General features: G+C 53.5%; 29 protein-coding genes, 1 tRNA gene and 2 pseudogenes. 13 read left to right on the plus strand and 19 right to left on the minus strand.

The features are described from left to right. Window positions 1-132: 132 nt before the first annotated feature. Both H7848_RS14975 and H7848_RS19915 read right to left on the minus strand, forming a co-directional pair. The gene (locus H7848_RS14975; protein WP_208353023.1) at window positions 133-753 is read right to left on the minus strand and encodes a Fic family protein; all 621 of its coding nucleotides are present in this window, start codon (window positions 751-753) and stop codon (window positions 133-135) included. A 1,000-nt stretch (window positions 754-1,753) separates the two neighbouring features. Continuing rightward, a pseudogene (locus H7848_RS19915) lies at window positions 1,754-1,853 on the minus strand (M24 family metallopeptidase); the annotation flags it as partial. Window positions 1,854-2,065: 212 nt separating this feature from the next. Here H7848_RS19915 and H7848_RS14980 point away from each other — a divergent pair. Beyond that, on the plus strand, window positions 2,066-2,803 hold the full coding sequence (locus tag H7848_RS14980) for a heme-dependent oxidative N-demethylase family protein (protein WP_208353025.1): 738 nt from the start codon (window positions 2,066-2,068) through the stop codon (window positions 2,801-2,803). A 3-nt stretch (window positions 2,804-2,806) separates the two neighbouring features. Here the strand turns inward: H7848_RS14980 and H7848_RS14985 are convergent, their stop codons facing one another. The 3 genes from H7848_RS14985 to H7848_RS14995 all read right to left on the minus strand — a co-directional run bounded on the left by H7848_RS14985 (window position 2,807) and on the right by H7848_RS14995 (window position 5,054). Further along, a complete protein-coding gene (locus H7848_RS14985; protein WP_208353027.1) occupies window positions 2,807-3,112 on the minus strand; it encodes a hypothetical protein in 306 nt (101 codons plus the stop codon). Window positions 3,113-3,251: 139 nt separating this feature from the next. Beyond that, on the minus strand, window positions 3,252-4,658 hold the full coding sequence (glnA, locus tag H7848_RS14990; RefSeq protein WP_208353029.1) for a type I glutamate--ammonia ligase: 1,407 nt from the start codon (window positions 4,656-4,658) through the stop codon (window positions 3,252-3,254). Window positions 4,659-4,715: 57 nt separating this feature from the next. Next, window positions 4,716-5,054 (minus strand): P-II family nitrogen regulator, encoded by a 339-nt coding sequence (locus H7848_RS14995; protein ID WP_208353031.1) that lies wholly within the window; start codon window positions 5,052-5,054, stop codon window positions 4,716-4,718. Window positions 5,055-5,232: 178 nt separating this feature from the next. On the opposite strand from H7848_RS14995, the gene H7848_RS15000 reads away from it, so the two are divergent. Further along, on the plus strand, window positions 5,233-6,864 hold the full coding sequence (locus tag H7848_RS15000) for an NAD(P)H-hydrate dehydratase (protein WP_208353034.1): 1,632 nt from the start codon (window positions 5,233-5,235) through the stop codon (window positions 6,862-6,864). A gap of 117 nt (window positions 6,865-6,981) precedes the next feature. Then, window positions 6,982-7,066: transfer RNA gene (locus H7848_RS15005), tRNA-Leu, on the plus strand. 84 nt (window positions 7,067-7,150) lie between these two features. Here the strand turns inward: H7848_RS15005 and H7848_RS15010 are convergent. The 3 genes from H7848_RS15010 to H7848_RS15020 form a co-directional block, all read right to left on the minus strand. Further along, the gene (locus H7848_RS15010) at window positions 7,151-8,182 is read right to left on the minus strand and encodes a tyrosine-type recombinase/integrase (RefSeq protein WP_208353037.1); all 1,032 of its coding nucleotides are present in this window, start codon (window positions 8,180-8,182) and stop codon (window positions 7,151-7,153) included. Between the two features lie 196 nt (window positions 8,183-8,378). Next, entirely contained in the window at window positions 8,379-8,999 is a 621-nt protein-coding gene (locus tag H7848_RS15015; RefSeq protein WP_208353040.1) for a hypothetical protein, read from the minus strand. A 150-nt stretch (window positions 9,000-9,149) separates the two neighbouring features. Further along, window positions 9,150-10,166, minus strand: a complete 1,017-nt coding sequence (locus tag H7848_RS15020) for a nucleotidyltransferase family protein (RefSeq protein WP_208353043.1) — start codon at window positions 10,164-10,166, stop codon at window positions 9,150-9,152. A 376-nt stretch (window positions 10,167-10,542) separates the two neighbouring features. Between H7848_RS15020 and H7848_RS15025 the strand changes: the two genes are divergently transcribed. Continuing rightward, window positions 10,543-19,893: a PKD domain-containing protein gene (locus H7848_RS15025; RefSeq protein WP_208353046.1), complete on the plus strand. Its 9,351-nt coding sequence runs from the start codon at window positions 10,543-10,545 to the stop codon at window positions 19,891-19,893. A gap of 15 nt (window positions 19,894-19,908) precedes the next feature. Continuing rightward, complete coding sequence (locus H7848_RS15030; protein WP_208353048.1) at window positions 19,909-20,799, plus strand: hypothetical protein; 891 nt, start codon at window positions 19,909-19,911, stop codon at window positions 20,797-20,799. 86 nt (window positions 20,800-20,885) lie between these two features. Here H7848_RS15030 and H7848_RS15035 read toward each other — a convergent pair whose 3' ends face one another. The 11 genes and pseudogenes from H7848_RS15035 to H7848_RS15085 all read right to left on the minus strand — a co-directional run bounded on the left by H7848_RS15035 (window position 20,886) and on the right by H7848_RS15085 (window position 38,467). After that, on the minus strand, window positions 20,886-21,188 hold the full coding sequence (locus tag H7848_RS15035) for a hypothetical protein (protein ID WP_208353051.1): 303 nt from the start codon (window positions 21,186-21,188) through the stop codon (window positions 20,886-20,888). 426 nt (window positions 21,189-21,614) lie between these two features. After that, entirely contained in the window at window positions 21,615-25,976 is a 4,362-nt protein-coding gene (locus H7848_RS15040) for an RHS repeat domain-containing protein (RefSeq protein ID WP_208353054.1), read from the minus strand. Window positions 25,977-26,360: 384 nt separating this feature from the next. After that, window positions 26,361-26,726, minus strand: coding sequence for a hypothetical protein (locus H7848_RS15045; RefSeq protein ID WP_208353057.1), 366 nt, complete (start codon window positions 26,724-26,726; stop codon window positions 26,361-26,363). 75 nt (window positions 26,727-26,801) lie between these two features. Continuing rightward, window positions 26,802-27,245, minus strand: a complete 444-nt coding sequence (locus tag H7848_RS15050) for a hypothetical protein (RefSeq protein WP_208353060.1) — start codon at window positions 27,243-27,245, stop codon at window positions 26,802-26,804. 2 nt (window positions 27,246-27,247) lie between these two features. Next, the gene (locus H7848_RS15055) at window positions 27,248-28,285 is read right to left on the minus strand and encodes an RHS repeat-associated core domain-containing protein (protein WP_208353061.1); all 1,038 of its coding nucleotides are present in this window, start codon (window positions 28,283-28,285) and stop codon (window positions 27,248-27,250) included. Between the two features lie 403 nt (window positions 28,286-28,688). Then, complete coding sequence (locus H7848_RS15060; RefSeq protein WP_208353064.1) at window positions 28,689-29,621, minus strand: RHS repeat-associated core domain-containing protein; 933 nt, start codon at window positions 29,619-29,621, stop codon at window positions 28,689-28,691. A 34-nt stretch (window positions 29,622-29,655) separates the two neighbouring features. After that, window positions 29,656-30,216, minus strand: coding sequence for a hypothetical protein (locus tag H7848_RS15065; RefSeq protein ID WP_208353067.1), 561 nt, complete (start codon window positions 30,214-30,216; stop codon window positions 29,656-29,658). Beyond that, window positions 30,200-31,306: pseudogene (locus H7848_RS15070) on the minus strand (RHS repeat domain-containing protein); the annotation flags it as partial. The pseudogene H7848_RS15070 and the gene H7848_RS15065, both read right to left, overlap by 17 nt. A gap of 27 nt (window positions 31,307-31,333) precedes the next feature. Continuing rightward, window positions 31,334-31,837 (minus strand): hypothetical protein, encoded by a 504-nt coding sequence (locus H7848_RS15075; protein WP_208353072.1) that lies wholly within the window; start codon window positions 31,835-31,837, stop codon window positions 31,334-31,336. An 88-nt stretch (window positions 31,838-31,925) separates the two neighbouring features. After that, complete coding sequence (locus H7848_RS15080) at window positions 31,926-36,179, minus strand: RHS repeat domain-containing protein (RefSeq protein ID WP_208353075.1); 4,254 nt, start codon at window positions 36,177-36,179, stop codon at window positions 31,926-31,928. Between the two features lie 704 nt (window positions 36,180-36,883). Continuing rightward, on the minus strand, window positions 36,884-38,467 hold the full coding sequence (locus H7848_RS15085) for a GspE/PulE family protein (protein ID WP_208353078.1): 1,584 nt from the start codon (window positions 38,465-38,467) through the stop codon (window positions 36,884-36,886). Window positions 38,468-38,569: 102 nt separating this feature from the next. On the opposite strand from H7848_RS15085, the gene H7848_RS15090 reads away from it, so the two are divergent. From H7848_RS15090 to H7848_RS15125, 8 genes are read left to right on the plus strand one after another with little or no spacing between them, the layout of a single operon-like run. Continuing rightward, entirely contained in the window at window positions 38,570-39,580 is a 1,011-nt protein-coding gene (locus tag H7848_RS15090; protein ID WP_208353079.1) for a PilN domain-containing protein, read from the plus strand. Continuing rightward, the gene (gene gspM, locus H7848_RS15095) at window positions 39,577-40,140 is read left to right on the plus strand and encodes a type II secretion system protein GspM (RefSeq protein WP_208353081.1); all 564 of its coding nucleotides are present in this window, start codon (window positions 39,577-39,579) and stop codon (window positions 40,138-40,140) included. Before H7848_RS15090 ends, gspM begins: the two co-directional genes overlap by 4 nt. After that, a complete protein-coding gene (locus H7848_RS15100) occupies window positions 40,140-40,643 on the plus strand; it encodes a hypothetical protein (protein WP_208353083.1) in 504 nt (167 codons plus the stop codon). The genes gspM and H7848_RS15100 overlap by 1 nt, the downstream gene beginning before the upstream one ends. After that, window positions 40,640-42,640, plus strand: coding sequence for a type II secretion system secretin GspD (gene gspD / locus H7848_RS15105; protein ID WP_208353085.1), 2,001 nt, complete (start codon window positions 40,640-40,642; stop codon window positions 42,638-42,640). Before H7848_RS15100 ends, gspD begins: the two co-directional genes overlap by 4 nt. A gap of 41 nt (window positions 42,641-42,681) precedes the next feature. Beyond that, the gene (locus H7848_RS15110) at window positions 42,682-43,899 is read left to right on the plus strand and encodes a type II secretion system F family protein (protein ID WP_208353087.1); all 1,218 of its coding nucleotides are present in this window, start codon (window positions 42,682-42,684) and stop codon (window positions 43,897-43,899) included. Then, on the plus strand, window positions 43,883-44,254 hold the full coding sequence (locus tag H7848_RS15115) for a pilus assembly FimT family protein (protein ID WP_208353090.1): 372 nt from the start codon (window positions 43,883-43,885) through the stop codon (window positions 44,252-44,254). The genes H7848_RS15110 and H7848_RS15115 overlap by 17 nt, the downstream gene beginning before the upstream one ends. After that, window positions 44,251-44,607, plus strand: coding sequence for a type IV pilus modification PilV family protein (locus tag H7848_RS15120; protein WP_208353092.1), 357 nt, complete (start codon window positions 44,251-44,253; stop codon window positions 44,605-44,607). Before H7848_RS15115 ends, H7848_RS15120 begins: the two co-directional genes overlap by 4 nt. Then, a complete protein-coding gene (locus H7848_RS15125) occupies window positions 44,604-45,179 on the plus strand; it encodes a hypothetical protein (protein WP_208353094.1) in 576 nt (191 codons plus the stop codon). The genes H7848_RS15120 and H7848_RS15125 overlap by 4 nt, the downstream gene beginning before the upstream one ends. The last annotated feature ends 404 nt before the right edge of the window (window positions 45,180-45,583 follow it).

Consider the following 45,583-nt stretch of genomic DNA (forward strand, 5'->3'; position numbering starts at 1 on the left):
CGAGACGCCGCCGAACGCACGATAGAGGCAACATGGCGCAGGATCGGTAAGCTGCTCGACCGCTTCACCCCGCAGGAATGTGCGAATTACCTTGTCAACTCAGGATACGCTTCAACCTGATCTCATCTTGCTCTAGCTATCAGGAAGATCTTCTGCCGAAGATAACTGTTGTAAAATCAACCTTTCAAGAAATGCATGTAACTTCGATAGATCAAGCTCGCCGGTTTTAACCGAGTTATCAGTTTCTCTCATTATATTTACATATTCATCCCTGTTTTCTCGTATTAATTCGGGAAGAATAGGAGCACCTGGCAACCAACCACCTAGCCTTACACATAAAACAAATAAACATGCAGCTCGTGCTGTGCGCCCGTTACCGTTTATGAAGGGATGAATGTAATTTAGCCGCCATAATACATATGCCGCTAAAACTATTGGATCATGATCCATCCAATGGCGATTTACCTGATTTACAAAGTCATCCATTAATCCTGGGACTTGAAATTCAGGTGGTGGTTCGTAATCGCCAACATAAACCTTACATGGGCGATATTCACCTGCGCTCGTGTGCAAACAGGCAATTGCGTGGAAATTTAAAGCCTTCAATATAGTTTGAGATAAAAATGGTCTTTTCACCTCTAAAGCAGCTTCAACAGCAGACCGTAAAAAATCATATTGGCGAGAACCATTTTCAATTTCAAATTTTTGATAAGCTTTATGGTTCTCACCACCTGTAAGATCAATCAGTATCAAATTTTAGTGGCCCTCAAAATGCTGCAGGACTTTCTCAACTTGATCTTTTGTTATTGAACTTTCATCGTCTACAGAGCTTAGAACAAAAGATATTCGTTGTTCACGTATTTCTTGCTCCGTGAGACTCTTTTTTGCAGCTGCTGAAATCTTTTTCAGCACCTCATCAGAAGTTGTAAGCGATGTCATGTTGCCTCACATTCAGTGCAACTTTTCCAAAGTCACACATTCCAGAACTTCGAGTTCATATTACAGATACTAGTTAAACAAGCGTTTAAAGCAACTATCAATGTACAAATGTTACTTTGGGTTATCCTGAATCTATTATGTGACATTACGAATTACAAAAAAAATTTCACCGTTGTAATGAATAACCGGCCAATAATCATACTTTAGCATTTACGTAAAATAAGTGACACGAAACATGTAAAATACCCCTTGTAAAATAGTGCCTTTTGAGTGGAGGCAATAGCAGGTTCCGCCACTTCTAGCGCCTAGAACGTTCGTAGCTGTAACATTAGTCAAACATATATATGCCAGTGCTCAGACATATTACGCATCAAGGTAATCACAGAGAGTGTGTTCTTCTTTGATGCATGCCGAAAACCTATCCTAATGTGCCTGCCAGGCACGATATCAGGATATTCTACATGAAAGAAAATGGTGCCGCAGGGGAGGATTGAACTCCCGACCTCACCCTTCTCCCGCCGTGGGCTTTCGCCCTGATTGGCAGGCCGGACTATCCCTTGACCGTGGCGCGATGCGCTTTAGGTCCCGCCCGTCTAGTCTCTACACCTTCCCGGAAAACCGGGCTTGGCTCGGGATTGGCATGGGTTCGAAAACCGTTAGCTTTCCCCGAATTTGAGCGGTGATCACCCCAAAATTTCTGATGGGGGAGGCAAATTTCACCAAGGGTGCGCTCTACCACTGAGCTACTGCGGCTACGCCCGACCGCCTTTACAAGCCCCGATGACCTGCTGCAAGCAAAAACAGCATGGCGCGCCTATCCAGCGCCCATCGACGCCGGGTCAAACGTATTGCGTCAGGTTTTCATAGCCATCTTCGGTAATCAGCACCTGATCTTCCAGGGTATTGGAAAAATCGTTGATCATCTTTTCTGACTGATATCTTTCATGACGTCTTCTTGTGATTTCAGATCACCATATACCGTACCGCATCAAGCAGAACGGTGATGGGTCATGGCACCTTGTCTTTCACTTCTGGTATCGGCATGTTGCCTGAAGGAAAGCGTGTTTCCACTTGGAAAACGCCCTGATTGAATATCGGTTTCAAGGACCTCAGGATTCGACAAGATATGTCGCAGAGTGATGTTTCCCACTCAATTCCATGGTTTCAGGCCAGCCAACGCCCATTGCCGGGCGTGCAGCCGCTGGACCTGTCAGATTGGATTGTCGTTGGGGATGATTTTCACGATCAGATGCAGCTAAGGGATAGGCTGCTGACAAAGCGGCCCGGTGACGTTCACGCGCTGGACAAGACGGGCTTGCTGCCCGCCCAGGAATTGCTGGACACGGTTTTAGGGCATCTCTGGGCTTTTGATACATACACTATTTCAGCCAAATCGGTAACCCGCCCTGATGGCGTGCTGGTTGGCATAGATCATAGGCAGCCGCTGGTCACACTGGGCCGTCTGTGTCAGGAAGATTTCTGTATTCTGACCAAATCCGGGCCGCAGCATGTTCTGGTCGGGGCTGTCTTATGCTTTCCGGCCAGTTGGCAGTTGCGTGAAAAGATCATGCGGCCATTGACCGATATTCATCGACCGGTGCCCAGTTATACAGCCGATATTGCGAAACGGGTGCAGCGGTTGTTCGACGGTGTGCAACCCGACCGCCCCCTTTGGCGGGCGAATGCGCTTTGGTATGACGACCCGTCATTATTTCAACCACGCAGCGAAACAGCCCCCCGTCATAGGCCCGGGTCGGCACCGTATTTAAGAAGTGAGCGTCAGTGCATCCTTCGATTGCCCGAAACGCGTGCAGTCGTCTTTTCGATCCGCACAGCCGTCGTTCATATGGGCGCGCAGGGCTAGCTGTCAAAGCTGACTTGTTTCTATCGTGGCAGGTGCTGAGAATGTCGTCATCAGATCACTGTTTGCCGACGATTGCTGAACGACATAGATCGATATTGCGAAAATCGTCACACATGCCGCAGCCAGAAAAAGCTTTCTGCGAATAGGCTGTGCAGGTTTGTGATTTTCTTCTGCTTTCGGTTTGGCAGAGCCATCAGGCTTTGCAACCTCAGATGTTAGAACTTCTTGCCGCTTGGTGCACTCCGACAGAAACTCTGATACACGAACGGACTTGTCATTGGGCATGGCCCCGGACTCATTAACCAACATACTATTTCCCCGAATCTAGCAGACACCACACTTATAACACGAATTTAGGCAAAATCTGGGCTGCCCAAACGTAAAGGGCGCCCTTGGCGCCCTTTCGCTTTGCAGTGGGGGAAATCCACCGACGATGTTTCAAACCGCCTTAGCAGCTGTAATATAGTTTGAACTCCATGGGGTGGGGCGTGTGCTCATAGGCGTAAACCTCTTCCCACTTCAGCTCCATATAACCTTCCAGTTGATCCTTGGTGAACACGTCACCGGCCAGCAGGAAGTCGTGGTCCGCCTCAAGCGCTTCCAGGGCTTCGCGCAGCGATGCGCAAACCGTTGGAATACCGGCCAGTTCTTCCGGTGGCAGATCATACAGGTCTTTGTCTGACGATGGGCCTGGGTCGATCTTGTTCTTGATCCCGTCCAGACCCGCCATCAGAAGTGCGGCAAAGCACAGATAGGGGTTTGCTGATGGGTCGGGGAAGCGGGCCTCGACACGTTTCGCTTTGGGCGATTCAGCCCACGGAATACGCACACACCCCGACCGGTTCCGGGCTGAATAGGCGCGCAGAACAGGGGCTTCAAACCCTGGGATCAGACGCTTGTAGCTGTTGGTCGACGGGTTGGTAAAGGCATTCAGCGTTTTCGCGTGCTTCAGAATGCCGCCGATGAAATACAGAGCCTCTTGGCTGAGATCGGCGTATTTGTCGCCCGCGAACAAAGGCTTTCCGTCTTTCCAGATCGACATGTTCACGTGCATGCCGGTGCCGTTGTCGCCCGCGATCGGCTTCGGCATGAAGGTCGCCGACTTGCCATAGGCCTGCGCCACATTGTGGATCACGTATTTGTATTTCTGCAGCTCATCGGCCTGAGTGGTCAGGCTGTCGAAGATCAGACCCAGTTCGTGCTGACAACTGGCAACCTCGTGGTGGTGTTTGTCGACCTTCATGCCCATGCGCTTCATCGTCGACAGCATTTCAGACCGGATGTCCTGACCGTCATCGATCGGGTTCACGGGGAAATACCCGCCCTTGACGCCGGGGCGATGACCCATGTTGCCCATTTCATATTCGGTGTCGCTGTTCCAGGCCGCGTCCAGCGCATCAACCTCGTATGACACTTTGTTCATCTCAACCGAAAAACGCACGTCGTCAAACAGGAAGAATTCAGCCTCGGGCCCGAAATAGGCCGTGTCACCGATGCCGGACGACTTTAGATAAGCCTCGGCCTTTTCAGCGGTGCTGCGCGGGTCACGTTCGTAGGCTTCGCCCGTGTCGGGTTCCAGAACCGAACAGTGAATACAAACCGTCTTTTCCGCATAAAACGGATCAAGATAGGCGCTGTCGGTATCGGGCATCAGTTTCATGTCGGACTGGTCAATCGACTTCCAGCCGGCGATGGACGATCCATCAAACATAAAGCCGCTGTCCAGAAAATCTTCATCGACCTGATCGGCCATGACCGTCACGTGCTGCAGCTTGCCGCGTGGGTCTGTGAACCGGATATCGACATATTCGACATCCTCGTCTTTTAGCATCTTAAGAACGTCAGCTTTGCTCATTGTGACAGTCTTCCCTCTTGTTGGATATTGCAGAGTGTTGGTTCTATTCGGAATAAATTAAAGCGCGTCGTCGCCAGTTTCGCCAGTCCGAATGCGGATCGCCTGTTCGATTGTGGATACGAAAATTTTGCCATCCCCGATTTTATCTGTCTTGGCGGCATCCACGATCGCGTCAATCGCACCATCCAGCTGGTCTTCCGCCAGAACGACTTCGATCTTAACTTTGGGCAGGAAATCAACAACATATTCGGCGCCGCGATACAGTTCCGTGTGCCCTTTTTGGCGTCCAAACCCCTTGACCTCAACCACCGATAGGCCCTGTACGCCGATCTCTTGCAGCGCTTCCTTGACCTCGTCGAGTTTGAAGGGTTTTATGATCGCCTCGATTTTTTTCATGATTGCGACTCCTATGCCCTTTTTCCGTTGTGCCAGAGGTGAGACCACTTTCCCCATCCGGCGACAATTGGCTAGGGTGCGTCAATCGGTCTGGCAATGGGGAAAGAGTATCGGTCGCCTAATAAATATGCAATGTGCTGATGATTTGCGCTGAAATGAATCAAGGATACGTCAAAAAATGACTGAATTGCTGACATCTGCCCAAATGCGCGCCATTGAGCAGGCCGCGATCGACAGTGGTCAGGTCACCGGCCTTGAACTGATGGAGCGCGCAGGCCGCGGTGTTTTCGACGCCATTTTCGAAGAATGGCCCCAACTGGCCAAGACATCCCACCGCGCCGTTGTTCTGTGCGGCCCGGGCAACAACGGCGGCGACGGATTTGTCGTGGCGCGATTGTTGAAGGAATGGGGGTGGGAGGTTGAGGTTTTCCTCTACGGCGACCCCGAAAAACTGCCGCCCGATGCGAAGGTGAATTATGACCGGTGGCGCGAGTTGGGTCAGGTCGCGGCGCTGACGAAAGACGCGTTTGCAGCGGCTGTTGAACGTGCTTTGGACAAGACAGACTATCAGCGGGACTCTATGGATGATAACCGTGGGCCAACGACCGTTTATATAGACGCGATCTTGGGAACGGGGCTGACACGCGGTTTTGATGACGAACTTCTGGCCATCCGAAGTGTTTGGGATAGTGATTGCTACGAATTTGGCGTTGCGATTGATATGCCGTCCGGGCTTAGCGCAGATACTGGTGCAGTCGTCGGTCTTGACTGGTTTTTCAGCAAGCTTGTTGTGACATTCCATCGCGCAAAAGTTGGCCATTATCTGGATTCATTCAACTACGACATAAAAACTCTGAAAGTTGTTGATCTGGAATTTTGGAATATCGATTTTGATGAACCTACCTCTGACACTCATGAAAAAGTTAACTTATTCGACGAATGGGATTTAGAGTTCGATGTACGTGGTTTCTTTGAAGACGGCCTTCAGAAATCTCAGCGTACTCACAAATACGGCCACGGGCACGCCCTGGTCCTGTCGGGCCCATCCGGCCAAACCGGCGCGGCGCGGTTGGCGGCGCGGGGGGCGCTGCGGATCGGTGCTGGGTTGGTGACTGTTGGTTGTCCACCAGATGCTTTGGTCGAAAACGCCGCACACCTGACGGCCATCATGCTGAAGCCCGTGGCCGACGACATGGCGCTGACCAAAATCCTGAAAGACGACCGCCTGAACGCCCTTTGCATCGGTCCGGGTCTTGGGATCATTGACAAAACCCGGCAGCTTGTTGCGACAGTTTTGAAAAGCGGTCGCGCAACCGTGCTGGACGCCGATGCCCTGACCATCCTGTCGCAAAACCCTGACCTTTTCGACCAGCTTCATAAAAACTGCGTTCTGACACCCCACGCCGGTGAATTCGCCCGCCTTTTCCCCGACATCGCCGAAAAGCTCAACACGCCCGCAACCACCGGCCCCGCCTATTCCAAGGTAGACGCCACCCGCGACGCGGCCAAACGCGCGGGCTGCACGGTTTTGTTCAAAGGCCCCGACACCGTGATCGCTGACCGCGATAGCTACGCCTCGATCAATTCGGCCCAATATGATCGTGCCGCCCCATGGCTGGCCACAGCCGGGTCGGGCGATGTGCTGGCGGGCTTTATCACCGGCCTGATCGCGCGGGGATTTCAGCCAAGGCTGGCCGCTGAAACCGCCGCCTGGCTGCACGTCGAATGCGCCCTCCACTTCGGTCCCGGCCTGATCGCCGAAGACATCCCCGAACAGTTACCCGGCGTTTTTCGCAAGTTAGGACTGTAAATCGCGCAAATTTACGCGATTTTCCTCTCGCATCCGGCAAAAACCTTTGCTAGAGAACGCCGGAAATCGGGGCGGCCCTGCGCTTCGCGCTAGAATCGGGGCCGCTTTGTTGGTTTTGCGGGTGTGGCGAAATTGGTAGACGCACCAGATTTAGGTTCTGGCGCCGCAAGGCGTGGGGGTTCAAGTCCCTCCACCCGCACCAAATTGATTTTATTGTGTTTTCTTCCATTTCTATCAACTCGCTGACATGGCTGGTCTAAAAGGTTTCGCACTTAGTTTCGCACTTTCACGTTCTGGTCTTGTTCTGTTCCTCTTCATCGCGCCGCTGTTGCGCCCGCTTTGATGCTGCTTTTTGATCGCGTTTGGCGCGGTACTTGCGCACCATTTCCATCGTCTTGTGACCTGTTACAGCTTGGATTTCTGCATCACTGCACCCGGCGTCAGCCAACTGCACCGCTGCTGTGTAGCGCCATCCGTGGGTTACAAGTCGGTTTTCACCGTGCATAATGCCCAGGGCTTTGCGGACGGATTCCACAGCCTTTTGAGCCGCCCTTTTACCAATGGGCTGGGTCAGGTTCTTCGCCATAATATGGCGACCTTGGCGGGGCAGCTTGGCAAGATAGGCCTTCAGACGACCAGGGCAGTACACTGCTACCTTTGTGCCGGTCTTGTCCTGTACAACGTTTATGTATTCGCCATCGAAGTCGGCCCATTCCATTTTGACGCAATCACCAATGCGTTGGCCGGTGCCGATGGCAAGCTCATAGATTGTCCGAGCGTCAGTCTGTTCGTACTGGTCACAGTACCGCTCATAGGCGATTAGCTTGATTTCCGGCCATGGCTCGTACTCGCCGCCTTCCAGCTTATCAATATCAACAACTGGATTGCGCTCAATCCACTCAAGATCGACAGCCAGTTTACAAAGGATCGACAAAACTGCGATGCGCTCGTTCGCCTTAGACCAGTTATCTTGCAAGGCGGTTTGAACGTTCAATGCATCCTTACGCCGAAAGCGGGTTACATCTTTGTGGCCGTTCTTTTCGCGGATAGCCTCGCAATGCCGTCGATAGTTTGCGCGAGTACCGGCCGCTTTTTTAGTAAAGCGTGGCGACTTATAAAACTCGATAATCAAATCGCCCCAAGTAGTTTTACATTTTTTTACGCGCTTACCTGACCGAATTGCCCAATACGCTGTCATGAAATCCTCAGAGTCTGGATTATCAGGCAAACGAACACGGGTTTTGCCCTTGCGAAAATAAATATATTCGTAACTCTTGACCGTTTTGTATTCGAGATATGGTAGATCAGGTTTTTTCATGTTTCGAATTCCTCATCCAAAACTTGTCCAGACGCGATTGCTTCTAGGTCTGAAACACGCCAGCGCTTATGTCCCGCAAGATCGATTGGAGGTGGAAGTATTCCCATATCTACTAGCGCGCGGTACTCAGCAAGCTTCATGTCCAAAAGCTTTGCTGCGCGCCGCTCGTTGGCAAATATGAGACTATGGTTAGCCATCAATCCACTTCCCAACCGATGATCTCAAACCCGATCTGGTGCAATTCTGCCAGCGGAATTTCAGCGGACCGATTCACTTTCGTGTTCGAGATGCGGCGCATGGATTCCCACGCTTCGAGAACGTCCTTGTTCCTAGGCCTGTCGTTTGAGGCAGCGTATTCATCCATGACAGCCTGCCACTGTTCCCGCTGATGGTAGTCCTGGCTTCCGGTATCGGTAGCGATATACGCTTTGCCTTGTTCAGACAGATGCAACATTCCAAAAGAAATTTCATGGTAAGGCACTTGATTTGAAAGACAGTCCAGTAGGGTATCTTCCAGCGTCTTGTTTTCATCGACCCAAGGCAGCCCCCATGCGGAAGTCGCTTCTTCATCGCGTCGGTCAGGCTTGAGTGCACCGAAATACTTGACATCCCGCACCGCCCTGCTCGGCGACGGGGACGCGACAACTGCAATGATCACCCGAACGGCATCAAGTGGCGTGATGTCCGGGGCGTTCACGCCTCGGGCACCTGTCGTGAATAGTCCGGCTTCGCGCAAGATGCGGACAATCATCCTGATCGTTTTTTCCTCGACGCCAAGGCTTTCGGACATAAGGGTGATGAATTGAGCCTGTTTCATGCTTATGGACTACAACTCTCTTAGGCGAGGCGTCAAGCCTAAATGTTGATAGGTCTTTTAGGTTGAGGCGCAAAACCGGAGCGGAAGTATAACTTTTCCCGAACCACGGTTTTGTGAAGGTAATTATAGCTAAGCTATTGCTTACCAATGCTAAAGCGCTGATAGAAGCGCCAGCGTTTCAGGCATTCGTTTCAGGGTGTTATCCAGCCGCTTGGCCCATTTCGGGCCGGTGTTGCGGGCTGTGATGTAGGCCTCGTTCAGCTCATCCGGGCGGTCTTCGGCCAGGGCACGGATCAGGAAGGCGGCCTGGGCCCGGTCTTTGACGGCCTTGATCCGGTCGGGTCCATCCCGGCGCCGATCTGCGACGATCAGCTTGTGGATGGCAAAGCGTTCGGGCTGCGGCACCTGGACAAGCACGCCGCTGCGATACAACACGGCGGCCTGAATGGGATCCTGGATCAGATAGTTCAGATGGTGCAGTGATTGGGCATCGACACCCAGGGCGGCAAGGGGGCGCAGGCCTTCGTCTTCGTCGAAAGACGGGGTCAGGAATTCGACCATCAGATCATTGCGCGTCTGTTTCCAGCGCCAGACGTGATCGCGTTTCAGACTGGGCACAGGGTCGAAGGCGAAGTGCTTGAAAACGTCCTGAAGGGGAGGGGAGACAGTGTCTTCCAACGCCAGGGACAGACGTTCAAAACTGGCGATGTCGACGTCGCCGGTCTGGGCGGTGTCGTCGAAACTGTAGCGCAGCCCAAGGTCGCCTTCGTACAGGCGAAAGGCATGGGTGCCGACGATGGTGCCGCCCAAGCGAAAGACCCCGGATTTGGCCATCGCGGACAACAGGCTGCCGGTGGTGGCATCGGTGCTGAGGAAGCCCTCGGCGCGCAGAATGCGGATCAGGCGTGTGCGGTGGGCCTGACGGTCTGCGGTCTGGTCGCGCAGTTTGGTCAAGTCAGAGAGGCGCTGCGCCAGCTCTGGGGTATCTTCACCAATGTAGGATTTGCGGACGTCATTGCCGACGCGAAAGGTGTCGTACCAATAGGTCTTGTCGCCGCGTTTCACTTTGGTGGGCGTGCCCCGGATCTGCGCGGCCGCTTCGTCTTTCAGCGACCGCAACAAGTCGTGATAGGCCGCGTGGGCGACGGTGGAATGGCGTTGGATCATGTGTGTTCAACAGTGATTATTTTTGTTGAACATAAGGTAATGTTCTACAAAAAGCAAATGTGTTGAACATAAATTGGTATGATCGCAGCCTGTTGCTTGATGGACACTGGCTGATCGGCAAATAATCGGATGTTAATGTTTGAATTTATCACAAGGAACTTGACTGTTTCTCAGCGTCGTTTCCAAATTAGCAACAATCATAAGAATTGTTTCCACCAAATTTCGATCACGAAGAGTTGACGGATTTCTGACCTTACGGCAACAATAGGTTGAGCTACCATACCTGTCACTTTTGTCGAAGTTGATATCTAAGGCACTGTTTTGGAAGTATATTTTGGGCTGAAGTGACTAGAATTTGAGCGTAAGGATTACCTGAATGCGTTTTCTGAAATTCCTTCTTATTTCTTTCGTGATCTCTATCTCATCCGCGTCCGCTGATAATCTGACGAGTTTGGGTGTTGATGGTGATGGTGTCACGATGTGGCGATTGCAGAATGATGGGGGTGGTGTTCAGGATGTGACGCTTCGTCGGTATGGTGGCGGGTTTGAGGCGGTTTTTACGGTTGCGCCGGGGCGTTTGGTTGTGGCGGGGGCTGGGGCTGGCACGTATATTGCGGAGTTCGGTGTCAGTGGAGAGAGCCGGACGAAGGCGTCGGGGTCTCAGGCGTTTGATGCGTGTTATCATCTGGGTCAGTGCGGGCCTGTTGTGTCGTGCTCGGTACAGACAGTTGTTGTGCCTGTGTCGGTGGGGCAGGGGGCTTTGCTGGATGCGACGTCCGAGGTTGTGACGGATCAGACGGGTTTGCGGCCGCAGTGGCGGTGGGAGAGCCGTCCGGACACCAGTGTTGCGGATCTGAGTGCGACCGATGTGCTGCGGCCCGGGTTCACGCCGGATGTGGCCGGAACTTATGTGGCGGCTCTCGACCTGCTGGCGGATGGGGCCAGTGCGCCTGCGCTGAGCGTGACGGTTGAGGCGGGCACGGGGAATCTGCGGCCTGTGGCGCGCCTGCAGGGGCGGGGTCTGCCGGGCACGGGCGATCTGACGCTGGACGGGTCGGACAGTTTTGACGCCAATGGCGATCAGATCAGCTATGTCTGGTCTGTTGAGGCGGCACCTGATGGCAGTGCGCTGTCGCTGGCGGGGGCTGCGGGCCCGCTGGTGGATGTGGCGCTGGATGTCGAGGGGGATTATACCTTTGGCCTGGCGGTGCAGGACGGCGATGGTCTGACCTCGGGTGTGGCGTGCTATGAGGTGACGTTCACGCCGGGCGGCAACACGGATATCTGGCTGCCGGCCTATGATCTGACGCTGCCCAATGACGGGTCGGACCGGGTGACTTTTACGCTTGGGGATGTGTCGAACGGGCCTGCGCTGGATATTCTGATCCCAAGCTTTGATGTCAATGGCGGGCATGAGACCACGTTTGACACGCTGACCTTCACGTTCCGGGGCAAGGATTACAGCCTGTCGTCGACGCGTGAGTTTCTGGATTTTGTCAGCTTCATCGAGTTTGACACCGATGGGACGACGGATGCGCTGATCTCGCCCAATCCGGATGTGACGGATTTTACGCTTGATTTCGGGACAGATCGCGGGTCGGTGACGCTGCAGAACATCGTGGGCAGCAATCTGGGCCGCCGCCAGTTAGAGCAGCGCAGCGTGGATTACTACGAAGGGGCGTTCACGCGGCAGGCGGAACCGCGGGCCGATGCGCGGTTTGATCAGCTGATCGTGCCGGTGGGGACGGTGGGTGCGCTGGATCCGCACCGCAGCACGGATATCGATGGCGATGTGATGACGTCCGAGGCGGGTCTGGTTGTGGCCCCTGCGGGCAGTGCCGCGGCGCTGGCGCCTGCGGGCGAAGGGATTGCGACGCTGGCCCCGGATGTGGCGGGCGACTATCTGGCGCGGATTGCGGTCAGCGATGGTCTGCGGACGCGGTTTGACACGGTGCTGGTGACGACGGAAGCCGGGGCGCCGGTGCGCCCTGTGGCGCGGATTGCGGCGGGCGCTGCGAACGCTGCAGCCCTGGGGACCCCAGTGGCGCTGGATGGCAGCCAGAGTTATGACTTCAACGGCGATCTTCTGAGCTATGAGTGGACGCTGATCCATGCGCCCCAGGCCAGCCTGGCGGCGATCACCGACCCCGGTTTGCCCTTTGCCGGTCTGACGCCGGATGTGGCGGGCGATTATGTGGTGCAGCTGGTGGTGCGCGATGGGGCAGGGGCCTCCACCCCCGCCACGGCGCTGATCCGGGTGCCCGAGGTCCTGCCGGTGGCGGTGGCCGGGCCTGATCTGGCCGCACCCGCGTTTGGCTTTGTGACGCTGGATGGCGGTTTGTCGTCTGTGGGGGCCGATGCACGCTATGACTGGGCGCTGACCGGTCTGGTGGGCGATGTCGACCGGGCGGTGACGCTGACGGGCGATGCGACATCCGCGATCTGGACGCTTGAGGTTCTGCAACCGGGCGATCCGCAGACGGCTGCCCCCTATGCCGGTGTGGCGCAGCTGATTGCGGCAGATGGCAATGGGGTGGCGCGGCCGGAGGCTGTCTTTATCGGATCGGGCAATCTGCGCCCCGTGGTGCAGGGGGCCGGCCGGATTGAGGCCGAGGCCGGTGTGCCCGTTGACCTGAGGGCTGCGGATTATGCCAGTGATATCAATGGTGATGCGCTAAGCCACAGCTGGTCGCTGCTCTATCGGCCCCAGGGCAGTGCGGCGCAGGTTGATCCTGCCAATGGCGCGCCGATTGTGACCGGTGACAGCCTGTCCTTTACGGCGGACCGGGCGGGGATTTATCTGATCCAGCTGACGGCCGAGGATGGCAACCTGCGCGCGACCCCGGCGGTGATCCTGCTTGAGGTGACAAACAGCGCCCCGGTGGCGGTGGCCACGGGTCCGGATCAGGTCTTTGTGGGCCAGGTGGCCACGCTGGATGGCACCGGATCCTTTGACCCTGACGGCAATGCGCTGAGCTACAGCTGGACGATTGTCAGTGCGCCTGCGGGCAGCACAGCCACGATCCCCGATCCCTTTGGCCCCACGGCCAGCTTCACGCCCGATCTGCGCGGGGCCTATAGCTTTGGCCTGGTGGTGTCGGATTTTGAGCTGAGCTCGGATCAGGCCGTTGTCAGCCTGAGCGTGCCGAACCGGGCCCCAGTGGTGTTGATCAGCGGCCCCGATACGCTGGAGGCTGGCGTTGAGACGCTGATCGATGCGACCGGGTCGACGGACCCCGATGGGGATGTCCTGAGTTTTGTCTTTGAGGTTACCTCTGCCCCCACAGGCGCTGATTTTACCTTTGCCGAGGTGGCCGCGGGCCAGTACGGCTTTGTCAGCCAGGATGCGGGCGATTACACGATCGAGGTCACGGTCAGCGATGGCATCGACACGGTGACCGAGGTGCTGGCGCTGAGCGTGGTGCCGGGCAACACGGCGCCGGTTCTGGGCCCTGTGCGGGATCTTTACACGGTGGAACTGGGGCTGGAGTTCGTGCTGGACCTGACGGCCAGCGATGCCGATGGCGATGTGCTGACGTTCTATGCCACGCCGCTGCCGCTGCCCACGGGTGTCAGCTTTGACGCCAATACCGGCGCGATCCGCTTCCGCCCCGAGACGGGGCAGGAGGGGCAGTATCAGTTCACGGTGGGTGTGTCGGACGGGGTTCTGACCGATGAGGCGGTGCTGACCATCGATGTGGTGCCCGGCACGGCCAGCGACACGGCGGTCTTTGGCCGCGTGCTGGATGCGGTGGATTTTGCCAATGGGGTGGAAACGCCGCTGGCGGGGATGCCGGTGCGTCTGGCCGACAGCGCGCTGATGGATATGACCGATGCCGAGGGCCGGTTCCGTTTTGGCAGCCTGGCCGAGGGGCGCGACCGCGTCTTTATCGAACCGAGTGCCGATGGCGGCCCCGGTGGCTATATCGGGGTGAACCGGGCCATCCGGATCACCGCCAATCAGGAACGGGACCTGGCGCCTGACTTCCTGCTGACGCCGCTGAATGATGGCTGTGCGACCGTGGTCGCGGGGCAGGATACGGTGCTGAACGGGGTGCAGTCCGGTGTGACGGTGACCATCGCCGCGGATACCGTGCAGGACAGCGCCGGGGCGGCCTATACAGGCGAAGTCTGTCTGGGGTCCCTGCCAGAGTTGTTCCAGCCCGCCAGCATGCCCGATACGGTACAGGCCTGCCGCATCTATGCGCTGGACGCGCCCGGGGCGGTCTTTACCCAAGGCCTTCAGATCACAGCACCCAATGTCGATGCGCTGCCCGAAGGCGCACGGCTGTCGCTGTGGCAGGTGGGCACGAACACCGGGCGGTTCCGTCCGTCAGCACGCGGGTCTGTCGATGCGGGCGCCGCGACGGTCAGTGCGACGCTGACCGGGGCAGGGGGCCTGTTTACCTTCCTGCCGCAGGCGCCTGTCAGCCGTCCCTCGGATGATCAGCCCACGGGCAACCGCAGCCTGACGGTTTTTGAGGGCGACATGTCGCAGACCTATGCGCTGCCCGGCTACCGGTCGTTCAACCGCGACCAGCAGGTGGCGCTGAGCTATCATTCCACCGCCGCCGATCCCACGGTGATCGTGGCCGGTGACGTGACGATTGCGGCCGATGCGTCGCTGCCTGTGACCCTGGATACAAATCTGGACATCGGCGGTCTGGCGATCAGTGATCTGGTGCAATGGACCCCGCGCGAAGGCGCCGATGGCAGCACGCCCGCGCTGGTGGGCGAAGAGCTGACCCTGCGCCAGTCAACACCTGTGGACGCCACAGGCCTGCCCTCGGGCCGCTACCCCTATACCTTCACCACACGGGCGAACTACGCCTGCTCGACCGTCGGCGCCAGCCACCAGGGCGAGCTTTACGTGCAAAACCAGACCGACAGCCCCTACGGCAAAGGCTGGTCCATCGACGGGCTGCAAAAACTGACCCAAACCCCCGACGGCGCCGTCGCCATCATCGACAACGACACAATCGCAACATTCAACCCAAAACCAACACTCACCGAATTCGAAGACGAACCCCTAACATTCCCAAGCGTCGGGACGCAGAATGTTGGTTCTACTGACTATAATGGTGATGGCCTGTTGGATGTCTTTTACGGCAGTAGCGGCACGGGCGAGATCCGGTTTGTCACCAACTTCGGCGATGGCGACCTTAGGCAGGACACGCCGATCAAAGTTGCCGATCCAAACGATGTGCCGGAAACCGGAGTTTATCCACCGAACCTGCTGACAGTGGATTCTGGAGAATTGAACGGGGATGGTAGTCCGGACATTGCCTATGCGTTGCAGGTTCAGGATGGCTACGGATTTATAGAAAACGACGGGTTTGGTGGATTTGACATCGGCTTCAACACACTTGGCTTGTCGTCAAGTCCCCGAGATCTGGAAATCGCTGACATCGATGGCGATGGGTTCGACGATATTGTCTATGTTGCACTTGGTACGCCGCTTATCGGATTTGGGCGAAACGAGGTCTGGATCGATTTTGGAGGCGATGGCTCCAACGTACCTGTTCGTGTTTCAAGAGCTGGATTAGAAAGAAATACTGTCCTTCAAGTTTTGATAGACGATATCGATGCAGACGGTGACTTGGATATCGCTTATCGCGCCTTGGGCGGATTGGATTTTGTTTATAATAACGGAAACCGATCCTTCACCTTGAGAACGCTTAGCGTTGGTGATGCAAGTCCCAGACTGCTTGGAGAATATGCAAAAACCGTTGATACGAATGGCGATGGTTTGCCTGAAGTCATTTGGAACAACGAAACCGAGCTGCAGGTTTATCCCAACATTGATGGTGCATCATTTGGCGCACCAATATCCCTTGCCCGGCCACCCGCTGTTACATCGGTCACTGCAGTCAACATAGCTGACGCGAATGGTGATGATCTTGACGATCTGATCCTGTCGGGTCCAGGTCAGGTGTATGTTTATAGTAACAACGGTGACGGTACCTTCGCACCTTTTGAAACAGGTTTTGTTAACTATTCCTTCGGTGAAATCGACATTGCCGATATCAACGGTGATGGCAGCCTTGATCTGATCTCATCGCAAAGGTTCACGGCAACCGTCCACTTCTCCAAACCCTCAGCCACGGGTGAATTCCGGTCCGGTCGGGGTGAATTCTCGACCCTGACAAAACTCCCCGACGGCACATGGCAGCGGGTTTATCCGGATGGGAATACTGTGGAGTTCGATGCCAATGGTCTGCAAACCGCTATTGTCGATACGAATGGAAACCGGATCAGCTATGTTTATGATGATCAGGGGCGGTTGATACAGATTACGGATATGGCGGGTCTGGTCACAACAATGACGTATGGCGCAGCTGGCTTTCTTGAGGCTGTGACGGACCCTGATGGGCGCGTAACCTTGTTCGGTATCGATGAGAACGGATTGGTCAGCGAAATCACCGAGCCTGATAATGAAAGGGTCGGCTTCGGCTATGACGACGATGGTCGGATGACCAGTTCGACTGATCAGCGCGGCAATACTTATGAGTTCAATTATGGTGAAGCTGGCGATCTGACGGGAGTGCGCACACCTGATGGTGCCTCTGTTTCAATGTCCGTAGGCCGAACGCTTGGTCTTGAGGACTTTAACACTGTTGACACATCAAAATATGTTGAACCAGAGGACAGGATTACAACGGTTACAGACAAGCGCGGTGGTGTGACGGAAACCACTTTGAACCAGTTCGGGGCTGCTGTCAGAATAGTCGACCCATTGGGACGCGTGACAACGATGGACCGAAACGATGATAGCCTTGTTACCCGGATCGAGCGGCCTTTTGGCTCGGGTCAACGGCGTGTTGATACGATTGCGTACGATGCCGATGCCAATATCACTGAAATGACCGAAGCCGTCGGTACATCTGTAGAACGGACCAGTAGTTATGTCTATGGCGATCTAAGTCGTTTGATCGAACAGACCGATCCTGATGGTTTTGTCACCCGTAACGAATTCGACGCCAATGGAAATATGATCAGGACGATCATGCCTGAAGGCGACGAAATGCTGATGTCCTACAATGCACGGGGCTTGATGACATCTACGACCGACCCGAATGGTAATGTAACGCTTTATGATTATGACATTAACAGCAATGTGTCATTCATTCGTTCCGCCAATAATATTGTAACGACGATGGATTACAACGATGCAGGCCAACCCGTTCAGGTGACTGAGGCAGCGGGTGATCTGTTAGAGCGTGTTCGTGTTACGGCCTATGATGTAAAGAACCGTCCTGTCCAAGAGATCGACGCATTGGGCAATATGACGTCATTTGGATACGATGCTTATGGCAATCAGGTTCGGTTCGAAGATCAGGCCGGTCGTGTATCAAACTCATTTTTTGACAGCATGAACCGGCCTGCGGGTGGCGAAGACCCCATGACAGGCACCTCGAATGTTACATACAATCCGTCGGAAACCGAGACCACAACAACCGATGCTGAAGGCCGTGTTGATATCATGGAAATGGATATCCTGGGCCGTTTGTCGCGGATGATTGAACCCAATGGAACTGTGCGTCGGGACACCTATGACGACGCTGATTTGTTGGCGACGATGATAGATGCGAAGGGTGGGGTTACATCTTTTGAATACGATGCCCTGGGCCGCGCTGTGCGGCAGGAGAATCCGGAAGGTGAAGTTGTTACGACCGAGTACGACAACCGCGATAACGTCACACGTATTGTACCAGCAGATGGGTCAGAAGTAACCTTCAGCTACGACGGCAATAATCGTCTGACAGAGATGGTGACTGCCGATAATCGCTACGCATATACATATGATGATGCGAGCAATTTGCTGAGTATCTCTGACAACGATTCAACCATTACAATGACCTATGATGAATTGAATCGTGTTGTGACCGAAACTGTTGATTATACCAATCTGTTGAAACCCGTAACGCTGACGTATGAATACGATGCGCTAGGTCGTCGTGTGAAGACAACAGACAGCTATGGTGGTGAAATCAGTATCACTTATGATGCCGAAAACCGTCAAACTCAGGTTACGCAGCCTTGGGGTGGGGTTATTGATTTCACATTCGATCCTGACGGTCGCGTTCGGTCGAAACAATATGAAAATGGAACGCTGACCGAGGTCGACTATGACGCAGGCGGTCGCCTAGCCTCACTAACGCATGAATTTGGTGGTGCAACCTTCCACGGCGAGAGTTTCGACTATGATCTGTCAGGGCGTATGGTTTTGCTGCGGGATCTGGTTGATCTGAGCGACTCACGTACTTTGATCCACGATGTGGCGCGGCGGCTGATCGGCGTGAATGTCGGCGTTCCCGCGGCAGATGGTGGTGTTCCTATTCCGGCCGAAGATTATGCCTATGATCTGGAAGATAATCGTACGGCGTCCCATTTGACGACAGGCTATATCTATGATGACAGCCACCGTCTGCTTGAGAATGCTGACTTCATGTATGCCTATGATCTTAATGGCAACCGCACATCGCGTACCGATAAGGCATCTGGCGAAATCGTCACTTACAGTTGGGATGCTCAGGATCAGTTGATTGGTATGACGGCCAGCACGGGGTGGTCCATCAGCTATGCCTATGACGCCAATCAGCGTCGGATTGGAAAATCCTATACAGATACTGCTGGTGTCGTCACGGATCAGGCCTTTGTTTATGATGGCCCGAATGTCCTGTTTGTCTTCACAACCCGTGACGGCGTTACGACCGCCCGGCGCTGGATGAACGCCTATGGTTTGGATAAACGATACGGGTTTGAGGATTACACTGGCGCTGTACCAACGCCTGGAACAGGAACGGTTTATGAGGTGCATCAGGATTATCTGGGATCGATTGTAGCCGTCGTTGATGCCACGAGCGGGTCACTGGTGTCGGAATACAGCTACGACAGCTTTGGGCAGAGAACCGTTGTAAACGAGGCTGTTGCGACAGGGTCCGGTTTTACCGGTCATCAGTATGACAGTGAAACCGGACTGGGTTACTTCCGTGCCCGCTACTACGATCCGGTCGAAGGGCGGTTCCTGTCAGAAGATCCAATGGGGTTCCCGGATGGGATCATGAACAGCTATGCATATGTCGCGAATGCGCCGTATCAGTTTAGAGACCCATTTGGACTAACATCCACTCCGGCGTTTTTGAGGCTTACTGATGATGCAACAACAAACGATATATACAGCTCTGTTATTGCTGGTGCCGCGATAGCTTATTTGATGCGGAGCCTTGATCATGCTTTTGATCAACTTGACATGCTTGGCGTTGGTGGCGGTAGCAACAATGGTGGAACCACAAGCGGGGGTAGAGGTCCCAGTTATGGTGACTACATTCAAGAATACATTGCAAAGTGTCGTCCAATCTATGATCCAGATTCAAGAAGGTTGGCTCCACCTCGGCTAGATCCTCAGCGCGACAACCATGGCGGTGATGATCACCGTGGCCTAATATTGAAGCGTGTTAGACATCTTCTTTATAAAAAAGCTATCCGAATGAGGAAGATCGGGGCTAATCCAGGATCGCTGCGAATGAATCAAGCTCAGGTTGATGCAGGTGGTAGAAAGGTCAGCACGTGTCGCCCCGACATTCAGTACAGTTGGGCAGGTAATACACGTCATCAATTGGAAGAAGTTGTGGTCAGTGCCAGTGTTTCTAGAACTTGGGCAAAACTTCTTGTGATGGCTGATGCGGACAAGAATGCGGGCATATATCTGTTTGGGCGTCGATAAGATAGGGGTATGGGCTTGAGCGGTGTTGAAGAATGGCGCTCAAGTCAGCCGCTACCAGGCTTGAATTCATTCGGCTTTGCGATTGTCGAAGCCCCTTTGAACGACGTCTTATCATTTCTGATCGGCTCATTCCTGTCCGCTGAACAGCCCTTTGACAGCGCTGATTATGTTCCACGTAAGTTTGGCATGCTTTATGGGGACGATGCACGAATAAATGAGCCATTCGGCTGGACGCGGTTTCCAGATGAAACGTTCGATCAACTAAACGCAGAACTCCCATTTCTAAGTATCGCGCCGCAAAAGCCATGGCAGGTTTTTTCACACTATGGCGAATTGCGCGTCGCAAAAATCAGAAGTGCACCGCATCTCACATTTATAGAAGGTCCAGAAGGTAATGCTGGTTTACTTGAGGCCGAGGCGCTGGCCTGCCATACAAATCAACCAGTTATTCAGTTTGAAAGCACTATTGCGTCGCCAAGCCTAAAAACGATCGATGGGCAACAGTTTTTTGAACGATGGGTTACGGAGTTTTCTCAATCGATATTCGTCTATCGACCGGATGGGACCAAACGTTACCTTTCTATTTCGAGAGAAGATGCGAATTGGCCGCCAAAAGATAAGCCGAAGTGGAGATACTCAGTCGAAGAGTACGGCGAACTGGCGCCTTTTGAGGATCCCGAAGACTACATGGCCAGATTAAAGAAAGATCGACTTTCACGTGAAGTGATTTGCAGGCAACTTGAGCGCCTTGGCATTGATCCAGAAGCGACTCTCGTTCGCCGGGAATTGGATGAACCGATATTGTTTGTTGGAGGTGAACAAACAGCCGATCCAGTTTCGAATTATTCCGAGTACGTTGATGTATTTTATGAAGCGGAGTTGAAAGCTGAGAGTATCTTTGGGTAATCGCCCATTCAGTTCTAATTGAGGCCGCGTTCGGATTGGTGCTATTGGACTAAGAAGGGTTGCGTGAAGTGGTGCTGATGGCGACGTCAGCGCCGACAAAAGGGGGCGCCCCCCAGACCGTCGCTCCGCTCGTGTCTGTCGCAAAGTCCTGCCAGCCGATGTGGTCCGTTCGAACAAAAGTACACGGCTCCGCCCTCGGCGACGACCATGCCGTTCATCCAGATGTATTCGCGGAGCAGCGTTGAGGTCTGCGCGACGGCATCCCACTCGTACTCTGCAATCCGGTTGCCGTCGACGTAGTGGGCTGCATAGATCACCCGGTTCTCTTGCGTCAAGTGCCGCACAACCTTCTGACCAAGCGCGTTGTGGGTGTACTCGGCCTGCGCCACGCCATTGATGCAAAGGCTGCCGTGCGACGGGCCTCGTTATAGCTGTAGGAACAGCCCCCACCCGAGCGATTATCATAGGTAACAGTGTCAACCTTGTCATAGATGAAGCTGCGGCTGGCAGCATCTGAGATCGAGGTCAGGCGATTGTCGGTGAGTGGGTAGCTATAGGTTTCCGTCTTGGTCACGCCGCCCACGCTTGATGCGAAGCCAGTTTCCACTGGAAATAAAATAAGGCCATTATCACCAGACGGTTTGGGAAACTCTTGTTATCGCAATCGCCTATTCTCGATAGATCTTAGTCCATAAAATGAATCCAAGAAGAATAAAAACAAAGGTTAGAAGTATACTAAACCCTCCTAACCACTACTCAACGAAAATTCCTAGAAGAGCGCCAGGAATAGTCATCCCCAAAAGATAGCGCCGCATCTAATACAACCCACACTGTTTCGCACATTTACGAGTGCAAATTGCATCAATGCACGTACTCTCTATAGGATAGCCGAGTATAGACCCAACCCAACCAGCCGCTCCTAGAGCAGAACCCACTGCAATACAAGCAGAGCGCAGCCTGTTTTCCGGGTCAGATTGCGCTTCGCATTCCCGCTTACAAACCGCGAATTCGGAATTGGGGTGGACATTTTGCGCTGGATCCAAAAATCCGGTTTTTCCTGAGGGGTTGTAAGTTTGTGGGCCGATACATTCGATATAAACGTTTCCATCCCGACCACGTCTCTCAAAACAACGTTCCCCCCTTGGATCCACGTACCTCCCCGGGTTCTGCAGCGCATATCCATACACGCTCGCCCCATCCACAAGTCCTAGCGGGTCGGCCTGGATGTATCGTCCTGTGGTTGGGTCGTAGTCTCGCATCCAGTTTTGGTGGAGGCCGGATTCTGATTGATACCATTGGCCGGGGAAGCGGAGGTTTATGGGTGTGCCGGTGGTGACCTCGATGCCGCCGAAGGGGAGGTAGGAGGCCTCCCAGACTTTCGTTCCGCTCGTGTCCGTTGCAAACACGGGGCGCCCGATGTGGTCTGTGCGCACAAAATAGACCTGACCGCCCTCGACCACGGCGACGGCCATGCCGTCCATCCAGATGTATTCGCGCAGGAGCGTCGAGGTCTGCGTGACAGAGTCCCACTCGTACTCAGCAATCCGATTGCCGTCGACGTCATGCACGGCATGGATCACCCGGTTCTCCTGCGTCAGGTGCCGGATCACCTGCTGGCCAAGGGCGTTGTAGGTATACTCCGCCTGCACCACGCCGTCGATGGCAAAGGCGGCCAGGCGGCCGGCCTCGTTATAGCCGTAGGAATAGCCCCCGCCCGTGCGGTTGTCATAGGTCACATTGCCCGCCGCATCGTAAGTGAACGTGCGGCTGGTCGCGCCCGAGATCGCGGCCAGGCGGTTGTCGGTGGCGGGGTATCTGTAGGTGTCGGTCTCGGTCACGCCGCCGACGGTCGCGGCAAAGCTGACGCGGTTGCCGACGCCGTCATAGGTATAATCCTGCTCGCCCCAAGGCCCATCGGCCGAGCTCAGCATCTCGCGTGGGGTATAGCCGTAGCTCTCTGTCCCCGCCGGATCGAGCGCATCGGTGACCGAGATCACGTTGTCGCGCGTGCTCCAGCTGTAGGAGACGTCGCGGAGCACATCCGGCAGCTTCTGGTCCCGCAGCCGGGTCAGGCGGTAGCTTTGATCGTGCGTCCAGACCCGAATGTAATGGTCGCCGTAGCGCATGGATTTGCGTGGGCCGTAGGGATTGTAAATGACATTGTATGTGACGACTTGATTGAGAGTGTTGTCGGGCGAGCGGACCCTCATCGAGAGAATCCGATTGATGCCGTCGCGTTGCTCGATGATCACCCGGTTGCCCGAGGGGTATGTCAGCGCGGTCAGGTTGCCCTCGACATCGGTGTCGTAGCCGATCGTGTAGGTCGCCCCGCCGATCACCCGCTCTTCGGAGGCCAGGTTGCCGGTTTCGGGGTCATAGCTGCGCCGGGTCGTGCCGCTTTCGTCCGCCGTCTCCCAAAGCTTGCCCACACCCTGCGGTGTGGTACCGCCCGAGGTGTAATCATAGGCGAAGGTTTGGTCCTCGCCCGGATCGCTGGCGAAGCGGCGGGCCAGCAGGCGGCCGCCATTGTCGTATTCATAGGTCGAGACAATGCCGCGCGCATCGGTCATCGAGGTGGTAAGCCCGCGGGAATTGTAGGTGTAGGTGATCGTGCCGCGATCGGCGCTGACCTCCTGCAGGACCTCGCCGAAGCCGTTATAGACGAAGTCGGTCTCGATCCCGCGGGGGTCGGTATAGTCGGTCATCAGGTCGCTATCATTGTGGTCCAGCGTGGTGGTGTAATTCTCACGATCGACCACCTGGGACACCCGGTTCAGCGCATCGTAGCTGTTGGTTGAGGCGTAGCTGAGCGGGTCGGTGATGCTGGCCAGATTGTCCTCGCGGTCATGCGAGAATTGCCAGATCTGCCCCTCGGCCCCGATGCTGCGCAGAAGGCGGCCCAGCTCGTCGAACTCGGTTTCCTCCCAGAAGCTGGCCGCGACCGCGCCATTGGCATATTCGGTGCGCGTGATGTTGTCCATCGCGTCATATTGAAAGCGGGCTTCCTCGCCTGCGGCATTAGTTACCTTGATCAAGCGTCGCGCGTCATCGTACTCAAAGCTCCAACTCTGGCCCAAGAGGGTGGTCATGCCGGTGAGCAAGCCGACAGGATCATACGTATAGGTCGCTGTGGCGGCAGTGGCGGTTCCGGGATTGAGCGTGGCTGAGATGACCTGGCCATCAACATCATACTCCAGTGCCCATTCTACGCCATCAGGCTGACGCACCAGCGTAGGCTGGCCTTGTGCGTTCAGCGACAGGATTTGCGTGGTCAGCCCGTTGGGGTCGGTGAAACCGGTCAGCGCGCCGTTGGCATCATAGGTGTAGATGGTGACATCATTCACGCCATCGGCGGTCAGGCCCGGCCCGTCGGTGGAGGTCAGAACCTTCAGACCCGAGGCGAGCGTCGTGTAGGTATAATCCCAAGTCCGGGTTTGCCCATTGGTCGGGCTGCCAACAAGCACATCGGTCTGGCTATATTGCGTCAGCAAACCCTCGGCCGTGTAGCTGAAGCTCTCAGTCATCTGTGAGGTCGTGCGCGTAGCCGGGAGGTGATAATCACCGAACCAGGTATAGGTCGTGATTCGCGGCGAGACACCGTCTGCATCTTCCGTTTTGGTCAGAACCCGTCCTAAAGCATCGCGCTCAAACGTCGTGCGCGAGCCGTTACGCTCAACCCGCTCATAGACAAACCCAAGCGGTGCGCCAGCATTTGGAGTGTAGCCAAACGATTTGGCTGTGCCGAGACAATTGGCCGTTGCAACACCTTCCACCTCGGATACTCGAAGCATGCCTTGAACATGTGTGTAGCGATAGATTGTCTGATGCCCCAGTGCGTTCTCGACGTAGATGTCCTCATTGTATTCTTGTGGACCGGTCAGATCGGGATTGCGCCCAACACTAGTGCTTCCAACACCGCCCGCACGGCTGGTGCTCAGCGCGTCACCTGTTCCTGCGCCGTAGGTGAACTCAGCATAGGGTGTCAGAGTGCCGCCCGACGCAGCTTGGCGACCGTCGCTGATGCTAGATAACGCCGGTGGATAATAGAGATCATCTTCCAGATATGAATACTGCGCTTGGACTTCCGAAACTGAGGTATTCAGGTCAATGATAGAGACTTCTGAAAGCTTGGGAGCTTCAGGGAAACTCGTACTTTCTTCATAAATATAGTCAATTGCCGTCACTGGCGAAAACGTCACGCCATCATAATCTGAGTCAATTTCGATGCGCGTCACAAGTGGGGCTGTCGCATTCGGAACAGCGGTCGCCGACCAAGTGTATTCAGCGCGTTGCCCCTTGTTGTCAGAGACAGTCAAAATTCGGCTATCTGCCGCGTCCCTGTCTATGACGATCTGGTAGCCGTCCGGCCAGGTAATTTCGCGCAAAGTTCTATTGCCCGCGCCAGCAAAATACATAAGTTTTCCGCTTCCATCTGCGACACGCAAGCGGTAACCAGAAGAATGATAGACGTTTCGAATAGTGTGTTTATGCCCACCCAGCGCTGGGGTTGTTGAATTTATGCCACCAAACTCAATAACCTGACCGTCGTAGGTGCGATATTGATAGGGTCCTGACTGCACGATCTCATCAAAGTTTCCACGCCAAGTCGCACCATGACTTAAAAATGCATCCATCTTGGTGCCGCGGATTACATCCCTAGATGTATCTTTCGAACTATAAGATCTTGCAACGGAGAAACGACTATCTCTGCTTGAGAGCCAATCAATCGCATCTTCAGTTTTTCGACCACTCGGAAATGATATGGAGTCTTCAATTTCTATTTCACAGACACCGGTTGGCTTAATACAAGGAACCTCATCCCAACCCCAAATGCCCGACCAGTTAGATTTTGTAATTTCACATACGTGAGAAACGACAATCGTGACGCCTTTTTCATCAGTGCATGTGATCGTATCCTTATCACCATTGTACGTGCCAACGGTGACATTGCCGGTGCCGTCAAACCCACCAAGATCTACACTGATCTTCTTGCAAATATTATTTACGGGATCGCTATATGCTCTGCTTGGTGAAAGCGGCGCTTGGAGAATCCAGACCTCTTTATAAGTATAGAATACTTCTTGTTCAGATGTTTGTGCTACGACATGAACAGGCAACGTAAGCAATGAAAAAACTAATGCTGAAAGAAGCAGAGATTTACTAAGGAGAAGTTTCATGATGGACCTACTTCAAGATATCTGATGTTGAAATTACTCCTCAAAGTCTTGGAAATACTCTTCCAAGCCTCAAGACATCGGGTGAGTTAAAGGTCATTGATAGCGAGAGGGCATCAAATACTCTAACTTCTTAGAGTTAAGGCTGATCGCCTACATTGAATTGGCCTAAACCATTGGCTTAGAAAACTCGTAAGATACGCTTTGCATTTGCTCACGGAAATGTGATCAGAGAAACTTCACACGGTCAAGTCCTTTCTGGACGACCCACCGCGCCCGACGGTCAGGAACAAGGCGATGGTTGTTGCAGTTATAATCCTATCTAGCTCGATCGCAAAAAATCGACTAGCCTTGCTAGAACTCGATAACAGCAGAACACCCCCATTCTCAGACTTTTATGCCGTTGGTATCGGTCGCGAAGATGGGGCGGCCGATGTGGTCGGTGCGGATGAAGTAGACCTGGCCGTTTTCGATGACGGCGACGGGGGTCATGTCCATCCAGACGTATTCGCGCAGCAGGGTTGAGGTGCCGGCCAACGGGTCAACCTCATATTCCGCGATGCGCTGGCCGTTCAGGTCGTGGACGGCGTGGATCGTGCGGGCCTCTTGTGTCAGTCGGCGGATGACCTGTTGACCGGCGGCATTGTAAAAATACTCAGCCTGCACCACGCCGTTGATGGACATCGAGGCCATGCGGTTGGCGGCATCATAGGTGAAGCCATAGCCCCCGCCCGAGCGGTTGTCGTAGGTCACGTTACCGGTCGCATCATAGGAGCTACTAGCGCTGATCAGCTATTATGTTGATGAATTCTAAAACTGTTGAGGTTTCTAATCTAATTCAAAAATGGCTATGCAGGTAAGTTTTTCGAAACTTTCACCGATTTTATCTGAGACCTGATGAAAACTAATTTCGAGAATCTTGATGTTATCACGATCTAGTATCTCAAGATGTGTTTCTGCTGAGAATTCTGAAGCTTGTCGGGTACACACCATCTGATTTTTCGCAAGAGCGGAGCGCCTTGCTTTCCGAAGAGTATTTATCTCTGTAAAAAACTCGGCGCTTTGACTCAAAACTAAATATTCAGCAGACAAGCCATCGCTATCTGGCACAACAACTAAATAATATGAGCCTTGAGGTATTGAGACTTCACCGACCTTGACAGGCTTTTCTAACAATAAACTATATTGCGGATAACCTAATCCTGCTCCGATTATCCTCCCAGGAAAAATCAAACAGATGAATAGCATGATGGCCAAATGGAAATGTCTCATATCTAGTCCGCAAGATCGTTGTCAGGGTAGTCTACTGTCATGGGCACGGGACCGCTCTGTTGTCGCAACCATTTATGAAATGCATCATTATGTTTTGTTAGATCTACACATCCAATGCTACCGGGAAATTTTCCTCCGTGCATATACATCCCAGTCCTTCCCAAAGCGTTATGACCATTCGGTTTAATTATCGTTCTTTGACGGCCCCATGCAGACGTTGGGCCCCATCCACGGAGCGCTTTGATAAAGTTTCTCCGATTTGTATCTGCCGGATCAACTGTGTAAGCTCCTTCCGGGATTGGTCCAAAGCTACCACGCCCCATATCTTGTGAACATTGGCAGCTTTCTGCGGTACCAGATACAGCAGGGTAAGAACCTTGTAGCTGACGATTGCTATCGTACACTTTGACTGTACTTCCATCAAACTGGATTGATTGTTCGCCTCTTGGATCGCTATACCGCCCCGGATTCTGCAGCGCATACCCGTAAACACTCGCCCCATCGACGAGTCCTAGCGGGTCGGCTTGGATGTATCGTCCTGTGGTTGGATCGTAGTCTCTCATCCAGTTTTGGTGGAGGCCGGATTCGGATTGGAACCATTGGCCGGGGAAGCGGAGGCCTATGACATCACCCGAAGTGGTGTGGATGCCGCCAAATGGCAAATAAGTTGCCTCCCAGACTTTTGTACCATTCGCATCGGTTGCGAAGATGGGGCGGCCGATGTGGTCGGTGCGGATGAAGTAGACCTGGTCGTTTTCGATGACGGCGACTGGGGTCATGTCCATCCAGACGTATTCGCGCAGCAGGGTGCTTGTCCCCACCACCGGGTCATATTCGTATTCAGCGATGCGCTGGCCGTTCAGGTCGTGAACGGAGTGGATGGTGCGACCCTCTTGCGTCAGCCGTCGCACCACCTGCTGCCCGGCGGCGTTATAGAGGTATTCGGCCTGCACCACGCCGTTGAGGGACATCGAGGCCATGCGGTCGGCGGCATCGTAGATGAAGCCATAGCCCCCGCCCGAGCGGTTGTCGTAGGTCACATCTTATTTTTTTGGTGAAAAGCAATAATATGAAATACTACAGCCAAAATCGAAGAATAAAACACATAAACAAATACGTAATACCAAAACGAGCTATAAATTAAAGTATTGGGATTATTTGATAACAAGATAAAAATACTAGATACAATTACCAAGAATATAGCCGAAAACGGCCCTAACATTAAAGTATGATGTAGCTTTATTACATCCAGCTTCCTTAGTATGAGAAAATAATAAGGTAAGCCAAAAATAACCATCATCCCATAACCATAAAATAGGATAACAAATAATGTATAATTTGCTTCGTACACATCAAAAAGTATTAACATCGTGACGTATAACATAAGTCCCACCAACAACGGTGAAAACAGGAAAGCAAAGACTACACGCACGCCTGCATTACTCACTGATTTTTGCATTCGCATTGTTCCATTATTCTACTATTTGCTGGTCCCCAGACAGCATTTATAGGAATTTGAGCTGGATTATATGGTGCTTGTAAAAATCCATTACCTTCACCGAAGGTAAGTATTCCATGTTGTGTCGGAAAGCGTACAACATAGCCGTCTTCTAACCTATGTCCTTCGTTTGTCACGTTTACGGTTCCAATTGCACCACTTATTCTATCGCGTATTATGAAGCTTGTTACAGGGTTATAGCCTCTAGAGTCCGCAAAACTACCGCCAGCATATCCAGGATTCGCATAGTTTCGAGTGCCATCCCAAGATGCACCGTTTGATGGATATGGCTCTGGCAAATTTATAAGCCCGTTGAGCAAACACTCAACATCATAAAGTTTGTCGGGATTATACCTGCTTTTATCATAAAAATGATAGTTACTAGAGCCAGGCCAGAAGTTATTACCATCAGACCAGCCGGACTGTTTTGGCCAACTAATGTCATAGCCTGATGTGCGACACCTGGTTGTTCCATTAGAGGTAACACAATATAGTCCCATTGGATCAGTATATCGTCCCGGATTCTGCAACGCATAAGAATATACTGACGCTCCATCGACCAAACCAAGTGGGTCGCCTTGGATGTATCGGCCCGTCGTTGGGTCGTAGTCTCTCATCCAGTTCTGATGCAGACCTGACTCTGATTGGAACCATTGGCCGGGGAAGCGCAGGGCGATGGTGTCTCCGGATGAGGTGTGGACGCCGCCGAAGGGGAGGTAGGTGGCTTGCCAGACTTTGGTGCCGTTGCTGTCTGTCGCAAACACCGGTCTTCCGATGTGGTCGGTGCGGATGAAGTAGACCTGGTCGTTTTCGATGACGGCGACGGGGGTCATGTCCATCCAGACGTATTCGCGCAGCAGGGTTGAGGTGCCGGCCACAGGGTCGACCTCATATTCCGCGATGCGCTATTTTTTAAGCATAACTCACAAACGCACCTTTTCGGTCAATGACAACAGCATCGGTGTCTACATCAATAATTTCAATATCGGTACGATCAGAATAGTTACGAATATTCTTATTAAAAAGAAAGAAGGCGAGCACACCATCCATATTTATCAGATCACATAATATAGTCTTTTGATCGACTTTGAATTTGACCGTAGTGAAGATAATGCAATGGCCTTCGACATGCTTAAATGGTCGCTTGGAAGATTGTGAAAGATATAGTAAGCGCCAGCGAAACATAGTACTTTCGCTGTACCTTTTGGTATCTTGACGTTGTATGATGCTTACTTCTTTAAGTTGTATCTTTAGTTTTTCTGCATCCTCTTCAGATAACTCCATAAGAACGCTATTAATGATGGCTTGTTCCAAAGGAACAAGTTTCGGCAAAAACAATATTCGGATCAGTACATATGGAGTGAATAGAAGGGAAAGAAAAGCAGTGCCCATTTTGCTGAGTTTGACATTTTCAGCCCAATAATCCGATTTCACTGCCGCATTTCTTTTAGGCATTTTAGATATCGCATCCACATTTTGATTGCTGGCCCCACAGTCCAGCACCAATACCACCCCATAGCCACGGTGGGGTTCTAAGAGGTATGCCAAAATCAAGAGGTTTACCGTTGCGGTACATATTGAATGGATTGCCGAAATTCGGAGTAAACCGTTTTAGGTTTCGTGGAAGGAACTGGCGCGCGAACGGATCAGTCGCGGCATGAAATCGCCAAGGTACATACGTCGAATTCAGTCCACTCTGATTAAACCATTTTCCCAATCCTGATGAACCTTTGAAAGCACGGTTTCCAATAAAATGGGAATTCTCAAAAAATGCAGATTTACCTCTCCACGTAGGTTTGCCAAAGCCCATTGCTTTCATAAATGGATTGGCAAACTTTCCTGCATGACCAAGGCCTCCAGGTATTGCGCCGAGTGCTGCTGACATTCCAACTTGCCCCCAGTTTATACATTCCAATCGACCACCGTATTGATAAAATTGCATGCCGAAATCGACAAGCGCACCAATTGCTGCACCAGCAAGCGCCGCGACAAGCAGAGGATGTTCACCGTTTGGATCGATATATGTAAATGGGCTTTGATTTGCATATCCATACAAACTGACACCGGCGACCAATCCTAGCGGGTCGGCTTGGATATATCGGCCTGTGGTTGGGTCGTAGTCTCTCATCCAGTTCTGATGCAGACCTGACTCTGATTGGAACCATTGGCCGGGGAAGCGCAGGGCGATGGTGTCTCCGGATGAGGTGTGGAGGCCGCCGAAGGGGAGGTAGGTGGCTTCCCAGACTTTGGTGCCACTCGCATCTGTTGCGAAGATGGGGCGGCCGATGTGGTCGGCTCGGATGAAGTAGACCTGGCCGTTCTCGATGACGGCGACGGGGGTCATGTCCATCCAGACGTATTCGCGCAGCAGGGTTGAGGTGCCGGTCACCGGGTCGACCTCATATTCCGCGATGCGCTGGCCGTTCAGGTCGTGGACGGAGTGGATTGTGCGGGTCTCTTGCGTGAGCCGTCGCACCACCTGCTGCCCCGCAGCGTTATAGAGGTATTCGGCTTGCACCACGCCGTTGATGGACATCGAGGCCATGCGGTTGGCGGCATCATAGGTGAAGGTATGGTTAACTCATCTGTATTATTTAGCTTCGTCAATCCAATTCTTGATTTTTTCAGTTTTGTAAAACCGATCAACGCGTTCTTTTCCAAATTCTACTTCCATGATTTCACGAAAACTGTTCGCGGCATTAATGCTTTTAATTGGCCTCGGAAAACCCTTCTCTTGGTAACACAATTTAATCAAGCGAGATTTAAATTCTTCAAGTGTCAGCTGTTCAGGTTTTCCAAAACTGTAACGGTACTCAAATCTCTTTATGAAAAACCCGAAGGTTTCCAACGCAACCAATTTTAAACCTACATCAGCTTGTTTCGGCGCATCAATATCAATTATAGGAATATGTCTTCCTGAACAGTCTAGAAGTCCACCCGGGACAACAGAAGACTTAAAAGGTGGATCAGAGTCGAGTATCAGTCCCATTCCACCAGTTCCCCCGCCACCGGAAGCAAGCCATTTTAACCGATCTCTTTCGCTCTCGAAGAAGTCTTTTAGTGTATTTCTTACTGGTACAGCAGTCTCAAACATCAATTTCCGTCTTACGCTGCCCTGTCCACATTTTTTAGCTGGATGGTAACGATATAATGGAAAACTTATTTCTATTTCATTTCTCCAATCAGTTCCCGCATTCACAAGCCGTACCCCCAGAGCCGAAAGTCATACTAAATCCGCCACCTCCAAAGATTGGTCCAAACTTTGCCCAGTTAGGAGCTCCTCTCCAGAAATTTCTTGGATTGTAGATGTTTTTGCCAATGCTGCTATTCAGAGCTCCGTTAATCGGGTTCAAATTCCATCTAGAATTTATAATAGCTTGCCCTAATCTGGATTGACCAAATCTACTTGTACCAATTCTACCACCTTGAGCAATTGCCCAATGGTGCAACGTTATACTACTTCCCTTTCCAATTAAGCCATTTGCAGCTCGTAGTCGTCTGGATACAGCATTATATGCCATAGAACTCATTCTTGAACTCCATGCTGCGCCAACTAAGCCATTAACTTTCGCACTTGCACCAATTCCAGTTCGCCCTGCTGCGGAGAACAAAGCAGGCCCACCCATCCATCCAGTCGCAGCGCCCATGGCAGTGTAACCAGCAATTTGCCAGTAATTGTAACAGGCAAAATTTGTACCATACCTTTGGTAGTTTTTCCATGCAGCATATGCAAGACCCGCTGCGGCACCGGCCCAGAACATTAACGGAATAGCTTCACCCGTCGGATCAATATATCTTCCCGGATTCTGCAGCGCATAGCCATACACGCTTGCCCCATCCACCAACCCGAGGGGATCGCCCTGGATATACCTGCCCGTTGTGGGGTCATAATCCCGCATCCAGTTTTGGTGGAGGCCGGATTCGGATTGGAACCATTGGCCGGGGAAGCGGAGGGCGATGGTGTCTCCGGATGTGGTGTGGACGCCGCCGAAGGGGAGGTAGGTGGCTTGCCACACCTTCGTACCATTCCCATCGGTCGCGAAGATGGGACGACCAATATGATCCGCGCGGATGAAGTAGACCTGGCCGTTTTCGATGACGGCGACGGGGGTCATGTCCATCCAGACGTATTCCCTCAGCAAAGACGACGTCCCTGCCACCGGGTCGACCTCATATTCAGCAATGCGCTGACCATCCAAATCATGGACGGAGTGGATCGTGCGACCCTCTTGCGTGAGCCGTCGCACCACCTGTTGACCGGCGGCGTTATAGAGGTATTCGGCCTGCACCACGCCGTTGACGGACATCGAGGCCATGCGGTTGGCGGCATCATAGGTGAAACCATAGCCCCCGCCCGAGCGGTTGTCGTAGATCACATTGCCTGCTGCATCATAGGTGAAGGTGCGGGCGTGGCCGGTTTTCTCATTAACCTGCTGCAGTAGATTGTTTGTCTGGGGGTAAAGATAAGCCTCGGACGCATAGACGCCGTCAACCAGTTCGGTCCGGCGGATGCGGTTGCCGGTGCCGTCGTAAAAATAGCCGATGTCGCCATAGGCTCCACCCGCCCCACTGAGGCGTTCGCGGGCCGTGTAGCGGAACCGCTCGGTGCTGGTGCTGTCCAGATTATCCACAACGGCGGCCAGATTGTCGCGTTTGGTCCAGGCGTAGCGGAGGTTGCGGAGTTGGGTGCCCGCGACCGTGTCGGTTATCGTTCGCAGCCGGTAGGATTTATCGAAGCTTGCCTGATACTGGCCCCCATCGCCGAAGGTGGCGCTGGTTAGCGGGCCCATGGGCAGATACTGCGCGCCGGTCAGAACGGACATGGGCGAACCTGTGCCGTTCGGCGTGACCGCGATGTCGGTGATCCTGCTTTCGGTGTCGCGGGTGATCTGGACCTGCGTGCCCGAGGGGTAAGTGATCTGGCCCAACTCGCCCTCGACATTGAAGTCGTAGCCCAGGGTGTAATCGGTGCCCTCGATGTTGCGGGTCTCGGACGCGATAAAGCCGGTCTGGGCCGCATAGGTGCGATCCGTGTAGCCGCTGCTGTCGGTGGTGCGGGCGATCTTGCCTGTGCCGTTCGGGGCGGTGTCGTAGGTGAAGGTCTGATCCAGGCGGCTGTCCGACAGGAAGCGGCGGGCGATCAGGCGGCCCCCGTTGTCGTATTCATAGGTCGAGACCTGGCCGTTGCCATCGATCATTTCGGTGACCAGCCCGCGGTGGTTGTAGCTATAAAGCATCGTGCCGCGGTCGGCACTGATTTCGCGCACCAGCTCGCCGAAGCCGTTGTAGTCGAACACGGTTTCGATGTTGCGTGGGTCGGTGAATTTGGTCAGCTGGTCGTCGTCATCATGTTCGGTCGCCGTGGTATAGCCCGCCTGGTCGATGGTTTCTTTCAGGCGGTTCAGGGCGTCGAAGCTGTTGCTGATCGTATGGGCCAGCGGGTCGGTGATCTGATCCAGGTTATCCTCGACATCATGACGGAAATCCCAGACCTGGCCCTCGGCCCCGATGGTTTTCAAAATGCGGCCCAGTTCGTCGAACTGCGCGGTCTCAAAGAAGGTCGCGGGGTTGGCACCATTTGCATATTCGGTGCCGGTGACATTGCCCATCAGGTCGTGGGTATAGCGGATCTGTTCGCCTGAGGGGCTGGTGATGCGGGTCAGACGGCGCGCTTCACTGTAATCATAGGTCCAGGTGCGGCCGAGCATATCAGTCGAGGACGTCAGCTGGCCGATGACATCATAGGTGAATGTGCTGGTCTGCGGGCTGGCGCCGTTGGGGTTCAGCACCATCTGGGTCACGCGTCCCATGATGTCATAGCTAAAGCCCCACTCAATCCCATCCGGGTTGCGGATCAGCGTGGGCAGGTTCAGGTCATCAAACCCCAGGATTTCCGTGGTCAGACCGTTGGCATCTGTGATGCGGATCAACCGTTCAAGGTCGTCGTAGGCATAGGTGGTGACGTCATTGACACCGTCTTCGATCCGACCGGGGCCGTCGACCGCGGTCAGGACATTGATATCATAGGCTGTGGTGGTGGGGCGGGCCTCATAGGTATAGGTCCAGGTCCGTGTCTCGCCCAGGTTGGGACTGCCGGGCAGCGTGTCCGTCTGGGAATAACTCAGCAAAAGGCCCCGATCGGTATAGGTGAAGGCTTCCGACAGCCCCTGGGTCACGCGGGTCAGCGGTTTGTGGTAAACCGGATGCCAGGTGTAGGACGTGATGCGCTCGTCCGGACCGCCGGTGTCTTCGGTTTTGGTCAGAATGCGGCCCTGTGCGTCGCGGGTGAAGGTGGTCAGAGATCCGTTGCGCTCGACCCGCGAATAGACATAGCCCCTAGGCTGATCGCTGGTGGGCGGGGTGTAGTCATACCCCTTGGCAGTCGCCTGACAGTTGGGCGTGGCCAGGCCTTCGACGCCGGTGATGACCTGACGGCCTTCGGATTCGCCAAAGACATAGTTGGTCGTATGGCCAAGGGCATTTGTGGCTGACGTCGCAGTGAACGTATAGCCATCCGCCCCGCCGAAATGCGAGGTTGAGACAACAGGCCAATTGTTGAAGACGGCGCCATGTTCCAGCTCTGCATAAGGTCCGGCATCAAGGTCTGCAGCTTCATAGTCAAATATAGCATAGGGAAATGTCGTGCCGTCGTCATATGTGCGACCATCCCGGATTTCGGTCAGCAGCAACGGGTCGATGAAGTCGCTATTATCGTCATTTTTCTTGTACTCATACTCAGCGATGATCTCAGTCACACCCGTCGTCAGATCGGTGCGCGTAACGCGGGTCAGCGGGGCATCCCCGGTATTTCCAGGGTTTTCCGCGTATTCGTAGTTGATGCGAATAATCGGGCTGAAATCACGCGCGCTTGTATTGTTCGTATCAATCTCAATCGCCGTTATAAGTGCCCGGGACTGACTTGAGAACTGCACATTGGAATAGACAATACGCGCCCAGTTCCCCCGGTTGTCCCACATCATCCATTGGCTACCGAATGAAAAGTTAATCTCATAGCCATCAGGCCACTTATAGGAGGCTGGTCTGGTCCGGCTGAACCATCGTTCCAGTCCGTTTTTTTCAATCAGGGCGTTGAACGTGCCTTCCGGCGCTGTGACCAGGCGCCCCCCGGCAAAGGGATAGCCGCCAAATTCAGGCACTTCAAAACGGCTTTTGCCATCAACAGCCAGGAAGGAAAACAGACTGCCATCCGCGCGATTGTAATTATAAGCGCCTAGGGATTCATTGCTTATCGTTTCTGCCGCATACTCTAGCGACCAGTAATTACCAAAATGCGCCGTGAGGGCATTGCTGCGGATATCATATGTAGAGGTATAGAAACGTTTGATCTCAAATCTTGGCTCGGACGGGGCAACCCAATCCACGGCCGTCTCAAACTTGGCCCGTGATCCAAGCTGCGTGGGATTACCCTTTGCCATGGACGCACTTTCGTCCTGACACATCTGCAACACTCTGGGTTGTTGCGGACATGGGCCAGCACGATATAGCTGCAGGCCTTGGTTGCCCTCAGCATCAAACGTGACCTCATAGCAACGCTCACCTATACTCAGTTTGGATGGAAACAGAGGAAATTCACTATAATGACAGATACCCCGACCCACGCCTGTTGGTTCAAATCTTAAGAACGACGAAGTTCGAAACGTAAGGCAAATGTCGACGGGGGACTCCGATTTAAGGGGGTGACCAAAGCGATCCCACAAATCCACCGTACGTTGTCTGGGGGGCTCTTCCGGCGCTGCGTCTTGTGCCATAACGTCGAGTGAGAGTGGCGCCAAAAGACACAGCGCCAAAACGCCTAATCGCACACTGTGACGGAGAAATCCGAAAAATGCACAAACGTATTCAGTCCACAAAAAGCGTGAAGCAAGCAGCATATCAATGTCCCTCTATACGACCCGGCAAACTTAAAATGCCAATCGACTTCCAGTAAGAACCAGCTACACAAATCACTCTTAAGTTGAACTATTCAAAGCATAGTATATTCACCAGCTCAACAACTACGATAACGAAACCGTGAGCTGTGGTTTTTCAACATCAAAGCATTAATATGACATTGTTATTATTGAACTTTTATATTCTCATAATTTTGAATAATTAACATAAAACGGATTATAGGATGTTTTTATAAACCAATCGCTCGCACAATATCCGACTGCTCTGCTTGCCCTGATTTCAACAAATCACGAGCCGCATTTTCGATAGGCTGAAAGCCCGTCTTGGCTGCCAGAGAACGCAATTCATTTGATTTGGCGCCCTCTGCAATGGCGTCGGCCAACTGGCCATCGATATGCAGTAATTCTGATACGACAATTCGGCCCTTTCGTCCGGATTGCCCGCAGGTTTCGCATCCCGCTCCGCCACAATCGTGGCAATGCTTCCGAACCAGTCTTTGCGACAGGACACCCCGTAAGGTTGAGGCCAGTAGAAATGGCGGCACCCCCAGATCAAGCAGACGATCAATCGCGCTGACCGCATCATTCGTGTGAACGGTCGATAGAACAAGCCGCCCGACCAAGGCAGCGCGTACGGCGATTTCAGCAGTTTCCTGATCGCGGATTTCGCCCACCATAACAACATCGGGGTCCTGGCGTAGAATGGCGCGCAGGGCGCGGGCGAATGTCATATCGATCTGCGGCTCAACCTGAACCTGATTGACCCCGGCAAGGGCATATTCGATCGGATCTTCAACGGTGACAATCTTCCGATCTTCGGAGTTGATTTTACTCAGTCCGGTGTACAGCGTGGTGGTCTTGCCGCTGCCCGTTGGCCCAACCACCAGAAAGATGCCATTGGGTTGATGCAAAATATCTTCGATTTCCTTGACGCGTTGTGACGGATAGCCAAGCGATGACCACTCCAGCGCCACACGGGTCCGGTCCAGTATTCTAAGGACGATGCTTTCCCCGAACTGGGTCGGCAGTGTGGACAGTCGCAAATCAACCACCCGTCCGCGCACACTAATCTGGGCACGCCCGTCCTGTGGCCGCCGCTTTTCCGAGATATTAAGATGCGCCATCACCTTCAAACGCGAAGCAACGGCGGCGCGGTCAGCATCCGCAATCCGTCGTTCGACCTGCAAGCGTCCATCAATGCGAAACCTGACGCGGCTGTCCTGCTCCATCGCTTCAATATGAATATCAGATGCGCGCATCTCGACGGCCTTTGTGACCAGATCGTTGACCAGCTTGATGATTGGCCCGTCATTTGCCAGCGCTTGGAGCTTTTGCACGTCGGTCGATGACGCTGCATCAACATCGGTCGTGTCCTGTTCAGGCCCCGACAGAGCCGCCTGAATGGTCGAAGGCGCCGCCAGAACCGCCCGCACAGGACGATTAAGGTGAAAGCTAATGCTTTGCATGGCCTCGGAACCATGTGGATCACTGGTTGCAAGGACGATAGCATCATTCGTATCCTCAACCGGTATGATACTGACGCGGGATAGAAATTCTTGCGACAAGGCCAACTGATCTGCCAGATCGACCGACACATCCTTGATGTCGATCAGCGGCACCTTCATGTACTGCGCCATATGGCGGTAGATATCTGTCTCGGTCGCCAAACCAAGTTCAAGCAATGACTTTTCAACACCCGTCCCTGTTTCTTTGCTGGCCGCCAAAGCGCGCTGCGCGACCGAGGGCGAGATGACCTGCGCTTCAATCAACAGCCTGGCGAAGTCATCGTCATGAAACGAGGGTAGTAATGTCATCACAGTCGAACCCAACGGAAATAATATCCTGTCTTTATTACGGTGGCTGCAGTAAGCTATGCAACCAGAGATAAATGATAACAGATCGAGGGTAGCAGTCAGATGGCGGCACAGGCACCGTCGCAACTCTGGCAGTGGTTTTGTCAAGAGCTTTCGTCCATGGTCCCGGCCTGGTTGAAGACTGTTTTGACGGGCGGACCGCATGTTTTGACCTTGCATTTGTCGCAAACTGCCACAGCACTTAAAAAAACCCGCTCGGGGTATCTGGCACCAGAAACGCTTCTGACTGATGCGACTGAAACAAATGCTGGTCCTTTGACCGTCGACCTTTATCTGCCCGAACATCATTTCCTGAAACGAGAGATCGAGGCCCCCGCCCCGGCATTCAAAAACATGGCCCAGTTGGTTCGGCTTGACATGATGCGCCGAACCCCTTTTCAGCCCAACGATGTTCATTGGACGGTTTCTGAGCCTGTTGCGCAGGGGCCCAAAGCCCGCGCAACACAATGGTTGATCAAACGCAGCGATGCTGAGCAGTTGCGCGCGCATCTTAAAACAATCGGTGTTCACGCCCAATCGATCCGTGTGGATACCGATCTGGCCAAAACACCTGTTGCTCGGTTTCAAACGCAAACAAATGGTGGATGGCAGAAATGGCTTAATCTTGGACTCGCAGCGGCAGTTGTTATGGCTTTTGCGGTCGTTTTGATTTTTCCGGCCTTTCAAGATCAGCGCAACCTGAATCAAGTCGAAAATCAGATTGCGGATCTGCGCAGGCAAGCCATCGGGCTGCGCGGTGACCTTGAGGCATTGCGACAGGCTGAACAGGACCGGACAGCCCTCGTGGATACGGTGATCAATAAAACTGTTTTCGCAGAAACGCTGCGCGAAATGACGATTGCCCTGCCCGATGACGTCTGGATCAGTGATCTGTCATTTCAGCCAAACCGGATTGTCGTAAACGGTAACTCAGACAGTTCCGCGGCCGAGCTGGTTTTGCGTGTGGCTAACAATAGGTTGTTTGAAAATCCACGTCTGACTGGCCCAGTTTCGCGCACAACCAGTGGTCAGGAACGCTTTGAGATGACGCTTGATCTGAGGCCTTCGCGATGATCCGTCAAGGAACCCTTATATCGCGGGTCCTGGTCGTACTTACGTTGGTCACCGTCATGGTTTTGATTTGGGTCGCGCTTTTGTCACCCATCCTTAACTGGCGCAGTCAGGTCCAAAACGAGCTACAGTCCGCTCAGATTGAACAGGCGCGCCTTCAACGCAGCATTGCACAGCTGATGACCGAGCAGGCGCGTTTATCCGCTGATGATGCCACCAGCGTTCTTTGGACAGCTTTCCAATCGGGTGAGGCAACGGCAAGGGTGCAAGCCAGCCTTAGCACCATGGCCCGTCAAAGCGGAGTTAACCTGCGCTCGATCGCACCTGTCCGTGCGCGTGAGCTGCCGTTTTCCCAAGCTCTCGCCTTTCGTTTGGAAAGCGAGGCAAGTCTGGATCAGATGGTCGCTCTTTTGCGCGCGATCGAATACAGCAACCCACCACTGGTTATCGAACGCGCAAATGTCCGTCGTTTGACGCGCCCAACCCGCTCATCTGATCAGCCGTTGGTGTTCTTCCAACTCGAAATACTGGCGCCAGTCATAATAACCGGAAACGCGGGATAATGCGGTTTTTGCCATATATCGGAACCATTTTTCTGGCCATTATGGCCATTGGTTTGAGCTGGCGTGCGGTGCAAGTCATTAGTGCTGACGCCCCTACCCTGCAGCCCAACAACATCGATATCAGTGCCGAGGCAACCGAACAGAACCCGCTATCCCTGCCCTCAAGCCGACCGGATGTGTACTACACCGCAATACTGGAACGACCGCTTTTTGAACCAGGACGCAGACCGTTTGTGGAAACATCTGAAACCCCTGCCACCCCGCAACAAGTAGCGGCGCCAGATCCTTCACCCGAAGAGTTGGACGAGGCACCTAACATCATCCTTCTTGGGGTCATGCAACTCTCCGAAGACCCCTCCGCCCTGTTGTCGATAAACAACGCAGCTCCGGAATGGCATCGCACAGGTCAGACATTGGCGGGATGGCAATTGACTGAAATTGAAAACACATGGATTGAACTGACCCGCGAAACGCGCCGTCTTCGAGTGGATATGTATCGATGATAAAAACAATAAAACGTCTGTTCCAAGTGATCACTTGGCTGTTTTTGGCGGCCCTTATCGCGGCTTGCGGCGAAGGGACCAACGGTAATTCTGGGCTGCTTGCCAATCAAGATGGTGAAACCCGCGGCGGCGCACAAACGGCTATAGAACGTTTTCGCGCATCTCTGAACAGTCCATCTGGCGATCAGCGCAGATTGGGGACAGATGAATTCATCGGCGAAGGTCCACGTGGCAACAGAAACCTGTTTGATGTCACAGACGAAGGCGAAATTACCCTTAATCTGGTCAACGTCCCCATTGAACAGGCGGCACAGGCCGTTTTGGGCCAGGCTTTGCGCAAGAACTACACAATTCAACCAGGCGTCACCGGGCAAGTCACATTGCAAACCACCCGGCCTCTAACAGAACGTGCGCTGCTGGAAACCTTTCAGACCATTCTGGAATTGAATGGTGCAACGCTGCAAACCAGTGGCGATCTGATCACGATTGTTCCAGTCTCAGGTGCGGCCCGCCGTGTTGAAAACCTGGGTCGGCAAAGTGGCATTGGATCGCGTGTCGTCGCAGTACCTTTGCGCTTTATCGGAACGGCCGAGATGGTGCGCCTGCTGGAACCGATCACCGGATCAACTGTCGGTCTTCAACCCATTCCGCGTCGAAATATCCTGCTGATCTCGGGGACCCGTGACGAAATTAACTCGGCCATTGAGGCTGTGAATCTTTTTGATGTGAATGTCCTACAAGGCAAATCGGTCGGCCTATATCGCCTGCGCGCCGCCGAACCCGAAGCAGTGGTCGAGGAATTGAACCTGATCTTTGAAACAGGGGATGGCGGCAGTCTGCAAAACGTAGTGACCTTTGTGCCGTCTCAACGGCTCGGCGCGGTTCTGGTCATCAGTTCGCGGTCAAGCTATCTGCCCGAAGCCGAACGCTGGATTCGCGATTTGGACCGCACGGCCGGTGGGGCTAAGCGCCGACCTGTTGTCTATAGCCTACAAAACCGAAGTGCGGATGAACTGGCGCCGATCCTTGCTGAAATGGTCGAAGATGTCGCCGCCGAAGAAGGCGCCTCGGTCGCCGGTACGCCCAAGGTGGTCGCCGATGACGCAAGAAATGCCGTGATCGTTTGGGGCAACGACTCTGAACAGGAAAGCTTTTCGCGGTTGATCCAGTCGCTGGACACGACCCCGGTTCAGGTCTTGCTGGAAGCAACAATCGCCGAAGTGACTTTAAATGACGAACTTAACTTTGGCCTGCGTTGGTTTTTCCAAAACGGGGATGACAGCATCCAGCTTACCGATGCCAGTAACGGAAGTTTTGGCGCAAATGTCCCCGGACTGTCTTTGTTATTCCAGGGCGGTTCAAGTGTCGTCACATTAAACGCTTTGTCATCCGTTACAGACGTTAATGTCGTTTCAAGCCCAAGTCTTTTGGTGCTAGATAATCAGGAAGCGCGGCTACAGATCGGGGATGAGGTTCCAATCGCCACACAACAGGTGCGTGACACTGGGGATGTGGATGCACCGGTCGTGAACACTATTTCGTTTCGTGATACGGGGATTATTCTTTCGGTCAAACCGCGGGTGTCATCGTCTGGTCAGGTCATTCTGGATATCGAACAAGAGGTCAGCACAGTATCTCAAACCGAGACCTCGGGCATTGACTCGCCCACAATTTCACAGCGAAGAATTGAAACCAGCGTTGTAGTGACTGATGGTCAGACACTGGCTTTGGGGGGTCTGATACAGGAAAACCGCAATAGAACGAATTCACAGGTTCCTGGCCTGGGTCGGGCAAAAGGGATCGGCGCCCTTTTCCGCAATCGTTCAGATACTGTCGGCAAAACCGAATTGCTTGTCCTGATCACCCCGAAAGTCATCCGAAATGGATCAGAAAGCCGGTCCGTCACGAATGAACTACGCCAGCGTATCAATGGCGCGAACGGATTGGTCAGAAACGGTATCGGTGCACCGAATGATGGACATCGCATCATCGACTAATCCATTGACGCAGCATATTCAAAGCGGCACGGTCAGGCCAAATGCCGCGCTATAACTATTCTGCCATTACCCTTGATGGGGCGTCCGTTTCAGGCGAAATCGACGCCAATGACGAATTGTCCGCACTTGATCTGATCGCTGCGCGGGGATTGACACCTATTGATCTGACCGAAGGGGCTGCATCTGTTCCATGGTGGAACCGCGAGTTGCGCTTGGCTGGCACTTCAAGCGCAGCAAAGCCGGCGGAATTGGAACGTTTCTTTGCGTCTTTTGCATCCCTGATGCAGGCCCGACTGCCCTTAACTCGAGCGCTGTCGTTTTGCGCACAACAGGCTGGTAGGCCCGTGATGCAGCGCGCTTTGGAAAACATAAAAACAGATGTCGAAAACGGCATGTCACTCGGTCAGGCCATGCGGGAACAGCATCAAATCATCCCCGAACGTCTTGCCGTGATTATTGAGCTGGGCGAAGCCTCAAACCAGTTGGAACAAGCAGCCCGCCAAGCCGCGGACCTTTTGCGTCGCGAAAGCAAGATTGCGCAAGAACTGACTGGCGCTCTGCTTTACCCCATCATCCTGATCATAATGTCCGTATTGGTATTGGCGCTGGTTGTCTTTTACCTTACACCGACCCTGTTACCCGTCTTTGCCACCTCGGGCGCGGCGGCCCCTGCTATTCTTGTAGCCATGGATACCTTGCGCAGCGGATTGATCAACGGATGGCCTGTCTTGATCATCGGCGGCTTTCTGATCGCTTTGATTTTCATCACGTTTCGCAAAACTATCAGCAAACCCGTGGCCAGCATCCTTATGCGCTTGCCAATCACCGGTCGCTACATACGCCAGCGCGAAAGTCAGAAAATCTGCCAGATGCTGGCGCTTCTGCTGCGCAACGGTGCAACGCTGACAACGGCGCTCACAACGGTGCAAACGGCTACGCGGCATCCAGCCTATCAGGCACTTTTGGCCGAGACCGAAGATGTCGTCGTTGCAGGCGGTACCCTGTCATCCAGTCTTGGACAAAGCCCGTTAATGGATGACTTGGCGCGAACTATGATTGACGCGGGCGAAGAAAGCGACCGTTTGGTCGCGGTGCTAGAAACAGCCTCGACGTCTTTGGCAGCCCAAACATCGGAAACGGTGACACGCGCGGTTAAGCTCATCACTCCGCTTCTGACCCTTATCATCGGCCTTGGTGTTGGGGCTGTGATCCTGTCAACCATTTCAGCAATTCTTGATCTGAATGATATTGCATTTTAATCCCAGATCCGGCGTCAGCCTTTTCGAAGTCATGATTGGCTTGGCCATCCTGTCGCTGATGCTGGGTATTGTCGCCGCATCTTCCCGTGGACCCTCGGATAGCTTGTTGCTGCAACAGGATGCTGCACAGCTGCAACGAACCCTGACTGATCTAAGGGCAGACAGCATTCAAACCGGCCAGCCCGTCAGCTTCGATACAACGGATCTGACCTGCGATGACGCCCGAACAGAGATCGTTTTTTTCCCCGACGGCTCTGCATTCGGCGAACAGCTTTGCCTGCGTCGCAATGATCTGATAATGCGCCTGGATTTGGACCCTTTGACCGGCCGTATTCAAACAGGGGCGATCGAGTGACGGGCAAAGCCGGATATTCCCTGCTTGAGGTCCTGATCGCGTTCGCTGTCATGTCTCTTGTTCTTGCAGCCCTTCTGCCAGGGCAGGCCAAATTGCTGAGCCGCACAGTTGAGGCAGACCAGCGCCTGCTGGCCCAGGATTATGCTCTGTCACGACTGGATCAGATTGGCATCACGACATCCCTTGAGATCGGCCAATTGACCCAAACCTACAGAAGCTGGACAGTCGAGGAAGTCATTACCGAGCTGCCTGTTCAGGACGATGCCATCCCCTTGCTGCAAATACGCGTGACGATCAGCACCAATGATGGAACTGTCCTGGCGACCGTCGATAGCATCAGGCCCACCCCATGACCCGCAGATTGAGTTCTCGTAGCGGTCTGAGTGTTTTGGAACTGCTTATGTCCCTGGCCTTATTGGCCCTCATCGCCGGCGGTTTGGCCAGCGCCATGGGCCTTGGCATCCGCCTTTATGATCGCTCAACCCAGATATCCGAACATTCCGACGAACTGACACTTCGGACGCGCCTGCGGGATTGGCTGGCCACGGCAACCCCCGAAACACAACTCGTTCGCTTCCCAACCAAATTTCAGGGCCGAATGGATGGCTTTTCCTTCGTTACCCTGAAACCCACTCCCTTCGCACCCGATGCCGCCGCTTTGCGGATTTCTGTATTATTTCAAGACAATGTACTAACGATGTCCGCCGAAGCGCTGGACGATGAAAACCAGACAATTCAAGTGTTCAGCGCACCCCTTTTAACCAGCACCGAAACAGTAGGATTTAGCTACTACGATAGGGAAGAGGGTGTCTGGCATGGTGATTGGACGTCCCCTGCCTTACCGGCTCTCGTGCGCATCGAAGCTGAGACCGGAACAACACCCGAATGGCCCGCATTCACTGTAAGACTGCTATACGCAGACTAATTGAATTATCCATTAAAGCACCGGGGTGGGTCAGAAATAACAGATTTTTCGCGAGGGCCGCACGTGCAAGTGTCCTGTATCATCAGCCCGAATTGAGAAAAAAAGCCCAAAGGGGGGTATCAATTATTCAGCAACCTCCGATCTGTGACCAGCGGGGATAACAAGATTTTTGTGCGCATTACTTTAATGGGGGGGGCACAGTAGCCATTAGCGCTGTCGGATAAAAACTTTGCATACGTGAAAATGTCATTTCAAAAATAAGCATGAACCAACCTACTAGAGCGTGATGAAATCGACCTGAATCAAGGGGGATTCACATAGGCTTATTTTGCTGATTCACTGTCGCCGACCACAAGATGGAGGGCGAGCAGTGGGTAAGGCACTTTCGATGGACCTTCGGGAGA

The sequence above is a fragment of the Pseudaestuariivita rosea genome (genome assembly GCF_017592335.1).
Classification (GTDB): Bacteria; Pseudomonadota; Alphaproteobacteria; order Rhodobacterales; family Rhodobacteraceae; genus Parasulfitobacter; species Parasulfitobacter rosea.

Coding starts and splice junctions, on each gene's coding strand:
- H7848_RS14980 (WP_208353025.1), top strand. CDS start 2,066: ATGTCGCAGAGTGATGTTTCCCACTCAATTCCATGGTTTCAGGCCAGC.
- H7848_RS14985 (WP_208353027.1), bottom strand. CDS start 3,112: ATGTTGGTTAATGAGTCCGGGGCCATGCCCAATGACAAGTCCGTTCGT.
- glnA (WP_208353029.1), bottom strand. CDS start 4,658: ATGAGCAAAGCTGACGTTCTTAAGATGCTAAAAGACGAGGATGTCGAA.
- H7848_RS14995 (WP_208353031.1), bottom strand. CDS start 5,054: ATGAAAAAAATCGAGGCGATCATAAAACCCTTCAAACTCGACGAGGTC.
- H7848_RS15000 (WP_208353034.1), top strand. CDS start 5,233: ATGACTGAATTGCTGACATCTGCCCAAATGCGCGCCATTGAGCAGGCC.
- H7848_RS15010 (WP_208353037.1), bottom strand. CDS start 8,182: ATGAAAAAACCTGATCTACCATATCTCGAATACAAAACGGTCAAGAGT.
- H7848_RS15015 (WP_208353040.1), bottom strand. CDS start 8,999: ATGAAACAGGCTCAATTCATCACCCTTATGTCCGAAAGCCTTGGCGTC.
- H7848_RS15020 (WP_208353043.1), bottom strand. CDS start 10,166: ATGATCCAACGCCATTCCACCGTCGCCCACGCGGCCTATCACGACTTG.
- H7848_RS15025 (WP_208353046.1), top strand. CDS start 10,543: ATGCGTTTTCTGAAATTCCTTCTTATTTCTTTCGTGATCTCTATCTCA.
- H7848_RS15040 (WP_208353054.1), bottom strand. CDS start 25,976: ATGAAACTTCTCCTTAGTAAATCTCTGCTTCTTTCAGCATTAGTTTTT.
- H7848_RS15050 (WP_208353060.1), bottom strand. CDS start 27,245: ATGAGACATTTCCATTTGGCCATCATGCTATTCATCTGTTTGATTTTT.
- H7848_RS15075 (WP_208353072.1), bottom strand. CDS start 31,837: ATGTTTGAGACTGCTGTACCAGTAAGAAATACACTAAAAGACTTCTTC.
- H7848_RS15080 (WP_208353075.1), bottom strand. CDS start 36,179: ATGGCAAAGGGTAATCCCACGCAGCTTGGATCACGGGCCAAGTTTGAG.
- H7848_RS15085 (WP_208353078.1), bottom strand. CDS start 38,467: ATGACATTACTACCCTCGTTTCATGACGATGACTTCGCCAGGCTGTTG.
- H7848_RS15090 (WP_208353079.1), top strand. CDS start 38,570: ATGGCGGCACAGGCACCGTCGCAACTCTGGCAGTGGTTTTGTCAAGAG.
- gspM (WP_208353081.1), top strand. CDS start 39,577: ATGATCCGTCAAGGAACCCTTATATCGCGGGTCCTGGTCGTACTTACG.
- H7848_RS15100 (WP_208353083.1), top strand. CDS start 40,140: ATGCGGTTTTTGCCATATATCGGAACCATTTTTCTGGCCATTATGGCC.
- gspD (WP_208353085.1), top strand. CDS start 40,640: ATGATAAAAACAATAAAACGTCTGTTCCAAGTGATCACTTGGCTGTTT.
- H7848_RS15110 (WP_208353087.1), top strand. CDS start 42,682: ATGCCGCGCTATAACTATTCTGCCATTACCCTTGATGGGGCGTCCGTT.
- H7848_RS15115 (WP_208353090.1), top strand. CDS start 43,883: ATGATATTGCATTTTAATCCCAGATCCGGCGTCAGCCTTTTCGAAGTC.
- H7848_RS15125 (WP_208353094.1), top strand. CDS start 44,604: ATGACCCGCAGATTGAGTTCTCGTAGCGGTCTGAGTGTTTTGGAACTG.